Annotated in this window: 43 protein-coding genes and 1 pseudogene (2 of these 44 only partly in view); 9 read left to right on the forward strand and 35 right to left on the reverse strand. The window is 73.4% G+C overall.

What is annotated here, in order from left to right:
- On the reverse strand, positions 1–1,989 hold the 5' portion of the coding sequence (locus EDD39_RS33470) for a bifunctional acetate--CoA ligase family protein/GNAT family N-acetyltransferase (protein WP_123563185.1). It extends 786 nt beyond the left edge of the window; only the first 1,989 of its 2,775 coding nucleotides appear in the window; it begins with the start codon at positions 1,987–1,989; its stop codon lies beyond the left edge, outside the window.
- Positions 1,990–2,148: 159 nt separating this feature from the next.
- Between EDD39_RS33470 and EDD39_RS33475 the strand changes: the two genes are divergently transcribed.
- On the forward strand, positions 2,149–2,427 hold the full coding sequence (locus EDD39_RS33475; protein WP_030458038.1) for an HPr family phosphocarrier protein: 279 nt from the start codon (positions 2,149–2,151) through the stop codon (positions 2,425–2,427).
- Between the two features lie 327 nt (positions 2,428–2,754).
- Here EDD39_RS33475 and EDD39_RS33480 read toward each other — a convergent pair whose 3' ends face one another.
- Positions 2,755–4,023: an MFS transporter gene (locus EDD39_RS33480; protein ID WP_123563187.1), complete on the reverse strand. Its 1,269-nt coding sequence runs from the start codon at positions 4,021–4,023 to the stop codon at positions 2,755–2,757.
- A gap of 80 nt (positions 4,024–4,103) precedes the next feature.
- Between EDD39_RS33480 and EDD39_RS33485 the strand changes: the two genes are divergently transcribed.
- Positions 4,104–4,736, forward strand: coding sequence for a TetR/AcrR family transcriptional regulator (locus EDD39_RS33485; RefSeq protein WP_162870284.1), 633 nt, complete (start codon positions 4,104–4,106; stop codon positions 4,734–4,736).
- Between the two features lie 7 nt (positions 4,737–4,743).
- Here the strand turns inward: EDD39_RS33485 and EDD39_RS33490 are convergent, their stop codons facing one another.
- The 3 genes from EDD39_RS33490 to EDD39_RS33500 all read right to left on the reverse strand — a co-directional run bounded on the left by EDD39_RS33490 (position 4,744) and on the right by EDD39_RS33500 (position 9,013).
- Positions 4,744–5,937, reverse strand: coding sequence for an RtcB family protein (locus EDD39_RS33490; protein ID WP_123563191.1), 1,194 nt, complete (start codon positions 5,935–5,937; stop codon positions 4,744–4,746).
- Positions 5,938–6,296: 359 nt separating this feature from the next.
- Complete coding sequence (locus EDD39_RS33495; RefSeq protein ID WP_123563492.1) at positions 6,297–7,664, reverse strand: M16 family metallopeptidase; 1,368 nt, start codon at positions 7,662–7,664, stop codon at positions 6,297–6,299.
- 17 nt (positions 7,665–7,681) lie between these two features.
- The gene (locus EDD39_RS33500) at positions 7,682–9,013 is read right to left on the reverse strand and encodes a M16 family metallopeptidase (RefSeq protein WP_123563194.1); all 1,332 of its coding nucleotides are present in this window, start codon (positions 9,011–9,013) and stop codon (positions 7,682–7,684) included.
- 237 nt (positions 9,014–9,250) lie between these two features.
- Between EDD39_RS33500 and EDD39_RS33505 the strand changes: the two genes are divergently transcribed.
- Both EDD39_RS33505 and EDD39_RS33510 read left to right on the forward strand, forming a co-directional pair.
- Entirely contained in the window at positions 9,251–11,701 is a 2,451-nt protein-coding gene (locus tag EDD39_RS33505; RefSeq protein WP_123563196.1) for a DNA gyrase/topoisomerase IV subunit A, read from the forward strand.
- 87 nt (positions 11,702–11,788) lie between these two features.
- Positions 11,789–12,694, forward strand: coding sequence for a sucrase ferredoxin (locus EDD39_RS33510; RefSeq protein WP_123563198.1), 906 nt, complete (start codon positions 11,789–11,791; stop codon positions 12,692–12,694).
- 69 nt (positions 12,695–12,763) lie between these two features.
- On the opposite strand, the gene EDD39_RS33515 is transcribed toward EDD39_RS33510, so the two are convergent.
- From EDD39_RS33515 to EDD39_RS33540, 6 genes are all read right to left on the reverse strand, one after another.
- The gene (locus EDD39_RS33515; protein WP_123563200.1) at positions 12,764–14,368 is read right to left on the reverse strand and encodes a solute symporter family protein; all 1,605 of its coding nucleotides are present in this window, start codon (positions 14,366–14,368) and stop codon (positions 12,764–12,766) included.
- Positions 14,365–14,781, reverse strand: a complete 417-nt coding sequence (locus EDD39_RS33520; protein ID WP_123563202.1) for a DUF485 domain-containing protein — start codon at positions 14,779–14,781, stop codon at positions 14,365–14,367. The genes EDD39_RS33515 and EDD39_RS33520 overlap by 4 nt, the downstream gene beginning before the upstream one ends.
- A gap of 113 nt (positions 14,782–14,894) precedes the next feature.
- A complete protein-coding gene (locus EDD39_RS33525; protein WP_123563205.1) occupies positions 14,895–15,626 on the reverse strand; it encodes a response regulator transcription factor in 732 nt (243 codons plus the stop codon).
- Complete coding sequence (locus EDD39_RS33530; protein WP_244257399.1) at positions 15,623–16,783, reverse strand: sensor histidine kinase; 1,161 nt, start codon at positions 16,781–16,783, stop codon at positions 15,623–15,625. The genes EDD39_RS33525 and EDD39_RS33530 overlap by 4 nt, the downstream gene beginning before the upstream one ends.
- A 73-nt stretch (positions 16,784–16,856) precedes the next feature.
- Positions 16,857–17,342 (reverse strand): CcdC protein domain-containing protein, encoded by a 486-nt coding sequence (locus tag EDD39_RS33535; protein ID WP_123563207.1) that lies wholly within the window; start codon positions 17,340–17,342, stop codon positions 16,857–16,859.
- 142 nt (positions 17,343–17,484) lie between these two features.
- Positions 17,485–19,596 carry a DNA gyrase/topoisomerase IV subunit B gene (locus tag EDD39_RS33540; RefSeq protein ID WP_123563209.1) on the reverse strand — a complete coding sequence of 704 codons (2,112 nt, stop codon included), beginning with the start codon at positions 19,594–19,596 and terminating at the stop codon, positions 17,485–17,487.
- A 469-nt stretch (positions 19,597–20,065) separates the two neighbouring features.
- On the opposite strand from EDD39_RS33540, the gene EDD39_RS33545 reads away from it, so the two are divergent.
- Positions 20,066–20,296: a DUF7455 domain-containing protein gene (locus tag EDD39_RS33545; protein WP_123563211.1), complete on the forward strand. Its 231-nt coding sequence runs from the start codon at positions 20,066–20,068 to the stop codon at positions 20,294–20,296.
- Positions 20,297–20,402: 106 nt separating this feature from the next.
- Here EDD39_RS33545 and EDD39_RS33550 read toward each other — a convergent pair whose 3' ends face one another.
- The 7 genes and pseudogenes from EDD39_RS33550 to EDD39_RS33580 form a co-directional block, all read right to left on the reverse strand.
- Positions 20,403–21,254: a S1 family peptidase gene (locus tag EDD39_RS33550; protein WP_123563213.1), complete on the reverse strand. Its 852-nt coding sequence runs from the start codon at positions 21,252–21,254 to the stop codon at positions 20,403–20,405.
- A 245-nt stretch (positions 21,255–21,499) separates the two neighbouring features.
- Positions 21,500–23,109 (reverse strand): annotated as a pseudogene (locus EDD39_RS33555) (RNA polymerase sigma factor).
- A 421-nt stretch (positions 23,110–23,530) separates the two neighbouring features.
- Positions 23,531–24,403, reverse strand: coding sequence for a FadR/GntR family transcriptional regulator (locus EDD39_RS33560; RefSeq protein WP_123563215.1), 873 nt, complete (start codon positions 24,401–24,403; stop codon positions 23,531–23,533).
- 235 nt (positions 24,404–24,638) lie between these two features.
- Entirely contained in the window at positions 24,639–25,439 is an 801-nt protein-coding gene (locus tag EDD39_RS33565) for a hypothetical protein (RefSeq protein WP_148089578.1), read from the reverse strand.
- Positions 25,440–25,450: 11 nt separating this feature from the next.
- Entirely contained in the window at positions 25,451–27,184 is a 1,734-nt protein-coding gene (locus EDD39_RS42385) for an ATP-binding cassette domain-containing protein (RefSeq protein ID WP_123563219.1), read from the reverse strand.
- Between the two features lie 295 nt (positions 27,185–27,479).
- Positions 27,480–28,238 (reverse strand): NUDIX hydrolase, encoded by a 759-nt coding sequence (locus EDD39_RS33575; protein ID WP_123563221.1) that lies wholly within the window; start codon positions 28,236–28,238, stop codon positions 27,480–27,482.
- A gap of 114 nt (positions 28,239–28,352) precedes the next feature.
- Positions 28,353–31,121 (reverse strand): glycogen debranching N-terminal domain-containing protein, encoded by a 2,769-nt coding sequence (locus EDD39_RS33580; RefSeq protein WP_341869359.1) that lies wholly within the window; start codon positions 31,119–31,121, stop codon positions 28,353–28,355.
- Between the two features lie 555 nt (positions 31,122–31,676).
- On the opposite strand from EDD39_RS33580, the gene EDD39_RS33590 reads away from it, so the two are divergent.
- Complete coding sequence (locus tag EDD39_RS33590; protein ID WP_123563225.1) at positions 31,677–32,990, forward strand: alpha/beta fold hydrolase; 1,314 nt, start codon at positions 31,677–31,679, stop codon at positions 32,988–32,990.
- 37 nt (positions 32,991–33,027) lie between these two features.
- Here EDD39_RS33590 and EDD39_RS33595 read toward each other — a convergent pair whose 3' ends face one another.
- A complete protein-coding gene (locus EDD39_RS33595) occupies positions 33,028–34,596 on the reverse strand; it encodes a DUF4192 domain-containing protein (protein WP_162870285.1) in 1,569 nt (522 codons plus the stop codon).
- Positions 34,597–34,802: 206 nt separating this feature from the next.
- Between EDD39_RS33595 and EDD39_RS33600 the strand changes: the two genes are divergently transcribed.
- Positions 34,803–36,998, forward strand: a complete 2,196-nt coding sequence (locus EDD39_RS33600) for a RecQ family ATP-dependent DNA helicase (RefSeq protein WP_123563229.1) — start codon at positions 34,803–34,805, stop codon at positions 36,996–36,998.
- A 433-nt stretch (positions 36,999–37,431) separates the two neighbouring features.
- Positions 37,432–38,121, forward strand: coding sequence for a hypothetical protein (locus tag EDD39_RS33605; protein WP_123563231.1), 690 nt, complete (start codon positions 37,432–37,434; stop codon positions 38,119–38,121).
- Positions 38,122–38,278: 157 nt separating this feature from the next.
- On the opposite strand, the gene EDD39_RS39980 is transcribed toward EDD39_RS33605, so the two are convergent.
- From EDD39_RS39980 to EDD39_RS39985, 11 genes are all read right to left on the reverse strand, one after another.
- On the reverse strand, positions 38,279–38,800 hold the full coding sequence (locus EDD39_RS39980) for a hypothetical protein (protein ID WP_162870286.1): 522 nt from the start codon (positions 38,798–38,800) through the stop codon (positions 38,279–38,281).
- 252 nt (positions 38,801–39,052) lie between these two features.
- Positions 39,053–39,736 carry a ribonuclease HII gene (locus EDD39_RS33620; RefSeq protein WP_123563236.1) on the reverse strand — a complete coding sequence of 228 codons (684 nt, stop codon included), beginning with the start codon at positions 39,734–39,736 and terminating at the stop codon, positions 39,053–39,055.
- Between the two features lie 239 nt (positions 39,737–39,975).
- Positions 39,976–43,056 (reverse strand): Ig-like domain-containing protein, encoded by a 3,081-nt coding sequence (locus tag EDD39_RS33625; protein WP_244257454.1) that lies wholly within the window; start codon positions 43,054–43,056, stop codon positions 39,976–39,978.
- A 348-nt stretch (positions 43,057–43,404) separates the two neighbouring features.
- Complete coding sequence (locus tag EDD39_RS33630) at positions 43,405–44,379, reverse strand: carbohydrate ABC transporter permease (RefSeq protein ID WP_244257401.1); 975 nt, start codon at positions 44,377–44,379, stop codon at positions 43,405–43,407.
- Positions 44,376–45,401: a carbohydrate ABC transporter permease gene (locus EDD39_RS33635; protein ID WP_123563240.1), complete on the reverse strand. Its 1,026-nt coding sequence runs from the start codon at positions 45,399–45,401 to the stop codon at positions 44,376–44,378. The genes EDD39_RS33630 and EDD39_RS33635 overlap by 4 nt, the downstream gene beginning before the upstream one ends.
- A 69-nt stretch (positions 45,402–45,470) precedes the next feature.
- The gene (locus EDD39_RS33640) at positions 45,471–46,844 is read right to left on the reverse strand and encodes an ABC transporter substrate-binding protein (protein ID WP_123563242.1); all 1,374 of its coding nucleotides are present in this window, start codon (positions 46,842–46,844) and stop codon (positions 45,471–45,473) included.
- Between the two features lie 183 nt (positions 46,845–47,027).
- A complete protein-coding gene (locus EDD39_RS33645) occupies positions 47,028–47,597 on the reverse strand; it encodes a Clp protease N-terminal domain-containing protein (protein ID WP_123563244.1) in 570 nt (189 codons plus the stop codon).
- Position 47,598: 1 nt separating this feature from the next.
- Entirely contained in the window at positions 47,599–47,829 is a 231-nt protein-coding gene (locus EDD39_RS33650) for an RNA polymerase subunit sigma-70 (RefSeq protein WP_123563246.1), read from the reverse strand.
- A gap of 59 nt (positions 47,830–47,888) precedes the next feature.
- Positions 47,889–48,647 carry an SDR family oxidoreductase gene (locus tag EDD39_RS33655; RefSeq protein WP_123563248.1) on the reverse strand — a complete coding sequence of 253 codons (759 nt, stop codon included), beginning with the start codon at positions 48,645–48,647 and terminating at the stop codon, positions 47,889–47,891.
- An 89-nt stretch (positions 48,648–48,736) separates the two neighbouring features.
- The gene (locus tag EDD39_RS33660) at positions 48,737–48,994 is read right to left on the reverse strand and encodes a hypothetical protein (RefSeq protein ID WP_148089579.1); all 258 of its coding nucleotides are present in this window, start codon (positions 48,992–48,994) and stop codon (positions 48,737–48,739) included.
- Positions 48,995–49,006: 12 nt separating this feature from the next.
- A complete protein-coding gene (locus EDD39_RS39985) occupies positions 49,007–49,165 on the reverse strand; it encodes a hypothetical protein (protein WP_162870287.1) in 159 nt (52 codons plus the stop codon).
- 309 nt (positions 49,166–49,474) lie between these two features.
- Here EDD39_RS39985 and EDD39_RS41680 point away from each other — a divergent pair, with 309 nt between their 5' ends.
- Positions 49,475–50,479 carry a hypothetical protein gene (locus EDD39_RS41680; protein ID WP_244257402.1) on the forward strand — a complete coding sequence of 335 codons (1,005 nt, stop codon included), beginning with the start codon at positions 49,475–49,477 and terminating at the stop codon, positions 50,477–50,479.
- A 51-nt stretch (positions 50,480–50,530) separates the two neighbouring features.
- On the opposite strand, the gene EDD39_RS33675 is transcribed toward EDD39_RS41680, so the two are convergent.
- The 5 genes from EDD39_RS33675 to nrdR form a co-directional block, all read right to left on the reverse strand.
- Entirely contained in the window at positions 50,531–52,090 is a 1,560-nt protein-coding gene (locus EDD39_RS33675; RefSeq protein ID WP_148089580.1) for a hypothetical protein, read from the reverse strand.
- A gap of 713 nt (positions 52,091–52,803) precedes the next feature.
- Positions 52,804–53,130, reverse strand: a complete 327-nt coding sequence (locus tag EDD39_RS33680; protein ID WP_123563495.1) for a helix-turn-helix domain-containing protein — start codon at positions 53,128–53,130, stop codon at positions 52,804–52,806.
- A complete protein-coding gene (locus EDD39_RS33685) occupies positions 53,127–54,200 on the reverse strand; it encodes a tyrosine-type recombinase/integrase (protein ID WP_244257403.1) in 1,074 nt (357 codons plus the stop codon). The genes EDD39_RS33680 and EDD39_RS33685 overlap by 4 nt, the downstream gene beginning before the upstream one ends.
- A gap of 211 nt (positions 54,201–54,411) precedes the next feature.
- Positions 54,412–57,285 carry a vitamin B12-dependent ribonucleotide reductase gene (locus EDD39_RS33690; RefSeq protein WP_123563259.1) on the reverse strand — a complete coding sequence of 958 codons (2,874 nt, stop codon included), beginning with the start codon at positions 57,283–57,285 and terminating at the stop codon, positions 54,412–54,414.
- Positions 57,286–57,495: 210 nt separating this feature from the next.
- Positions 57,496–57,671 carry the final stretch of a transcriptional regulator NrdR gene (gene nrdR / locus EDD39_RS33695; protein ID WP_030458000.1) on the reverse strand. The gene runs 301 nt beyond the window's last position, so 176 of the gene's 477 nt are visible here — the last part of the coding sequence; the start codon falls outside the window, past its right edge — the gene reads right to left on this strand; the stop codon is at positions 57,496–57,498.

The raw sequence follows: 57,671 nt of genomic DNA on the forward strand, positions 1-57,671 counted from the left end.
GGGGACCCGGGCGGTCTCCTCGGCCTCGGCGTTGCGCCGGCGCCACTTCGCGTAGCGGACGGCGTCGGCCAGGGCGTGCACGGCGCGCTCGGGCGCCGGGTAGGCGGGCACGCCCCCGGCGCGGAGCCGGGCGACCAGCGCGGGCAGGGCGAGGTGGGCGAGCAGCAGCGGTTTGCCGAGTTCCCGGCCGCGGACGGCGGCGTCCAGCAGGGCCTGGGCGATCTCGGGGTCGTCCTCGACGAGTTCCGGCGCCGGGCCGGGGCCGTGCACGCCGATCGGCGGGATGGCGACGGCGATCACCGCGTCGGTGTGCGGGTCGGCGAGCGCGGTGTCCAGGGCGACCCGGAAGTTCTCCCCGGTGGCGCCGGTGGTCAGGTCGACGGGGGTGCGGGGGCGCAGTCCGGCGCTCAGGCAGGTGTCGTAGGTGAGCAGGCCGAGCGAGTCGGAGTTGCCGACCACGGCGACCTTGTTGCCGCCCGGCAGCGGCTGCCCGGCGAGCAGTTCGCCGGTGTCGAAGAGCTCGGTGATGGTGTCCACCCGGATCACCCCGGCCTGCTGGAACAGGGCGTCCACGGTGCTGTCGCGCAGCCGGGTCGCGGCGGGCTGGACGGCGTGGCCGGGCGGCAGGCTGCCGGTGTGCCGGGCGCCCTTGAGCACCACCACGGGCTTGCCGGCGGCCAGCCGGCGGGCGATCCGGGTGAACTTGCGCGGGTTGCCGAAGGACTCGAAGTAGAGCAGCACCACCTCGGTGGCGGCGTCCTCCTCCCAGTACTGCAGCAGGTCGTTGCCGGAGACGTCGGCGCGGTTGCCGACCGAGGCGAACGAGGAGACGCCCATGCCGCGCCGGTGGGCGGCCTCCAGCAGGGCCACGCCGATCGCGCCGGACTGGCAGAACACGCCGAACGGCCCGCGGTCGGGCAGCACGGGGGCCAGCGAGGCGTTCAGCCGGTGCTCGGGGTCGGTGTTGACCAGGCCGAACGCGTTCGGGCCGATCACCCGCATGCCGGCCGCCCGGGCCTGCCGCACCAGGGCCCGCTGCCGGTCCCGCCCGTCCGGGCCGGTCTCGGCGTACCCGGCGCTCACCACCACCAGGCCCTGCACGCCGTGCGCCCCGCACTCGGCGACCGCACCGGGGACGGCGGGCTCGGGCACCGCGATCACCGCGAGGTCGACCGGGCCGGGGACGTCCAGCACCGAGCGGTGCGTCGGCACGCCCTCCAGCAGGGTGCCGGGCTCGGCGCCCCGGTTGACGGCGTACACCGGGCCGTCGAAGCCGGAGCGGACGTCGCGCAGCAGCGCCCGGCCGACCGACTGCGGGTTGCGCGAGACGCCGATCACCGCGATCGAACGGGGCGTCAGCAGGCGCTGCACGGAACGGGCTTCGGCCCGGTGCTCGCGGGCCCGCATCACGGCGAGCGAGGCGGCGGTCGGCTCCAGGTCGAACTCCAGGTGCACCACGCCGTCGGCGAAGCTGCGCCGCTGGGTGTAGCCGGCGTCGGTGAAGACCTTCACCATCTTGCGGTTCTCCGGCAGCACCTCGGCGGTGAACCGGCGGATGCCGCGCTCCTGGGCGACCGCCGCGATGTGCTCCAGCAGCGCGGAGGCGATGCCCCGGCCCTGGTGGGCGTCCTGGACCAGGAAGGCGACCTCGGCGTCGGTGCCGGTGGTGGACGGCATCCCGTCCTTGTCGGTCCGGTCGTAGCGGACGGTGGCGACGAAGCGGTCCCGCACCACCAGTGCCAGGCCGACCCGGTTCACGTAGTCGTGCCGGGTGAAGCGGCGGACGTCCTTGTCGGACAGGTGCGGGTACGGGGCGAAGAACCGGAAGTACTTCGACTGGTCCGAGACCTGCTCGTAGAACTCGACCAGCCGCTCGGCGTCGTCCGCGGTGATCGGGCGGATCCGGGCCGTCCCGCCGTCGCGCAGCAGGACGTCCGCCTCCCAGTGCTGGGGGTACCCGTTGTCGACCGGTGCGCGCTCGTGCTCCACGCCCGCCAGCGTAGTCGTCGGCGAGCCTGATGGCGCCCGGCCTGCCGGGCACGGCACGCTGGGCCTGCCGCCCCGCGCCACCGAGCCCGCAGTGCGACGGCGTGCAACACTGGTCTAGACAACCCTGCACCACCCTGCACCACGTGAAAGGCACCTCTCATGGCTGAGCGCCGCGTCACCATCGGTTGGGCCGAGGGCCTGCACGCCCGTCCCGCCTCCATCTTCGTCAAGGCCGTCACCTCCACCGGGGTCCCGATGACCATCGCCAAGGAGGGCGGCAGCCCCGTCAACGCCGGCTCCATGCTCGGCCTGCTCGCCCTCGGCGCGGCCGGCGGCGACACCGTCGTGCTGGCCGCCGACGCGGACGGCGCCGACGCCGCCCTCGACCGCGTCGCCAAGCTGGTCCAGGAGGGCCTGGACGAGCTGCCCGCCGCGTAGCCGCCCCGTCCGGGGCCCGGGGGGCCGCGCGGACCACGCCCCCGCCCCGGGGCCCGCGCGGTCCCCCGGGCCTCCCCCGTCGGCGGCCGCGCGCCGCGGACTCCCGGGCTCGCGGGACTTCCCCGCTACGGCCGCCCGGCGACCGGCCGTCGGCAGCGGTACCCGCGAAGCAGACGGCGCGAGCAGCCCGCCGCCCCCTCGGCGAGCGACCGACGCCCCGCCTTGCGCCTCATGGCGGCCGCCGCAGCAGCAGCAGGGGGGCGGCCGGGCGCAGCTCCCTCCCGGCATCGGCCGGAGCGCGCCCGTCGGCCCCGGCCGGTCCCCCGCTCAATGCCCGGCGAGCGCCCACCCCTGCGCCTCGCGGCGGGCCGCCGGCAGCAGCAGGGGGACCGCCAGGAGCAGCGCCGCCCCGACGAAGTAGGGCGCCCGGACGCCCCAGGCGTGGGCGAGCAGACCGGCCAGGGCCGCGCCCACCGCGCCCGAGGCGTCGAAGACGAGCTGGTGGGCCATGGTGACCCGGCCCAGCAGGTGGGTCGGGACCTGGGCCTGGCGGAGCGTCAACCCGCCGACGTACCAGGCGAATTCGGCGACTCCGTAGGCCGCGACGGCCAGTGCGGCGACCGCGGGGGTGGGGGCGAGGGCCAGCAGCAGGGCGCAGGCCGCCGAGCCGAGGGCGCCGGCGGTCAGGGTGGGGCGCACGCCCCAGTGCTGGAGCAGGCGGGGGGTGAGCACGCTGCCGAGCAGCCCGCCGACGGCGAACGCGGCGACCAGCAGGGCGAATCCGGTCGGGCCGAGGTGCTGGGCGCGGCTCGCGTAGAGGACCAGGACGGCGATCAGCCCGGAGGAGACCCCGCCGGTGAGGCCGCGGGCGAGGCAGAGCCGGAACAGGACGGGGCGGCCGCGCAGCCAGCGCAGCGCTTCGGCGACCTGCCGCCGCAGCGCGGGCCGCTCGGCGGGCGCTCCGGCCGCTCCGGCCGCTCCGGCCGCTCCGGCGTGCGGCCCGGCCCCACCGGGCGGTTCGGCCCGGCCGGGCCGGAAGTCCCCCTGCAGCAGCAGGACGAGCCCGGCCGCGCAGGCGAAGCTGAGGGTGTCGACGGCGAACGGGAGGGCCGCGGCCAGGCCGAACAGCACCGCGCCGAGCGGGGTGCCCAGCAGGGTGTCGGTGACCAGGGCGCCGGCCTGCAGCCGGGAGTTGGCGCGGGCCCGGTCGGCGGGCGGCACCAGGGCGGGGACCATGCCGGACCAGCCGGCGCTGTAGAGGACGCCACCGGTGCCGAGCAGCAGCGCGGCCAGTACCAGCCAGCCGATCCGGGCGGCGTGCGCGGCGACCGCGGCGGCGAGCACGCCGACCACCAGGGTGCGGGCGGCGTCCGCCCAGAAGAGCATCCGGCGGCGGTCGAGGCGGTCGGCCCAGGCTCCGGCGGGGAGGGCGAACAGCAGCGAGGACAGTTGGCCGGCCAGTGCGACCAGGGCGATCATCCGTGCGTCGCCGGTGAGTTCGGCGGCGAGCAGCGGGAGGGCGACGAAGCGCATGCCGTCGCCGAGGCTGGATATGGTGACGGACGCCCAGAGGGTGGGAAAGCCGCGTAAGAACATGAACGAGAATATCGTTCATGTTCTTGTGGCGCGTCAAGGACCCTGCCCGCCCGGCGCCGTACGAGGAGAGTGAGCCAGCCGTGTCCCCCCTGGTCCGCGAGCCGCAGCAGCAGCGCAGCCGCGAGAAGTTCGCCCGCATCCTGGCCACCACGGCCCGGCTGCTGGAGACCGTGCCGTTCGAGCAGCTCAGCACCAAGCAGATCGCGGCCGAGGCCGGGATGTCGGTCGGGGCGCTGTACCGGTTCTTCCCGGACAAGGAGGCGGTGCTGGAGACGCTGGAGCACAGCTGGATGGAGGGCGACCTGCGGCTGCTGGAGGCCGCCACCGCCCCGGAGGCGGTGGCCGCCTGCGGGTCGTCCTCCGAGCGCTTCCTGGCCGGGGTGGTCGAGGCTTACGCGAACCGGCTGCGGGCGCTGCCCGGCTACCGGCAGTCGTGGTTCCACAGCCCGAAGATCCCCTCGCTGGTGGACCCGAGCGACGAGGTGGACGCGCTGATCGCCGCCCGGGTGCACCAGGTGCTGGTGGCCTCGTTCGGCCTCGCCGACACCGCCGGGACCCGCCGCCGGGCGGGCCTGGCGGTGACCGTGGGCATCCACCTGCTCAGCGCGGCGTTCCGCGAGGACCCGGACGGCGATCCGGAAGTCCTCGCGGACGCGGCACTGATGATGGACCGGTACTTCTTCGCCCCGGAACGCGATCCACAGGGGAGTTGACGGGGCGTCAGCCCTTGACGCAGATCACCTGCTTGAGGTGCGCCACCACCTCGACCAAGTCCCGCTGCTGCTCGATCACCTTCTCGATCGACTTGTACGCGCCGGGGATCTCGTCGACCACGCCGGAGTCCTTGCGGCACTCGACGCCCGCCGTCTGCGCGACCAGGTCCGCCGTGGTGAAGCGCTTCTTGGCGGCGTTCCGGCTCATCTTCCGGCCGGCGCCGTGCGAGGCCGAGTTGAACGAGGCGGCGTTCCCCAGGCCCTTCACGATGTACGAGCCGGTGCCCATCGAGCCCGGGATGATCCCGTACTCGCCGGAGCCGGCCCGGATCGCGCCCTTGCGGGTGACCAGCAGGTCGACGCCGTCGTAGCGCTCCTCGGCCACGTAGTTGTGGTGGCAGGAGATCATCTCGCCGAACGTCGGCTCGGCCTTGGGCAGTTCGCGGCGGACCGCGCCCTGGAACAGGGCCATCATCAGCGCCCGGTTGTGCTTGGCGTACTCCTGCGCCCAGAAGAGGTCCGACCGGTAGGCGGCCATCTGCGGGGTGTCGGCGATGAAGACCGCGAGGTCCCGGTCGATCAGGCCCTGGTTGTGCGGCAGCGCCTGGGCGATCGACATGTGGTGCTCGGCGAGTTCCTTGCCGATGTTGCGCGACCCGGAGTGCAGCATCAGCCAGACCGCGCCGTCATCGTCCAGGCAGAGCTCGATGAAGTGGTTCCCGCCGCCGAGGGTGGCCATCTGCTGGGCGGCCCGCTCGCGCCGCCAGCGCACCTCGGGGGCGATGCCGTCGAAGCGCTGCCAGAAGTCGGCCCAGCCGGCGGTGGACCGCCCGTGCAGCTTGCCCGGGTCGACCGGGTCCCCGTGCAGGCCGCGGCCGACCGGGATGGCCTGCTCGATCCGGTGCCGCAGGTGCGACAGGTCGTCGGGGAGGTCCTTCGCGGTCAGCGAGGACTTCACGGCCGTCATCCCGCAGCCGATGTCGACGCCGACCGCGGCCGGGCAGACCGCGCCCTTCATCGCGATGACGGAGCCGACCGTCGCCCCCTTGCCCAGGTGGACGTCCGGCATCACGGCGAGGCCGTGCAGCCAGGGCAGCGTGCTGATGTTGCGCAGCTGCTCCATGGCCTGGCCCTCGACGGTGGCCGGGTCGGTCCACATCCGGATCGGGACGCGGACGCCGGGTACCTCGGTGTACGACATGGGGGTTCGACCTCCTGGGTCGGACGGGTTCGTGGTGCCGCACGGAAGGGCCCGGTGCGGCGGCGGGGAAGATCGGGGGCGGCCCGGTGCTTCGGGGCCGCGGGCAGCGGACGGGCGCTGCGCGGGGAACTGCTCAGGCGGTGCGGAGGGAGCAACGGAAGGGCAGCCTCGGGGAGCGTCGTCGTGGCTCGACCCGCATGGTGACCGCCTCCTTCCGCACTGTGTCCGACCGCGCGGCTGTCGCCCGGTCGGGGATATCTACCCACGTCGCGCCGACGGCGCGCAAGGCATTAAAGACGGGCGGAAACGCCGGGGGTCCGGCGGGGCTGACGCCCCGTCGGACCCCCGTGCGCGGACGGCTAGTTCGCGAGGACCGTGACGTCCCCGATGCCGAGCGCCTTGACCGGTTCGGCGATCACCGAGGCGTCGCCGACCAGCACGGTGACCAGCCGGTCCGGCGGGAACGCGGCGACCACGGCGCGGGTGGCGGCCGCGGTGTCCAGCTCGGCCAGCTTCCGGTAGAAGTCCGCCTGGTAGGTGTCCGGCAGGTACTGCTCGACCTGGTCGGCCAGGGTCGCGGCGACCGAGCCGGCCGTCTCGAACTTCAGCGGGGCGACGCCGACCAGGAACTGCACGGCCTCCTCCCGCTCGGCGTCGGTCAGGCCCTCGGCGGCCAGCGTCCGCAGGATGGTCCAGGTGTCCTGCAGCGCGGGCGCGGTGGATTCGGTGTCCACCGAGCCGCTGATCGCCAGCAGCCCGCGGCCGGTGCCGTCGGCGGACGAGCGCAGCGCCTGGGCGAACGCCCGCACGCCGTAGGTGTAGCCCTTCTCCTCGCGCAGCACGCGGTCCAGCCGGGAGGTGAGGGTGCCGCCGAGGCAGTAGGTGCCGAGCACCTGCGCGGCCCACACCGGGTCGTGCCGGTCCGGGCCGATCCGGCCGATCAGCAGCTGGGTCTGGACCGAGCCGGGCCGGTCGACGATGACCACCCGCCCGGTGTCGTCGCCCGCCACCGGGCCGTGCACGGCCGGCTCCCGGGTCTCCGCGGTCCACCGGCCCAGGGTGGACTCCAGCAGCCCGGCCAGCTCGACGCCGGTGAGGTCGCCGACCACCACGGCGGTGGCGGTGGACGGGCGCAGGTGGGCGTCGTAGAACGCCTTGACCGCGTCCCGGTCGATCCGCTTGACGGTGTCGGCGCTGCCGGAGCGCGGCCGGGACAGCCGGTCGGCGGCCGGGAACAGCTCGGCGTACAGCGCCTTGGCGGCGCGCCGGGCCGGGTTGGCCTGCTCGTGGACGATCTCGTCGAGGCGGTTGGCGACCAGCCGCTCGATCTCGTCGGCGGGCAGCGCGGGGGCGCGCAGCGCGTCGCCGAGCAGGGTCAGGCCGCGCTCCAGCCGGGAGGCCGGGACCTCCAGCGAGACCCGGATCGCCGGGTGGTCGGCGTGGGCGTCCAGGGTGGCGCCGGCCCGCTCCAGCTCGCCCGCGAACTCCTCGGCGCTGAGCGTGTCGGTGCCCTCGGACAGCGCCCGGGACAGGATCGAGGCGACGCCGTCCAGGCCCTCCGGCTCGGCGGCCAGCGGCGCGTCCAGCACCACGTCGACGGCGACCAGCTGCTGGCCGGGGCGGTGCGAGTGCAGCACCGTCAGCCCGTTGGCCAGGGTGAGCCGCTCGGGCGCCGGGAACGCCCACGGGGTGGGGGTGCCGGGCTGCGGCTGCGGGTGGAACTCCATCGCGGGGGTGTAGTCGCTCACGCCGCCGCCTCCTCGTCGCTGTCGTTGCTGTCGTCGGCGTCGCCGCCGGTCGGCTCGTACACCAGCACGGCCCGGTTGTCGGGGCGCAGCCGGGCGGCGGCGACCGCCCGGACCTCCTCGGCGGTGACGTCGAGGACCTTCGGCAGGGCGCTGTTGACCAGCTTCGGGTCGCCGAACAGGACGGCGTAGCGGCAGAGTTCGTCGGCCCGGCCGGCCACCGTGGTGAGCCGGTCCAGCCACTCGCGCTCGATCTGCGCCTGGGCCCGCTCGAGCTCCTCGGCGGTGGGGCCCTCGGCGGCGAACCGGGCCAGTTCCTCGTCGACGGCCGCGTCGATCTGCTCCAGGGTGGCCTCGCCGCCCGCCTTGACGTCCAGCCAGCCGAGCGAGGGCGCGCCGGCCAGCCGCAGCAGGCCGAAGCCGGCCGCGACGGCGGTGCGGTCGCGGCGCACCAGCCGGTTGTAGAGGCGGGAGGACTCGCCGCTGCCCAGGATGGTGAGCGCCAGGTCGGCGGCGTCGGCCTCGCGGGTGCCGTCGTGCGGGAGCCGGTAGGCGGCCATCAGCGCGCGGGACGGGACGTCCTCGCGGATCAGCTCGCGCACCTCGGCGCCGAGGGTCTCCGGCAGGGCGCCGTCGCGCGGCGGCTGCTTGCCGTCGTGGGCCGGGATCGAGCCGAAGTACTTCTCCACCCAGGCGATGGTCTGCTCCGGGTCGAGGTCGCCGACAATCGCCAGCACCGCGTTGTTGGGCGCGTAGTAGGTGCGGAAGAACGACCGGGCGTCCTCCAGCGTGGCGGCGTCCAGGTCGGCCATCGAGCCGATCGGGGTGTGGTGGTAGGGGTGGCCGTCGGGGAAGGACAGCGCGGTGAGCTTCTCGAACGCGGTGCCGTAGGGCACGTTGTCGTAGCGCTGGCGGCGCTCGTTCTTCACCACGTCGCGCTGGTTCTCCATGGACGTCTCGTCCAGCGCGGCCAGCAGCGAGCCCATCCGGTCGGCCTCCAGCCAGAGCGCGAGCTCCAGTTGGTGGGCGGGCATGGTCTCGAAGTAGTTGGTGCGCTCGAAGCTGGTGGTGCCGTTGAGCGAGCCGCCGGCGCCCTGGACCAGTTCGAAGTGGCCGTTGTTGGAGACGTTCGCCGAGCCCTGGAACATCAGGTGCTCGAAGAGGTGGGCGAGGCCGGTGCGCCCCTTGACCTCGTGCCGGGAGCCCACGTCGTACCACAGGCACACCGCCGTGACCGGGGTGAGGTGGTCCTCGGAGAGCACCACCCGGAGGCCGTTGGCCAGGCGGTGTTCGGTGATGGCGAGGCCGCTTGCGGGCGCGGGGTTGGCCATGCGGGGTCCTTCCCGTCGTCGGTTCCGGAGTGTTCCGGGCCGGGGGCGTGTGACGTCCCCATTGTGGTGCAACGCCGGGTGCCGCCGTCAGGTGTCCGGGAGCGGGACGCGTTCGCCAGCGGCGGAAGCGGCCCGGGTGACGGGTGCTGTCCCACCGAGGGTCCACAATGGGGGGCGTTCGCGCCCGCGTCCGCCCACCCCCATGTCCCGCATGTACCGCAAGGGAGCCCCGCAGCGATGGCCCGCCGCAGTTCGCCCACCCCGCCGCCCGGTGACTTCGAGGAGCGGATCCTCGACGTCGATGTCGTGGACGAGATGCAGGGCTCGTTCCTGGAGTACGCCTACTCGGTGATCTACTCCCGGGCCCTGCCGGACGCCCGGGACGGCCTCAAGCCGGTGCACCGCCGGATCCTCTACCAGGCCAACGAGATGGGCCTGCGCCCGGAGCGCGGCCACGTCAAGTGCGCGCGCCTGGTCGGCGAGGTGATGGGCCGGCTGCACCCGCACGGCGACGCCTCGATCTACGACGCCGTGGTGCGCCTGGCGCAGCCGTTCTCGATGCGGCTGCCGCTGATCGACGGCCACGGCAACTTCGGCTCGCTCGGCAACGACGACCCGCCGGCCGCGATGCGCTACACCGAGTCGCGGCTGACCGCGGCCTCGATGTCGCTGGTGGAGTCGATCCACGAGGACACCGTCGACTTCGGCCCGAACTACGACGGCTCCGAGCAGGAGCCCCAGGTGCTCCCCTCGGCCTTCCCGAACCTGCTGGTCAACGGCGCCACCGGGATCGCGGTCGGCATGGCCACCAACATGCCGCCGCACAACCTGTCCGAGGTGGTCGCCGCCGCCCGGCACCTGATCAAGCACCCCTCCGCGGACCTCGACACCCTGATGCGGTTCGTCCCCGGCCCCGACCTGCCCACCGGCGGCCGGATCGTCGGCCTCGCCGGCATCCGGGACGCGTACGAGTCCGGCCGCGGCACCTTCAAGATCCGCGCCACCACCTCGATCGAGAACGTCACCGCCCGCCGCAAGGGCATCGTGGTCACCGAACTGCCGTACTCGGTCGGCCCGGAGAAGGTGATCGGCAAGATCAAGGACCTGGTCAACGCGAAGAAGCTGCAGGGCATCGCCGACGTCAAGGACCTCACCGACCGCGAGCACGGCCTGCGCCTGGTCATCGAGGTGAAGAACGGCTTCGTCCCCGAGGCGCTGCTGGAGCAGCTGTACAAGCTGACGCCGATGGAGGAGACCTTCGGCATCAACAACGTCGCGCTGGTCGACGGCCAGCCGCTGACGCTGGGCCTCAAGGAGCTGCTGGAGGTCTACGTCGACCACCGCTTCACGGTGGTCAAGCGGCGCAGCGACTTCCGCCGCCGCAAGCGCCAGGACCGGCTGCACCTGGTCGAGGGCCTGCTGGTCGCGCTGGTCGACATCGACGAGGTGATCGCGATCATCCGCAGCAGCGACGACGCGGGCCAGGCCAAGGACCGGCTGATGGAGCGCTTCGGCATCTCCGAGATCCAGACCGCGTACATCCTGGACACCCCGCTGCGCCGGCTCACCCGGTTCGACCGGGTCGAGCTGGAGGCCGAGCAGGCCAAGCTGCTCAAGGAGATCGCCGAGCTGACCGAGATCCTGGAGTCCGACACCAAGCTGCGCTCCGTGGTCTCCTCCGAACTCGCGGCCGTCTCCAAGCAGTTCGGCACCGAGCGGCGCACCGTGCTGCTGGAGGCCGGCTCGGTGCCGTCCGCCGCGCTGTCGGTGCCGCTGGAGGTCGCCGACGACCCGTGCCGGGTGCTGCTCTCCTCCACCGGGCTGCTGGCCCGCACCTTCGACCTGGAGCCGGTCGGCGAGCAGGACGCGGCCCGCGCCAGGCACGACGTGCTGGCCTCCGCCGTCCCCGCCACCGCCCGCGGCGACGTCGGCCTGGTCACCACGGCCGGCCGGGTGCTGCGCCTGCCGGTGATCGACCTGCCCGCGCTGCCCCCCGGCACCTCGGCGCTGTCCGGCGGCGCGGCGGTCTCCGAGTTCCTCCGGCTGGAGGACGGCGAGCGGCCGATCGCGCTGACCACCCTGGACGAGGCCTCCCCCGGCCTGGCGCTCGGCACCGTGCAGGGCACGGTCAAGCGGGTGGTGCCCGAATGGCCCGCCAACAAGGACGAGTTCGAGGTGATCGCGCTCAAGGACGGCGACGCCGTGGTCGGCGCGGTCGAACTGCGCACCGGCGAGGAGGACCTGGTCTTCATCACCTCCGACGCCCAGCTGCTGCGCTACCCGGCCGGCCAGGTCCGCCCGCAGGGCCGCCCGGCCGGCGGCATGGCCGGCATCAAGCTGGCCGACGGCGCGAAGGTGCTCTCCTTCGCCGCGGTCGACCCGGCGCAGGACGCGGTGGTGCTGTCGGTCGCGGCCGCCTCCGGCACGCTGGCCGGCGAGGAGCAGACCAGCTGGAAGCTCACCCCGTTCGACCAGTACCCGCGCAAGGGCCGGGCCACCGGCGGCGTCCGCTGCCAGCGCTTCCTGCGCGGCGAGGACGGCCTCGCCTTCGCCTGGGCCGGCCCGCTGCCCGCCCTGGGCGCGACCACCACCGGCCAGCCCGTCGCGCTCCCCGAGCGCGACCCGCGCCGCGACGGCTCCGGCACCCCCGTCCCGTCCCCGATCGGCGCGGTCGGCACCCGCATGTGACCCCCGCCCCGGGCCCCGCGCGGGGCCCGGGGCCCGCCGCCTCCGCCCTGTCCGTGCCGGGTAGCGGTTCGCACTAGGGTGGGGCGGGTGAGCACCTGTACGACGCTGTCGCACGAACTGGCCGAGCCGCTGGCCGCCACCGCGGCCACCGCCACCACCTGGCTGCTGCTCGAGCAGTCCGGCCCGTGGGGGGCGCGGGCGGTGACCGGCAGTCACCTCGACGCCGGCCTCGGGGCCGCCCTGGAGGCCGCCGCGGACGGCACCGGCGTCCGGATCGCGCTGATCCGCCGCCCGGGCCGGCACGCCGACAGCGACGCCACGGCCCGGCACGAGGTGCTGCTCGCGCACACCTCGCCGGCCGACCCCTGGGTCCGCCGCGGGCACGTCGCCGACCCCGCCGAGCTGCTCGGCCTGGACTTCGCCGCGCTCGGCGCGGGCGACCACGGCTCCTTCGGCGCCCCGCACGCCGGCGGCCCGATCGCCCTGGTGTGCACCAACGGCCGCCGCGACCGCTGCTGCGCGCTGCTCGGCCGCCCGCTGGCCGCCGACCTGGCCGCGGCCGGCCACAGCGAGGTCTGGGAGGTCACCCACCTCGGCGGCCACCGCTTCTCGCCGACCGTGCTGGTGCTGCCGCACGGCTACGCGTACGGGCGGCTGACCGCCGAGTCCGCCAAGGAGGTGCTGGCCGCGACGGCGGCCGGCCGCACCGTCCCCGCGCACTCCCGCGGCCGCTCCTACTGGCCGCGTCCGGCCCAGGCCGCCGAGCAGGCCGTCCGCGAGCTGTCCGGCGAGACGGCCGCCGACGCGCTGACCCTGCACCCGTCCCCCGGCGGCTCCCCCTGGACGGTCGAGGTGCGGCACGCCGACGGCCGCCGCTGGCGGGCCACGGTCGCCGAGTCCCGCAGCGAGCCGCCGCGCCCGGAGAGCTGCGGCAAGAGCCCGGGCACCCCGTCCCGGATGGACGTCGTCGCGCTGGAGGCCCTCTCCGGCTGACCGCGCGGAACGGCCGGGGCCGCGGCAGGAGGATCGACTCCCGCCGCGGCCCCGGCCGTTCCGCGCGTCCTACGCGGCGCCCGCCCCGGTCAGGGCGCGCACCTCCAGTTCGGCGAAGCCGTCCTCGTCCGGCGGCTCCCGGTCCAGGACGGTGCCCAGCCAGCCGGCCAGGAAGCCGAGCGGGATGGAGACCAGGCCCGGGTTCTCCAGCGGGAACCAGTGGAAGTCCAGGCCGGGCAGCACGGAGGTCTTCGCGCCGGAGACGACCGGCGAGAACAGCACCAGCACCACCGCCGGGACGAGGCCGCCGTACACCGACCAGACCGCGCCGCGGGTGGTGAACCGCTTCCAGAACAGCGAGTACAGCAGGGTCGGCAGGTTGGCCGAGGCGGCCACCGCGAAGGCCAGGCCGACCAGGAAGGCGACGTTCAGCCGCTGCGCGAACAGGCTGAGCACGATGGCGAGCGCGCCGATCACGACGGCGGAGATCCGGGCCGCGATCACCTCCTCGCGCTCGGAGACCTGCCGCTCCTCGGGGCGGCGCCAGGCCCGCGCGTACAGGTCGTGGGCGAAGGCCGCGGAGGAGGCCAGGGTGAGGCCGGCCACCACGGCGAGGATGGTGGCGAAGGCGATCGCGGAGATCACCGCGAACAGCAGCAGGCCCCAGGTGGAGTCCGGCCCGCCGCCGAGGTCGAGGGCGAGCAGCGGGACGGCGGTGTTGCCGGCCGGGTTCGAGGCCCGGACGGCCTTGGCGCCGACCACCGCGCCGGCCCCGAGGCCGAGCACGATCGCCATCAGGTAGAAGCAGCCGATCAGGCCGATCGCCCACATCGTGGAGCGCCGGGCGGCCCGCGCCGTGGGCACGGTGTAGAAGCGGCTGAGGATGTGCGGCAGGCCCGCGGTGCCGAGCACCAGGGCCAGGCCGAGGCTGACGAAGTCGAGCCGGCTGATCGGGCTGGAGCCGTACCGGAGCCCGGGTTCCAGGTACTTGTCGCCGACGCCGCTGTGCTGTGCGGCGGCGTTCATCAGCGCGCCGAAGTCGCCGTGGAAGCGGGCCACCACCAGCACCGTGAGCAGCACCGAGCCGGCCACCAGCAGGAACGCCTTGACGATCTGGATCCAGGTGGTGGCGCGCATCCCGCCGACCGTCACGTAGACGATCATCAGGCCGCCGACCGCGACGATGGTCCAGCCCTTGGCGGCGCCGCTGTCGGTGCCGAGCAGCAGGGCGACCAGGCTGCCCGCGCCGACCATCTGCGCGATCAGGTACATCAGGGTGACGACCATGGACGCCAGTCCGGCCGCGGCGCGCACCGGCCGCTGGCGCATCCGCAGCGCCAGCACGTCGGCCAGGGTGTAGCGGCCGGCGTTGCGGACGAGCTCGGAGACCAGCATCAGCACGACCAGCCAGGCGACCAGGAAGCCGATGCTGTAGAGCACGCCGTCGTAGCCGTACAGCGCGATCAGGCCGGTGACGCCGAGGAAGGACGCGGCGGACAGGTAGTCGCCGGAGAGCGCGAAGCCGTTCTGCAGCGGCGAGAAGTCGCGGCCGCCGGCGTAGAAGTCCTCGGCGGCGTGGCCGCGGCGGCCGACCCAGACGGTGATGGTGAGGGTGACGGCGACGACGACGGCGAACAGGGCCACCGCCAGGCCGTGGCTGGGGTGTGGGGTCATCGCAGTTGGTCCTGGGTGTCCCAGCGCAGTTCGAGGGCTGCTCGGTCGCGCTTGGTGCGGGCGTTGCGGGCGTAGAGCCAGGTCAGCAGGAAGGTCGAGGCGAACTGGCCGAGGCCGAGCAGCCAGGCCAGGTTGAGCGGCCCGGCGACCCGCTGGCGCATCAGGTCCGGCGCGAACGCCTGGGCCGCGACGAACAGCAGGTACCAGGCCAGGAACCCGGCGCTGGCCGGGAAGACGAACGAGCGGTAGCCGCGCCTGATCTCCTGGAACGCGTCGCTGTCCTGGACGCTGCGGTAGACCTCCCGCCCGACCCGTTCCTCCGGCGGGGCCGGTTCCGCGGTCCGCCGCGGCGCCACCACCCGGGACCGGGAGGCGGCCGCGGCCCACCAGTCGACTCTCTCCTGCTGCGCCACAGCCGACACCTCATCAATTCGGTCACTACGACCGAACCATGATGGAGCGTCACAAACCCCACCACGAAACCCGTGCAGATACGTTCACCCGAACCAGCTACCTGAACGTGGGTTTACGAACCGTCCGAAATTCCATGCTTGAAGGCGTACGCCACGGCCTGGGCCCGGTCCCGCACCGCCGTCTTGGCGAAAAGGTTGTTGATATGTGTTTTCACCGTTGCGGGGCTGACGAACAACCTTCCGGCGATCTCCGCGTTGGACAGACCGGCCGCGATCAGCGCCAGCACCTCGGCCTCCCGCTGGGTCAGCCCGTCCGGCAGCGCCGGGCGCCCGGGCACCGGTGCGGGCCCGGCCGGAGCGGCGGCGGGCTCCGGCGGGGCAGCGGCGGGCGCCGGTGGCGCGGCGGGCCCCGGCCCGCCCGACAGCCGCTCCAGCAACCGCAGTTGGACCTGCGGGGAGAGCCCGGCCGCGCCCGAACGGACGTCCGCGACGGCGCGGGCGATCTCCTCCGCGCCGGCGTCCTTGGTGAGGAAGCCGCGCGCGCCGGCCTGCAGCGCGGAGAACAGCGAGTCGTCGTCGGCGTAGGTGGTGAGCACCACCACCTCGGTGCCGGGGTGCTCGGCCCGGATCCGCCGGGTCGCCTCCACCCCGTCGCAGCGCGGCATCCGCAGGTCCATCAGCACCACGTCGGGGGCGTGTTCGGCGACCAGCCGCAGCGCCTCCTCGCCGTCCGGCGCCGAGCCGACCACCGTGATGCCCGGCAGCAGGCCGAGCAGCATCACGATGCCCTCGCGCACCACGGTCTGGTCGTCGGCGACCACCACCCGGATCGGTCCGTCCGTCACGCCGGCACCCGCAGCAGCACGCGCCACCCTCCCTCCTCGGGGCCCGCCAGCAGTTCGCCGCCGAGCAGTTCCGCGCGTTCGCGCATCCCGAGCAGACCGTACCCGTTCCCGCTGCCGCCCAGCACCGGGTGGGCCCCGCGCGGGGCACCGGAGTTGCGCACCACCAGCTCCACCTCGTCCTCCCGGTAGCCGAGCCGGACGTCCACCCGGCCGCCGGGCGCGTGCTTGCGGGCGTTGGTGAGCGCCTCCTGGGCGACCCGGCGCACCGCCAGCCCGGCCTCGGCGGGCAGCGGCCGGGGCACCCCGTCGACGGCCAGCCCGGCCCCGGCCTCGGCGGCCAGTTGGGCCACGAACTCGGCGACCGGCGCGAACTCGCCGCGCAGCGCGGACAGCGCCTGCCGGGTCTCGGCCAGCCCGTCCTGCGCCATCCGCCGGGCGGCGACCACCCGTTCGCGGACCTCGGCCCGCTCGGCCCCGGCGTCCAGCATCAGCCGGGCCGCCTCCAGGTGCACCAGCTGCGCGGACAGGCTGTGCGCCAGCACGTCGTGGATCTCCCGGGCGATCCTGGCCCGTTCGGCGAGCGCCGCGCTCTCGGCCTGCGCGACCTGCGCGGCCCGTTCCTGGGCGAGCAGGGCGCGCTGCGCGGAGCGGGCCTGGCCGTCCAGCCGCAGCAGGTAGCCGAGCAGGCCCATGCCGCCCGCGACGGCCAGCATCGCCAGCATCGAGTCGTCCGTGCCGAAGCCGTAACCGGCCAGCGCCGCACCGGCGGTGAGCAGTCCGGCGGCCAGCGGCAGCCGGATCACGGCGAGCACCGCGAGTCCGCACCAGATCACCGAGGCCAGCGTCCTGGCGCCGCCCTCGTCGGCCAGCGCGGCGTACCCCAGCAGCCCGGCGGCGCAGGCCAGCGTGGGCCACAGCCGCTGGGCCCGGCAGAAGTAGTGCCAGCCGGTGAACAGCACGGCGGCGGCGGCGATCCAGCCGATCGGGACCAGCACCAGCCAGCCCCGGTAGTGCAGTTCGCCGAAGGTCCCGAACACCACGGCGCCCAGCATGCAGAGCCGGCCGAAGAAGGAGATCGTCATCCGGGCCCGCGAGTCGCGCTCCCGGATCGGGACGTCCCGGGCGGGCCACCTGGTCCACCGGTCCAGCGTGCTCACCTGCGGGTCCTCTCTCGACGGCGGTGCCGCCGGCCCCCGTTGCGGGGGCCGGCGGCGGGGTGGTGACGGTCGGTCAGGCGGCCAGGCCGTGCAGCTTGCCGCCGTCCAGCTGCCGGGACCGCCACTGGACGGCCGCCGAGCGGACCAGCAGCAGCAGGCCCAGCGAGAGCAGCAGCACGCTGCTGGACTGGTGGACGTGCAGCGCGGCGCCCACCCCGTACCAGGCGGCCCGGACCAGGATCGCGCCGACCCAGGCGAACACCGTGGCGGTGGTGCCCTTGGTCCACAGCGTGCCGTCCGTCTCGCGCCAGATCCGCACCGTCCAGCCCCAGGCGCAGCCCATGCCGGCGGTGGTGAGCATCGAGCCGGCCAGCAGGACGGCGGCGGCGACCCGGTGGTGCGGGTCGATCAGCACCGGGTCGCGCAGCGCGACGGCGGCGAGCACCAGCGGCAGCAGCCAGAAGCGGCGCTCGGTGTCCAGCCGGCGGGCCCGCAGCTGCCGGCCCACCACCAGGACGATCACGGCGGCGGCGATCAGGACGTCGGACAGGGCGGTCATTTCGGGTGCCTCCCGGGCGGGGTGGTTTCGACACCCTGAACGCTACGGACCGCGGGCCCGCCGGTCCTCGGAGCGGGGGTTGATCCACAGCGCGGAGGGCTCTCCACCCCAGGGTGGAGAGCCCTCCGCGGACCGGGACCGCTCAGGCGTCGATCCGGGACCGGTCCAGGGTGGCCGCCGAGTCGACGATGAACTCCCGCCGCGGCGCGACGTCGTTGCCCATCAGCAGGTCGAAGGTCTTCTCCGCGGAGTCCAGGTCGCCCAGGTTGATCCGGCGCAGGATCCGGAACCGCGGGTCCATGGTGGTCTCGGCCAGCTGGTCGGCGTCCATCTCGCCCAGGCCCTTGTAGCGCTGCACCGGGTCCTTCCAGCGCAGCCCCTTGCCCTGGAACTGCAGCAGGGTGCGCCGCAGTTCGGCGTCGGAGTAGGTGTAGTGGTACTTCTCCTGGCCGCGCTTGGGGTTGGTCAGCTCGATCCGGTGCAGCGGCGGCACCGCGGCGAACACCCGGCCCTGCTCGACCATCGGCCGCATGTAGCGGTGGAACAGCGTCAGCAGCAGGGTGCGGATGTGCGAGCCGTCGACGTCGGCGTCGGCCATGAAGATGACCTTGCCGTAGCGGGCCTGGTCGATGTCGAACGTCCGGCCCGAGCCCGCTCCTATCACCTGGATGATCGAGGCGCACTCGGCGTTCTTGAGCATGTCGCTCACCGACGCCTTCTGGACGTTCAGGATCTTGCCGCGGATCGGCAGCAGCGCCTGGAACTCGGAGTTCCGGGCCAGCTTGGCGGTGCCGAGCGCGGAGTCTCCCTCGACGATGAACAGCTCGCTGCGGTCCACGTCGTCGCTGCGGCAGTCGGCCAGCTTGGCGGGCAGCGAGGAGGTCTCCAGCGCGGTCTTGCGGCGCTGCGCCTCCTTGTGCTGCCGGGCCGCGACCCGGGTGCGGGCGGCCGCGACGACCTTCTCCAGCACCGCCCGGGCCTGGAGCTTCTCGTCCTTCTTGGCCGAGGTGAGGAAGGCCTTGAGCTCCTTGGCGACCACGGCCGCGACGATCCGGTTGGCCGCCGAGGTGCCGAGCACCTCCTTGGTCTGCCCCTCGAACTGCGGCTCGGCGAGCCGGACGGTGATGACCGCGGTCAGGCCCTCCTGCGCGTCGTCCTTGCTGACGTCGTCCTCGGCGACCCGCAGCAGCTTGCTGGCCCGCAGCACCTCGTTGACGGTCTTGGCGAGCTGCCGCTCGAAGCCGGTGACGTGGGTGCCGCCCTTGGGGGTGGCGATGATGTTGACGAAGGACCGCTGGGTGGTCTCGTAGCCGGCGCCCCAGCGCAGCGCGATGTCCACCCCGAGCTCGCGGGTGACCTCGGTGGGGGTCATGTGCCCGAACTCGTCGAGCACCGGGACGGTCTCCTTGAAGGTGCCCTCGCCGCGCAGCCGCAGGACGTCGGAGACGGCCCGGTCGGGGGCCAGGAACTCGCAGAACTCGCTGATCCCGCCGTCGTAGCGGAAGGTCTCCTCGCCGACCTGCTCGCTCTCGGTGAGCCGCTCGTCGCGCACCACGATGGTCAGCCCGGGCACCAGGAAGGCGGTCTGCCGGGCCCGGCTGTGCAGCGACTCCAGCGAGAGCTTCGCGTCCTTGAGGAAGATCTGCCGGTCCGCCCAGTAGCGGATCCGGGTGCCGGTGCGGCCCCGGGCGACCTTGCCCTTCTTGGTCATGCCGGCGGCGGGCTCGAAGCCGGCGTCCCGCTCGGGACCGGCGAAGCTGCCGGGGACGCCCCGCCGGAAGCTGATCGCGTGGGTGGCCCCGTGCCGGTCCACCTCCACGTCGAGGCGGGCGGACAGCGCGTTCACCACCGAGGCGCCGACGCCGTGCAGACCGCCGGAGGCCGCGTACGAGCCGCCGCCGAACTTTCCGCCCGCGTGCAGCTTGGTGTACGCGATCTCGACGCCGGACAGCCCGGTCTTGGGCTCGATGTCCACCGGGATGCCGCGGCCGTTGTCGCGGACCTCGACCGAGCCGTCCTGGTGCAGCAGCACCTCGATCCGGTCGCAGAAGCCGCCCAGCGCCTCGTCGACCGAGTTGTCGATGATCTCCCAGAGGCAGTGCATCAGGCCGCGGCTGTCGGTCGACCCGATGTACATGCCCGGCCGCTTGCGGACCGCCTCGAGCCCCTCGAGGACGAGCAGATGCCGCGCGGTGTAGTCGGACCCGCCCTCACCGGTCACCAGAGAGGACGGGCCGGTCTTTTCTCCACTCACGCTCTGCACTCCTCCATGACGTTGACGGACACCCCCGCATGCTCTCAGCAACTGAGATCCGGGCCGCTGAGGTCCGCGCGCTTTGTACGCGCTGCGCGAACACGGTTCCCGCCCCGGAGGCGGTTCCCAGCCTGCCATCTCCTGCCGACACCACGGGTCCTGGCGGATCGGGGCGGCCGGGGAGGGCGGCGGAGCTGCTGCGATGCGGTCCAACGGGTTCCAGGACGGGGCTTATGCTCCAACCCAGCGGAGGATTATGCTACGCGGACCTCGCACCCCGACCCGATCGGGCGTTCAAGGTGATCCGCCGGCCACGGGAATCGGTACGCATGAACCACCGTTGCCCTGGGCACGTCCTCATCAAGACGACGGCAGAATCCTCAAAGAGAAAAGCCACGAGCGGGAACGAATTCGACCTGGTTGGATGTTGATCCTGGTACACAGCTCGTCGAGCTAGAGAAGAGGCGACGTGACTACTGTTCTGACCCCTGCGAGCCCGCTCACCGCGGCAGACCGCTGCGACCGTTGCGGCGCTCAGGCTTACCTGCGCGTCGTCCTCTCCAGTGGCGGAGAGCTGCTGTTCTGCGCCCACCACGGGCGCAAGTTCGAGCCCGAACTCAAGAAGATCGCCGTGGAGATACACGACGAGAGCGACCGCCTCTCCGGCACGCCGGCGACGGCCGAGGAGGGGGAGCACTGACGCTCCCGCTGCTCCACCGAGCTGCCTGAACGGCCGGGTGGCCCTCCCCTCGGGGCGGGCCGCCCGGCCGTGGCGTTTCCGGCCACGGCCCGCGGCCCGGTGTGGCTCACAGCACGTTGTGCACGGCCTCCGAGACCGCCGCGATCCGGGTGTACACCCCGGGGTGGTCGGCCTCCGCGCAGCCCGCGCCCCAGGAGACCAGTCCGGCCAGCCGCCCGCCCACCAGCAGCGGCCCGCCGCTGTCGCCCTGGCAGGCGTCCTTGCCGCCCTGCGCCTCCCCCGCGCACACCATGCTGCGGGCGTCGTACGCGCTGTCCGAGCCGCCCGGGTAGGCGTGGCCGCAGGCCTCGTCCGAGATGACCGGCACGGTGACCTGGCGCAGCGTGTTCGAGTAGCTGCCGTTGCCCCGGGTGTCGCCCCAGCCGAACACGGTGGCCGGGGTGCCCGCCGCGTACGGCTCGGTCTCGCCCGGGTTCACCATCTCCAGCACCGGCCGCCCGTCCTGCGGCTCGGCCAGGGTGAGCACCGCCACGTCCCGGGTGTTCGCGGTGAAGCTGTAGCCCGGGTCGATCCACACCCCGCGCACCGCCACCTCCCGCCCCGCGGTGCCCCGCAGGTCGTCCCGGCCGACGATCACCCGCAGCCCGGGCCGGTCGGTGGGGCGGGCGGTGGTCTCGTCGTAGAAGCAGTGCGCCGCCGTGACCACCTTGGTCGGGCTGATCAGCGCCCCGCCGCAGAACTGCCCGGAGCGGGCCGAGCCGAACTGCTGCCGGCTGGCCAGCGCCACCATCCACGGGTGGTCCCCGGTGCTGGCACCGGTACCGCCGATGATCCGCCGCTGCGCGACGGCCGGCCCGGCCGCACCCAGCGCGACCAGCGGGGCGGGCAGGGCGGCCAGGGCGACGAGCGCGACCGCCCGGCGGCGGAGCCGAGGCGCGAACGTGTCCAGGATGGGCACCGGTTCTCCAGGGGTTCGGCGGGGTGCGGGGTTCTGCGCACGGAGCGGGGCGCGGTACGGACCCGGCCGGCGCGCGGACGGGCTGCCGCTCCGTCACGCGACAACCGGCCCAGCGTAGTCATCCGCTCACCTGCCGTGCCCGCACCTCAGCCTGCCGCCACCCCATCGGGCGACCCCCGGACACGCGAACGGGCCCCTCCGCCGGTGGCGGAGGGGCCCGTCCAGGTGACTCGGGCCGACCGGGGTCAGTCCAGGTAGTCGCGCAGCACCTGGGAGCGCGACGGGTGGCGCAGCTTCGACATGGTCTTCGACTCGATCTGGCGGATGCGCTCGCGCGTCACGCCGTAGACCTTGCCGATCTCGTCCAGCGTCTTCGGCTGGCCGTCGGTCAGGCCGAAGCGCATCGAGACCACGCCCGCCTCGCGCTCGGACAGGGTGTCCAGCACGGAGTGCAGCTGCTCCTGGAGCAGGGTGAAGGAGACCGCGTCGGCCGGGACGACCGCCTCGGAGTCCTCGATCAGGTCACCGAACTCGCTGTCGCCGTCCTCGCCGAGCGGGGTGTGCAGCGAGATCGGCTCGCGGCCGTACTTCTGGACCTCGATGACCTTCTCGGGGGTCATGTCGAGTTCCTTGGCCAGCTCCTCCGGGGTGGGCTCGCGGCCCAGGTCCTGGAGCATCTGGCGCTGCACGCGGGCGAGCTTGTTGATGACCTCGACCATGTGCACCGGGATGCGGATGGTGCGGGCCTGGTCGGCCATGGCGCGGGTGATCGCCTGCCGGATCCACCAGGTCGCGTAGGTCGAGAACTTGTAGCCCTTGGTGTAGTCGAACTTCTCGACCGCGCGGATCAGACCGAGGTTGCCCTCCTGGATCAGGTCCAGGAAGAGCATGCCGCGGCCGGTGTAGCGCTTGGCCAGCGAGACCACCAGGCGGAGGTTGGCCTCCAGCAGGTGGTTCTTGGCGCGGCGGCCGTCCTCGGCGATGATCTCCAGCTCGCGCTTGAGCTTCGGGGCGAGCTTGTCGGCCTGGCTCAGCTTGTCCTCGGCGAACAGGCCGGCCTCGATCCGCTTGGCGAGCTCGACCTCCTGCTCGGCGTTGAGCAGCGGGACCTTGCCGATCTGCTTGAGGTAGTCCTTGACCGGGTCGGCGGTGGCACCGGCCACGGCGACCTGCTGGGCCGGGGCGTCGTCCTCGTCGTCGTCCGAGAGCACGAAGCCCTGGTCGGTCTCCTCCTCGGCCTCGCCCTCCTTGCCGTCGCCGGGCAGGGCCACGTCCTCGAGGAGCTCCTCCTCGCCGATGACCTCCTCGTCGCCCTTGGCGCCGGGCTTGCCGGCCGCGGCGGTCTTCTTGGCGGCGGTCTTCTTGGCGGGGGCGGCCTTCTTGGCCGCCGCCTTCTTCGCCGGGGCGGCGGCCTTCTTGACAGCGGCCTTGGCCTCGGCGACCTCGACGACGGTGACCTCGGTGCTGGTCACCGAGGCGGCCACCGACACCGACGGGGCGATGGTCGCCGCGGGGGCGATCCGCACCGGGGGCTTGGTCTGGGCGACCGGCGTGCGGGTGGTGACCGCCTTGGTCGCGGTGCGCTTGGTGGTGCTCTTGGCCGCGACGCTCTTGCGCTTGGCGCCGGCCGGCTCCGCCGCGCTGACCATCAGCTCCACCCCCTCCTCAATCAGCACCTGGTTGAGGCTGCGCATGACGTTCTTCCACTTGGTGACCGGGATCTGGTCCGCCTCGAACGCGTGGCGCACGTCGTCACCGGCGATCTGCCCCTGGGCCTTGCCCCGCTCGATGAGCGCCAGCAGTGCCGCGGACTCGGCGATCTCGGGGGAAGGGAACGGGATGTGCTGGCCGACACGAACAACCTCTCGGACGATGAGTGGACACGAACCCGCACCGACCGGCCCGACTGCTCGGGCTCGGGCGGGTGGACGGTGACCGGGGTCTGCAGGACGGCAGCAGCGCCGCGGACCATCACAGCCGACTGGCTTGTGGTGATATTCCGGAGCTGCTTCCGCTCCGTACACATCGCTGCCGCCCCTCAAGTGTTACGCATGCCCGTCGTGGCGCCCGTCACACCACCCGAGCGCCGGTGCGGGCAGCCCCCGAGCGGCCTATCCGCGGGGCCGAACCGGGGTTCGCGGGAGCGCTCCGGCGGGCGGCCGGGGTGCGGGGCCGGGTCCGGCGGGCGGGCTCCGGTGTGCCGATGGCCCCTCGGCTGCGCGGGTGGGGCAGCAGAAGGGCCATCCGGTCGGAGCGGCGGGCGCGGTCCCGGCCGCTCAGTGCTCGCGCGGCGCGGGGACGGCGTGCTCGACGTCCGGGTGGACGGTGAGCAGCGCGCGGACGGCGGCCTCGGCGGCGGTGCCGTCGCCGGTGCCGAGCGCGTCCACCAGCCGGGCGTGCAGGCTGACCGCCGAGTCGGACGGGCGCTCGCAGGTGGTGCCGGAGCCGCCGGAGACCTGGAGCGCGCCGGCCACGATGCCGGACAGGTGCTCCAGCATCCGGTTCGCGGCCATCTGCAGCACCAGGCCGTGCAGCTCGGCGTCGGCCCGGGAGTAGCTGACCAGGTCGCCCTGGCCGCCGGCCTGGCCCATGATCTCGGTCAGCTCGACCAGCCGGTGCTGGACGTCCTCCCGGCCGTGGCCGGCCGCCAGGCGCGCGGCCAGCGGCTCGATCGCCCAGCGCAGCTCGAACAGCTCGCGGCGCTGCTCGTCGCGCTGCGGGCCGAAGGCGCGCCACTCGATGATGTCGGGGTCCAGCAGGTTCCAGTCGCTCACCGGGCGGACCCGGGTGCCGACGTTCGGCCGGGCCGAGACCAGGCCCTTGGCCTCCAGCACCCGGAGCGACTCGCGCACCACGGTGCGGGAGACCTCGAAGCGCTGGCCGATCTCCTCCGGCACCAGCGGGCGGTCGGCGCCCAGGTCGCCGGAGACGATCATCTGGCCGAGCTGCTGGACCAGCTGGCCGTGCAGGCCGCGGCCGCGGCTGCTGGTGGTCTTCCGACCGACCCGGGCGAGGTCGCTCTCCGCCCCCTCCCAACGGGGTGCGGGCGGGGTCGGGCGGTCGGCGTACGGGAAGCGGTCCAACTCGGAGGCGGAGATCGACTCGGCCTGGCGAGCGGCGGTCACGGTGGGGTGCGCAAGGGTACTCACGCCATCCTTTGTCGGCGATCGGCGGATCCGGCTTGAGCATTCTCGTGAAAAGCACACGAAAGGGTGATCGGCCGTGTCTGGATAATTGACTTCTTATCAGTTGGAAATGCACATACCGGTCATCAGTGGCTGTTTTCCCCTGTGGTTGCTCCCGCCCCGCCTGTCACGCCGTCAGGGCGCTTCCCGCTACCGTCCCCCTGTCGACCGCCGCCGCTTCCCGGGCGGAAACCCCTGGTCACAGGCTCCGGCGGCGCAGCTGGACCAGCACCGCCGCCAGCACCAGCAGGGCGGCCGGGGCCAGCAGCGCGGCGGCCACCGTGCCGTCCAGCGCTCCGGCGGTCCGGTCGGCGGCGCCGCGGACCCAGTCCAGGCCGTACTGGAAGGGCAGCAACTCCCGTACCCAGACCGGCCAGTTACGGCCCGTGCGGTGCAGCAGCAGGCCCGCGGTGGGCTCCAGCAGGGCGGGCAGCGCGCCGGTCAGCAGGACGCCGGCCAGGGCGCTGCGCACCAGCGAGGTGATCAGCAGACCGGCCCAGCCACCGGCCACCGCCAGCGCCGCGTACGCCGCCAGCGGGCGGCCGATCCCGCCCGCCGCGAACGGGCCGACCGGCAGGTCCGACAGGCCGAGCAGCGCCGACGCGTCCACTCCGACGGGCAGCGCGAGCCTCACCGCGACGGCGTTCACGCCGAGAACGGCCACTGCCAGCAGGGCCGCCACCGCGCCCACCACCAGCGACTTCGCCAGCAGCGCGCCCAGCCGGCGCCCCAGGGTCACCCGCGAGGCGGGCAGGCCCGGCCAGCGCGCCTCGTTGCCGTAGGCCAGCGCGCCGAGCACCGCCGCCGCGAGCGCGGTCAGCGGCAGCGGCAGGACCGGCACCACCGCCGCGACCGACCGCACGGCGTCCGGCACCGCCAACTCCCCGGCGGGCAACCGGGTCGCCGAGAACGCCGCCACCGCCGCGTTCACCAGCAGCGCGCCCGCGACCACCACCCACGTGGAGCGCACCCCGCGCAGCCGACGCACCTCACTCGCCACCAACCGCACGGTCACTCACTCCCGTTCTCGTCGCCGACGGCGCCGCGTCGCGCCGCCCCTTGCGGATCCACCACGCCCGCACCACCCGGCCGGACCCCGTCCGCCGACCGCGACCGCTCCGCCGGTTCGGCCCGCCCGGCGGGCCGCAGTTCGGCGGTCGCCGCCGACCAGGGACGCCCCGGGAACGGCCGGACGGGGGCGGCGGGCCGCTGGCCGACTCCCCTGATCCGGGCGGGAGTCAGCAGCTCCGCGTCGGTCGGGTTGGCGGCCAACTGCTCGGTGTCGACCGCGATGGGGCCGGGCTCCGGCTCCACCGCTGCCGGTGCCGGTGCCGGTGCCGGTGCCGGTGCTGTTGCCGGTGCCGTTGCTGGCGCCGTTGTCGCTGCCGGTCGGCCGAGCGCGGAGGCGCCGCGGGGCGTCCGCCGGGTCAGGTCGACGGGGGGCGCCGGCGGTACCGGTGCGGCTTGGGCGGGGGCGGTCGGCGCGGGCACGGACACCGCCGGGGCCGACGGCTCCGCCCGGGTGCGGGGCTCGGCCGAGGCCGGGGCCTGGGGGTTCGGTGCGAGGGCGGCGGCGGCCCAGCGGCCGGCCTGCAGGCCGCGGTGGTCGAGCGGGCGCTCGGGCTCCGGCCCGGCGGGGCGGCCGACGGTCGCGGGGCGCTGCTCGCCGGAACGCTGCTCGCCGGGGACGGCCGCGCCGGGGTGGTCGGCTCCGGGGTGGGCCGCGCCGGGGCCGTCCGCGCGGAGGCCGGACGCGCCGACGGGCGGTGCGGTGCGGCCGGACTGCGACTGCGTTTGCGGCTGCGGGTTCTGACGGGGCGTCCGGATCGACACCTGGCCGGAGCGGCCCGAACTTCCGGGCAGGGCGGCGGGGTAGGAGACCGGCCGCTCCGCCACCCGGTCGGCCAGCTCGTGCAGCAGGATGCCGTTGCGGTAGGCGAGTTCGCCGACCTCGGTGCGGTCGATGCCGCTCACCGCGAGACCGGCGCCGCCGTCCCGCCGGACCTGGCCGCCCTGGGCGACCAGCAGGTCCGCGAGGCGGGCCATCTGCGGCCCCCGGACCAGCACTTCGGGGTGCAGCCTGGTGCGGCGGAACTCCACCACCGGCTGGTCGGCGGCCAGCCGACCCGCGTCCAGGGTGACCACCCGGTCGGCGAGCGCGGCGGCCTCCGCCGGGGAGCGGGTGGTGGTCAGCACGGTGCCGCCCGAGAGGGCGAAGGAACGCAGGAAGGCGCCGAACCACTCCTCGTTGCTCGGGGACAGGCCCTCGGTGGGGGCGTCCAGCAGCAGCGTCGAGGGGGTTCCGAGCAGGGCGGCGGCCAGTGCGAGGCGGCGGTGCATGCCGGGCGAGAAGGTGCCGATCCGGTGGTCGGCGACGGCGGCGAGCCGGGTCTGCTCCAGCAGGTCGTCGGCCCGGCGCGCGGGGACGCCGATCGCACCGGCCAGCATCCGCAGGTGGGCCCGGGCCCGCTGCCCCGGGTGCCCGGCCTCCGGGCGGCCCGCGGCCAGCAGGACGCCGATCTCCCGCTCCGGGCGCCGGATCCGCCGGTACGTCCGGCCGTCGAACAGGGTGAGGCCGTGGCCCCGTTCCAGTTCGACCATCAGCCGGAGCGCGGTCGACTTGCCCGCGCCCTCGTCGCCGAGCAGCGCGGTGACCATCCCGGGGCGGGCGTCGAAGGTCAGGTCCAGCACCGCGGGGGGACGCCCCCGCTGGTACGCCTTGGTCAGTCCGGTGATCTGGATCATCGCCGCCCGCTCCCTCGCCTGCCGACGGACCGGGGATGTCCACCTGGCCCGAGCCTGCACAGTAGGGCGCGGAAGCGGGGAAACCGGGCATTCCGGATGGGTCGTGAGCGGTGTTAGCGCCGACCTCACCCGTACAGGCGACAGCCCTCCCGCCGCGCTGACGCTTTCCTCACGGACCGTCACCACCCGTCGGCAGCAACGGCCCTGGTGCCGGAACCGGCCGTCCTGCCGCAGTTCCGGCGCGGAGGTGGCGGGCGACCGGCCCCCGGGGGTGGGCCCGGATCTGACCCCGGGGTCAGGACTCGGGACGCAGCATCGGGGGGTTGAGGACGGTGGCGCCGCCCGCGGTGAACAGCTGGGCGGGGCGGCCGCCCTGACGGGTCGTGGTGCCGCCGGAGGGCAGCAGGAAGCCCGGGGTGCCGGTGACCTTGCGGTGGAAGTTGCGCGGGTCGAGCACCACGCCCCAGACCGCCTCGTAGACCCGGCGCAGCTCGCCGACGGTGAACTCCGGGGGGCAGAAGGCGGTGGCCAGCGAGGAGTACTCGATCTTGGAGCGGGCGCGCTCCACCCCGGCCGCCAGAATCTGACCGTGGTCGAACGCGAGCAGCACGCCGTCGTTGCGCTCCTCGCCGAGCAGTTCGCTCACCGGCGCCCACCGGGCACTGCTGGCGTCGCCGCCCGCGCGGGGCGGCGGCAGGTCCGGGGCGAGGACCAGGTAGGCGACGCTCACCACCCGCATCCGGGGGTCCCGCTGCGGGTGCCCGTAGGTGGCGAGCTGCTCCAGGTGCGCGCCTGCGGGGGCCTGTCCGGCCGGGAGGCTGCCCGGCAGCGACTGCGCCCGCAGCCCGGTCTCCTCCGCCAGTTCGCGGGACGCCGCCTCGGCCAGGCCCTCGTCCAGCCGGACGAAGCCGCCGGGCAGCGCCCAGTAGCCCTGGAACGGTGCCTCGCCGCGCTTCACCAGTAGGGCGCACAGCTCGTGGTCGCGCACCGTCAGCACCACCAGGTCAACCGTGACTGCGAACGGGGGGAAGGCCGACGGGTCATAGCGCGACATGCCGCCGATCTTAGTCGTCTCTCTGACGATAATCACAGACCACGATGCCTTTCCCCTCTCTCCGGGCCGCCCCGGACCGTCCTTCCCGAGCCGTCCGCCCCGGCGGGGCCGCGTTCAGCCGGCGGCGAGTTGCAGGAACGACGGTGCCTCCTCCACGACCGCGACGCCGATCCGGCTGACCCGGACCGAGAACGGCTCGCCGGCCACCCGCAGGCCGGTCAGTTCCAGTGCGCCCAGCGGGGCGGTGCTCGCCGGGCGGGTGGCCACCCGGCCTGACGGGACGTCGGGGCGGACGCCCGCCAGCGAGAGGACCAGGTGCACGGCGGCGGCCGCGGAGACCCCGGCCGGGCGGCAGGCCGCCGGGTGCGGGACGGGCGGGCAGTCGGCGACCTTCTGCTCGCCGGCGTACATCTCCGGCAGGCGGCCCTCGAAGTGCACGGACGCCTCCAGCAGGCCCTCCAGCAGTATTTCGGCCTCCCGCTCGAACCCGGCGTCCACCAGGCCGCTCACCGCGAGCGCGGTCTCCTGGACCCGCACCGCACCGCTGCGGTGGCCGAGCGGGTTGAAGCGGGGGGACTTCGCGCTCAGGGTGCGCAGGCCCCAGCCGCAGTCGAGCTCCGGCGTCACCAGGCGCTGGGCGAGCACTCTGGTCTGCTCGCGGTCGAGCAGGCCCTCGTGCAGTTCGCCCTCGGCGGCCAGGCCCAGGTCGAAGAGGTGCACCAGGGTGGAGGCGACGGCGGGCACCGGCCGGTCCGGGGCCAGCAGGGCGGCGGCCGGACGGCCGCCGGACAGGTCGTCGATCCAGAACTGTTCGCGGAACCGTTCCCGCAACTCGGCGGCCCAGGACCGCCACTGTGCCCCGCCGGGCCGGTCGAAGGCGTCGAGCAGGTCGGCGCCCTGGAGGGCCGCCCGGTGGGCCTGGGCCTGGACCTCGCAGCGGGCCGGGCCGGGGCGCGCGGCGCGCTCCTCCGCCGGCCGGCCGAAGTCGGCGACGAACCCGACCGGGCCCTCCGGGCCCTCCACCAGCGCGGACCGCAGCGCGCCGAGGGCCCGCTCCGCCGCGGGCAGCAGTTCGGCGACCTCGGCCCGGGGCATGCCCCAGCGCCAGGCCTCCGCCAGCACCGTGACGAACAGCAGGGTGGCCTCCGTCGCGGTGCAGCTGGCCGGGAGTTCGGGGCCGCCGTGCCGCAGCGGGCCGGGGATCACCCCGTCCATGGTCTGCGCCGCCGGACCGGCCTCGCCGCCGGACGGGTTCGGCCCGCCCGCCGGACCGGTGGCGCCCCCCGGCACCGGACCGGCCGCGCCGGTTCCGGCGCTCTCCGGGGCTGACGCACCGTCACCCGACGTGGCGTCGGTGGGCCGGGACGCGGGAGCCGGGGCGGGAGCGGCGGGCGGGGCCGCCTGGTGCTGGCGGCGGGCGACGGCCCGCAGGGTGCCGGCGGCGAGCCGGGTGCCGAGCGGCAGGGTCATCCTGGCGGCCCAGAGCGCGTCGGCGGCGGTGAGGCCGAAGCGCCAGGGTGCGCCCGAGGCGGTGTAGAGGTCGGTGGGGCGGTCCGCGTCGGCGAGCAGCAGGCCGCCCAGCGAATCCAGGGCGCGGGAGACCAGGCGGCCGGCCCGGCGGTCGTCGGCCCGGACCTCGGGCTCGGACCAGGGCAGCGGCACCCCGGGGCCGCGCCCGGTCGGCGGCCGGCCCGTCGACGGGGTCTCCAGTTCGGCGCGGAGCTCGACCGACCAGCGGGCGCCGGGCTGGATCTCCAAGTCCCAGCGCAGGACGCCCGCACCGGCCAGCACCGCGTGCGGCGAGGGCCGCGCGCTGACGGTCGCCGCCCGGCCCTGGCCGACCCAGCGCAGGCCGGACGACTGGACCTGGCCCGGCAGGTCGGCCGAGCGGCGGCCCGCCGCGATGTCGGTGAGCAGGCCGAGGTCGGTGCCGAGCGCGATCTCCAGCGGGAGCCTGGCCGGCCGGGCGCCCGTGTTGCGGACCGTCACGGTCTCCGCGCCGTCGGCGTGCCGCAGCCGCTCGACCGTCAGCGCCGGGTCCGGGTCGAGGTCTCCCGGCACCCGGACCGAGCCGACGAACCGGGCCGCCGCCGTGGACGTCAGGGTGCCCTGGAGCGGGAGCGGCTCCATGCCGCCGAGCCGCAGCTCCATCCGGGCCAGGGTGCGCACCCCGTGCCGGAAGAAGCCGTGCATGCCCTGGCCCCGCAGCTGGCCGTCCGGCCCGGAGGAGGCCATGCCGGGGGCGTTGACGCACAGCACGTCGTGCGCGGCGGAGGGCTGCGGCCGGGGCGGAGCCGCCTGGCCGGACGGCCGGGCCGGACCGGCCGCGGACACGCCCGCCACCTGCTCGGACCGGCCCGCGGGCGCCCCGCTCGGCGCCCCCGGCTGATCGGCGCGCGGGACCGGCCCGCCCCGCCCGGCCGCCGGGTGCCCCGGCCCCTGCCGCGTCACGGTGCCGTACGGCGGAGTGCCGCCCCCGTACGGCGCACCGCCGGCGGGGGTGCCGTACGGGGGCGTGGCGGCCGGGGGTGCGTACGGGTGGGCCGCCGGGTGGGCGGCGCCCGACGGCGTGCCGTGCGGGGGCGTGCCGTAGGCGGGGGTGTTGTGGGCCGGAGTGCCGTACGCGGGGACGCCGTAGGCGGGGGTGCCGTACGCGGCGGTGCCGTGGGCCGGAACTCCGTGGGCCGGGGTGCCGGGAACCGCCGGGCCTGCTCCGGGCGTTCCAGGAGCAGGGCCGTTGGGCGTGCCGCGGGGAGGCGTGGCCTGACGGGGCGTCGGAGGGCCGACCGGCCGGGCCGGTGGCGCGGTGGCGGCACCGGACGTCGGCGGGTTGACGGGCGGCAGCGGTTGGGGCGCTGCGTGGGGTGGCCTTGAGTCGGTCACCGGGCTCTCCTCCCCCCGACCGGCCGAGGGCTGCGGGCTCGGTCGGCCGCGAGCGTGCTCGATCGCGGACTGTGCTGCTCTGCCGCCGGAACACGCGGCTCCGACTCGGATCTGACCGGACCGCCGGTGCTCCGTCCCGGCCGGGGTGGTGTCCCGGACCGGACGCCAGGGCCGTCCGGGGGCCGGCCGCGCCGGGTCGAACGACGCGTGACCGGTGCCCGACACGGTCGGCCCGGCCGCAGTCGGCCCGGCGGTGCCGGTTCGGGTGGTGACGTTCTGCAGATTGAACGCACCACACCTGCCCCAGGTCACGCCCGTCCGGCGGACGTCCGGTCGGAGGCGGCCGCGAGCCGTGGGTGGTTCGGTGCTCCGCGACCGACACCCGGGGCGCCCGCTGTGTCGTGGTGCCGTTCGAGGGTCTCCGCACGTGGCGGCCGCCCCCCGGCGGCTCCTGTCCGCCGTCAGGATACGGTGCGAGGACGGCGACGGACGCACCGGTGACCCCGGCGTCCGACGCCGCGACCAGCCTGTGACCAGCTCGCACCTAGGAGTTGCATGTCCTCCCGCAGCCGCATCCCCGGAATCGTCACCACCGACCACGTCTTCCGGGTGCCGCTGGACCACGGTGCCCCCGGTGGCGAGTCGATCGAGGTCTACGCCCGCGAGGTGGTGGCCGCCGGACGCGAGCACGACGAGCTGCCGTGGCTGGTGTACCTGCAGGGCGGCCCCGGTGGGAAGGCGAACCGCCCGACGGGCCGGGACGGCTGGCTGGACCGGGCGCTCGACGACTACCGGGTGCTGCTGCTGGACCAGCGCGGCACCGGCCGCTCCACCCCCGCCAACCGGCAGACCCTGGCCCGGCGCGGCGACGCCCGACAGCAGGCCGAGTACCTGGCGCACTTCCGGGCCGACTCGATCGTCCGGGACGCCGAGCTGATCCGCCGTCAGCTGCTCGGTGAGGACGGCGAGTGGAGCCTGCTGGGGCAGAGCTTCGGCGGCTTCTGCACCCTGACCTACCTCTCGCTGGCCCCGGAGCACCTGCGCGAGGCCTTCGTCACCGGCGGCCTGGCCGGCCTGCGCCGCTCGGCGGACGAGGTCTACCGCGCGGCCTACCCGCGCGTCGCCCGCAAGAACGCCGGCCACTACGCCCGCTTCCCCCAGGACGTGGCGGCGGTACGGCGAATCGCGGCGCACCTGGTCGAGCGGCCCGCGGCCCTGCCGGGCAACGGCACGCTGACCGTGCAGGCGTTCCAGGCGCTGGGCATCCTGCTGGGCGGCGGCTCCGGCTCCTGCGTCCTGCACTACCTGCTGGAGGAGGCCTGGGTGGAGGGCGCGGACGGACCCGAGCTCTCCGACACCTTCCTGGCCGGGGCGCAGTCGCACCTGTCCTTCGCCCAGAACCCCCTGTACGCCGTCCTGCACGAGTCGATCTACGGGCAGCGCTCGGTCGACGCCGGGGCCACCGACTGGGCGGCGGAACGGGTGCGCAAGGAGTTCCCCGGGTTCGACGCCGAGGCGGCGCTGGCCGGGGACGGGCCGGTGCTGCTGACCGGCGAGATGATCCACCCCTGGATGTTCGAGACCGACCCGGCGCTGCGGCCGCTGCGCGAGACGGCGCAGCTGCTGGCGGAGCGCACCGACTGGCCCGACCTGTACGACCTGCCGCGCCTGGCGTCGAACCAGGTGCCGGTGTACGCGGCGGTGTACCACGACGACATGTACGTGGACACGGCGCACTCGCTGGAGACCGCGGACGCGGTGGCCGGTACCCGGGTCTGGGTCACCAACGAGTGGGAGCACGACGGTGTGCGGACCAGTGGCCGGACGGTGCTGGACCGGCTGATCCGGATGGCGCGCGGCGAGGTCTAGCCGACCGCCCCGCAGCCGCGGGTCGAGGGTTCGCATGTCAGTCTCCGATCGTGTGTCGGCCCCGGCGCGCCCGGACCTGCCGGATGCGGATGCCCGTCGGCACGAACCGGTGGGGGCGCGGACGCCGCCCCGGATCGGGTCGGCAGGCCACCGCCGGGGGCCCGTCGGCAGGGGTGGACGGGGCGGGCGGGGCGGTCGGACGGCCGTCGCCCGGCTCGTCGGCCTCCGCCGGCCCGGGCCCGTCCGGCGCCTCTCCCGGCTCCGGCGGCGGAGCCGGTTCCGCCCTCGGCCCGGGCACGGGGGTGCGGGCGGGCCCGGGTGCGGGGCGCTCCGGAGCGGGGCCGGTTCCGGTGGGCGGCAGGGCCGGCCCGGAGTCCGGATCCTGGTGCCCGAAGCCCTGGCCCGGACCGTCCGGGACGGTTCCTCCGGTGTCGGCACCAGCGTCGACCGGCGGCGGGGGTGCCGCCGGGCGCGGGGCGGGTGCGTCCCGCAGGCGGGCGGTGCGTTCGCGGCGGACCACCCGGAGCAGGGACTCCGGGGCGATGCCGGAGTTCAGTGACTCGTAGAGGAGTTGGGCCAGGGTGTAGTCGGGGTCCAGCTCCAGTGCCCTGGCCAGCACGATCCGGGCCGTGGCCGAGTCCCCCGCCAGCCAGGACGTCCAGGCCAGCAGGGTCATCGGCGGGGCGGCGAGGTGTTCGAACGGGTCGACGCAGCGTTGGACCAGGAACCGCCACAGCCGCTGGGCGGTGCCGAGCTCGTCCGGTTCGGCGTACTCGGCGGCGCGGTCCCGGCCGAGCTTGTCCTGCATGCCGATCAGCAGCCTGGCGGTGCGCGCGGCGTCCAACTCGCGGGCCCCGGAATGGAATTCGGCCATCGCCTCGGCGATCAGCCCGGCGGTGCGCCCGACCGCCGCGGTCCGGCCGCCGGGGCCGGCCAGTTCGCGGACGAAGGGCGGACCGGCGTCCTCCAGGGCGCGGCGCTGCACCTCGGAGAGCGGGGGGCCGACCGGGGCCAGCCCGGCCACGATCGCCTTGCGGCTGCCCCGCGGGGCGAGCCCCGCGTAGGTGGCCGCCACGGCGAGCGGGCTGGGGTGGCGGGCCTCCCGGACCGGAGTGCCGCCCGGCGGGCAGCAGTCGGATCCGGCGCACAGGAAGGACCACCAGCGGCCGGCGGAGACGCACAGCGACTCCTTGACGGCCACCTGCTCGCCGCGGAAGGCCCGGGCGAGCGCGTCGGCCAGCGGGCGGAGCCGCGTCAGCACGGCGTGCCCGCCCTCGGGCGTGCGGGCGCCCCGGTCGGGATCCCGGCACAGGTACAGCAGGACTTGGACGGGGCGGCGGTCGCGCTGTTCGGACAGCTCGACCAGGAGCCGGGCGGCCTCCGCGGCGGTGCGCTCCCAGTGGGCCGGGTCGTCCGGGATGTCGATCCGGATCACGCCGCCCTGGTCGAGCCCGCTGCCCTGCAGGCCCACCGCGACGATGCTGTCGTCGGGGAAGAAGCCCAGCAGGTAGGGGAGCATCTCCGCCATGTCGGCGGGGCCGCGCAGCCGGACCGGGAGGTGGCCGGGGCGCGGGGCGGGGGTGGTGGTGCGGTCGTCTGCGGTCATGGCGGAAAGCTTGGACCCGATCGCGCCCGGTTGCGGATAATTCGCCCGACCCTGTGGATAAGTCGGGGGGTTCAGCATCACCTCCCCCGAACGGCCCGGTTTTCTGGGCGATCACCGCGATCTGACGGCTTATCAGCCGATGAACGCCACTCTGTCCACAGCCTGTCATTCGCGGTCCGTCCGTGCCGCACGGTATCCATGACCCCATGCAGACGCGCGAGCTCCACCCGACCACCCCCGCCGACCGCGCCGCCGTCCGGGCCGCCGCGGAAGCCGTGCTGCGCGACCTCGCCGGCCCCGGCGCGGCCCTGCGCGAGGACCAGTGGAAGGCCATCGAGGCGCTGGTGGTGGACAGCCGCCGCGCCCTGGTCGTGCAGCGCACCGGCTGGGGCAAGTCCGCCGTCTACTTCATCGCCACGGCGCTGCTGCGCGCCCGCGGTGCCGGGCCGACGGTGATCGTCTCCCCGCTGCTCGCCCTGATGCGCAACCAGGTCGACTCGGCCGCCCGGGCCGGCATCCGCGCCCGGACGATCAACTCGGCCAACCCGGAGGAGTGGTCGGAGATCCAGCAGGAGGTCGCCGACGGCCTGGTCGACGTCCTCCTGGTCAGCCCGGAGCGGTTGAACAACCCGGACTTCCGCGACCACGTGCTGCCCAAGCTCGCCGCCTCCACCGGCCTGCTGGTGGTGGACGAGGCCCACTGCATCTCCGACTGGGGCCACGACTTCCGGCCCGACTACCGGCGGCTGCGCACCATGCTGGCCGAGCTCTCCCCCGGCGTCCCGGTGCTGGCGACCACGGCGACCGCGAACGCCCGGGTCACCGCGGACGTCGCGGAGCAGCTCGGCACCGGCGCGGGCGACGAGCAGGCGCTGGTGCTGCGCGGTCCGCTGGACCGGGAGAGCCTCAGCCTGGCGGTGCTGCCGCTGCCCGACCCGGCGCACCGGCTGGCCTGGCTCGCCGACCACCTGCCCGACCTCCCGGGCTCCGGCATCGTGTACACCCTGACGGTGGCCGCCGCCGAGGAGGTCACCGAGTTCCTGCGCGGGCGCGGGTACCAGGTCGCCTCCTACTCGGGGCGGACCGAGGACGCCGAGCGCCGCGAGGCCGAGTCGGCACTGCTGGCCAACCGGGTCAAGGCGCTGGTCGCCACCTCCGCGCTCGGCATGGGCTTCGACAAGCCGGACCTGGGCTTCGTGGTGCACCTCGGCTCGCCGAGCTCCCCGATCGCCTACTACCAGCAGGTCGGCCGGGCCGGCCGCGGGGTGGACCGGGCCGAGGTGCTGCTGCTCCCCGGCCGGGAGGACGAGGCGATCTGGCGGTACTTCGCCTCGATCGGCTTCCCCGCCGAGGAGCAGGTCCGCCGCACGCTGGACGCGCTGTCCGAGGCGGGCCGCCCGCTCTCCACCGCAGCCCTGGAGACCTCGGTCGACCTCCGCCGCACCAGGCTGGAGACCATGCTCAAGGTGCTCGACGTGGACGGCGCGGTCCGCCGGGTGCGCGGCGGCTGGGAGGCCACCGGCGAGCCCTGGCAGTACGACGCCGCGCGGTACGCCAAGGTCGCCCGGGCCCGGGAGGCCGAGCAGCAGGCGATGCGGGAGTACGTGGCCACCGAGGGCTGCCGGATGGAGTTCCTGCGCCGCCAGCTCGACGACCCCGAGGCGGCCCCGTGCGGCCGGTGCGACCGCTGCACCCCGCCCCGGCACTCCGCCGAGGTCTCCGCCGGGGCGCTGGACGCGGCCCGGGCCGCCCTCGGCCGCCCCGGCGTCTCCTTCGAGACCCGGCGGATGTGGCCCACCGGCATGGAGTCCCTGGGCATCCCGCTCAAGGGCCGGATCCCCGCCACCCAGCAGGCCGAGCCGGGGCGCGCCCTGGGCCGGCTGTCCGACATCGGCTGGGGCGGCCGGCTGCGCTCGCTGCTGGACGAGCGCTCCCCGGACGGGCCGCTGCCGCGCGAGGTGCTGGACGCGATGGTCGGGGTGGTGGCGGACTGGGCCCGCGGCCCCGGCGGCTGGGCCGGGCCGGCCGGGTCGGACGGCCAGCGGCTCGACCGCCCGGTCGGGGTCGTCGCGCTCGACTCCGCCGGCCGCCCCCGGCTGCTCTCCGACCTGGCGGGCGGGCTGGCCTCGATCGGGCGGATGCCGCTGCTCGGCCGGGTCGAGTACGCGACCGGGGAGCCGCCGCACGGCCCGCGCAGCAACAGCGCCCAGCGGCTGCGCTCGGTCGCCGGGGCGCTCGCCCTCTCCCCCGGCCTGGCCGACGCGCTGGCCGCCGCGCCCGGCCCGGTCCTGCTGGTCGACGACCTGGTGGATTCGGGCTGGACGCTGACGGTCGCAGCCCGCCTGCTCCGCCAGGCCGGCGCCACCGCGGTGCTCCCGCTCGTCCTCGCCGTCCGGGGGTGAGGCCCCGCCCCGGAAGCACCGGCCCCGGAGGCACCAGCCCCGGAGGTGCCGACCCTGGCGGCACCCACCCCTGAGGCACCGCCCTCGGAGCCACCACCCCCCTGAACCACCGCCCTCGGAGCCACCGCCCCGGCCGCTTCCGCCCCCGGCCGTCCGGGCCGGGGCGGCGTGCCCGGGCGCGCAAGAAGGCGTACACCGGAACGTTTCAGGCCGTACACCCGGTGCTCACCGGACCGTCAGTCGAATGGCCCCGTGGGGAGCGTGGAACATATCCGGCAGAAGCGCGGTTTTCGGGCCGCGTTCGTCATTTCATCATTGCCGCTCGGAGTGCTCTCGTCCGAGAATTGGAAGGTATCCAGTGCCCGGTCCGTCGGACCCGGCCTTCGGCGTACGCTCGCGCGCTCCAGGGGGCGCGGGCTCGGGAAGGAGGATCGTGATCAACGGCATCGACCGAGGTCCTTCCCGCCACGACAGCCACCGGACCATCACCCTGCCGGAGTGGGAGAGCTACGGCGTGCCGCTGCTGCGGGCGCCCCGGGAGTTCGTCACCGAGCTCCACCTGCGGCACCTCCCGCAGCCGGGAACCACGGTGGTCGCGGTGCTGAGCGCCGAGAACCGGGTGGTGGCCTCCGCCTCGTTCGGGGTCCGGCCGCAGTTCGACGACGGGTGGGACCACCGCAACGCGCTGCTCGGCCACCTACGCCGGGTCACCCCGCACGACCTGAAGCGGTCCCGCCCCAGCCGCACCGCCGTGCTGCTGCGCTGCCGCGAGGGCGGCCCGGACTGGACCGAGCAGGACGGCGCCTGGATGTGGGCGCTGCGCGCCGCCGCCGAACTGCACGGGCTGCGCTGCGGCCCGTACCTGACGCTCACGCCGGCCGGCTGGCAGTCGCTCGGCGACGGCCGGCGCGGGCGCAACCCGCACTCCGGTTCGTGGGAGCTCGGCCCGGTCCACACCGTCACCGAACTGCCGCCGCGCCTGCCGCGCGGGGTGCCGACCGCGGCGGACGGACCACCGCTCCCCCAGCAGCCCACGGTCGCCCCGGTCACCTCGCTGAGCGCGATCCGCGCGCTGGAGGGCGTCAACGACGGCCGGAGCGCCCGCCGCACCGCCGCCCGCTGAAGCGGACGGCGCGCACCGGACGCGGGGAACCCGGACGGCGTCACGGGAAAGCGGACGCGCCCGTCCGACCGGGCCCGCCCGCCGTGCCGGAAGGCACCGCGGACAGACCCGGCCGGGCGGGCGACAGCGAAGGGACGGGCGTCGGCAGGAGGGGCGCTCAGGCGAACAGCGGGGCGACGGTGTCCGTCTCGCCGCAGACCACCAGGAGCTTCGCGGCCCGCTCCAGCGCCTTGCGCGCCGCAGCGGCCACCCGCTCCGAGCGGCCCTCGTTCACCACCAGGACCACCACGTCCCGGCGGAGCGGGCGCGTCGCGGCGGCGTCGGCGTAGAACACGTCGCCGCCGTCGGCGAGCTGCGCCCAGTAGCGCTCCTCACCGAAGCTGAGCTCGTGCTCCTGCCAGGGGTGCGCCTCGCCGACCGTGAGGACCAGCACGTCGCCGGGGCGGCGGCCGGACTCCAGCAGGGCGTCGACGGCCTCGTCGGCACGGTCGATCGCCTCGGCTGCGGCGGCGGGCAGGAGTTGGACGTCCGGCCGGCCGGGGCGCGGCGCGGGGGCGGACTTGGGGCGGGCCGGGGGCCGCGGTCCGGGAACCGGACGGTCGGCACGGGGCGGGGCGGGGCGCGGCGGACCGGGGCGGGGGCCCGGGACCGGAGCGGCGACGGCGGTGGAGGAAGGCATACGGGGGGCAGGTGCGTCCGACTTGTGGGGAAGGGGAACGCCGGGGCCCGGGATCGTCTCGTGAATCTCCGGCTCCTCGGGGAAGACAGGCATACCCGGATTCCTATCAAATGCCGGTCGGATGCGCACGGGCACCCCACCACTTGGAAGCCTGGCGCACCGTGCGGGCCCCCGCGGCGACGCTGGGGTGACCGGTGGGTGAATCCTGACGAACCGTCAGGATTCCGGCGGTGCCGGCGGTGCCGGCGGTGTTCAGAAGCCCAGGGAGAGTTGCTCGCCGGTGTCGACCGGGACGCGCGAGCGCTTGAGGTGGCTCCAGCGCGGCAGCGCGTCCAGGTAGGACCAGGAGAGCCGGTGGTGCTCGGTGGGGCCGAGTTCCTCCAGGGCGGCGCGGTGCGTGGGCGAGGGGTAGCCGGCGTTCTCCCCGAAGGCGAACTCCGGGTGGTCCGCCCCGAGTTCGGCCATCAGCGCGTCCCGCCGGACCTTCGCCAGCACCGAGGCGGCGGAGACGCAGACGCAGGACTGGTCGCCCTTGATCACGGTGCGGACCTTCCAGGGGCCGCCCAGGTAGTCGTGCTTGCCGTCCAGGATCACCGCGTCGGGCCGCACCGGGAGCGCCTCCAGGGCGCGGACGGCGGCCAGCCGGAGCGCGGCGGTCATGCCGAGGTCGTCGCACTCCCGGGCGGAGGCGGCGCCGATCGCGTGCGCCGTCACCCACTCCGCCAGGACCGGGGCGAGCGCGGTCCGGCGCCGCTCGGTGAGCAGCTTGGAGTCGGTCAGCCCCTCGGGCGGGCGGCGCAGTCCGGTGACGGCCGCGCCGACCATGACCGGCCCGGCCCAGGCGCCCCGGCCGACCTCGTCCAACCCGACCACCAGGCGGGCCCCGGCCTGGTGCAGGGAGCGCTCGACCGTGTGCGTCGGGGGGTCGTAGGGCATCGGTGGTTCCGTTCACTGGAGCAGCGTGGGGCGGCCGGGAGGGCGCCGGCGGCCGCTCCCGGTTCCCCTTCAGCGTACGCCGCCGCCCGCCCGGACCGCCGGGACGGCCCGGGCCGCGCGACCGCGGTCCGGACCGCCCCGGCGGCGCCCGCTTGACGGCCGGGGAGCACGAGGCAACCGGCTTCCGAGCAGGGCGGGGTGACGACCGGTCAGGGAAGGTCGCCACCCCGCCCGCGGGCTCAGTAGGTGCCGTACAGCGAGTACACCAGGTTGTCCTTCACGGCGGTGCCGAAGGCGGCCGGGAAGGTCCCGAACGGGACCGAGGCGCTGCTGTAGACGCCCGAGCCGGCCGGGCCCGAGCTGTAGTGCATGTTGTTGACGGTGGAGCTGGTGCCGTTGGAGTTGTAGACCAGCCAGTAGGTGGTGTTGGGGGCCAGCGTGTAGGTGATCGGCGCGCTGCTCCAGGCGTTGGCGTTCAGCGTGCCGGCCGAACTGGTGGCCAGCAGGGCGTCGGGCGAGCCGGCGTTGTCGCTGTAGACGGCGATCTGGAACTGGTTGTTGGGCGCCGCGCTGGCCTGCCCGGTGTGCACGTTGAGCGAGGTCAGCGCGATGGCGGCGGCCCCGGTGGTGATCTTTGATCCGTTGAGGTGGTTGGAGTCGGTGTCGTCGAGCTGGGTGCCGACCGCGTTGTTGCCGATGGTCTGCGGTGGCGCGCCGGCGGTGGTGAAGGCGGCGGTGTAGGCCGCGGCCTGGGTGTTGCCGGCCAGGTCCTTCACGTTGGCGACGCTCAGCGTGTAGCCGGTGCTGAGCGAGAGCGCGGCGGTCGGGGTGAAGGTGACGGTGTTGGTGGCCGCGTCCAGGGCGACGGTGCCGGGCACCGCGGTGGCGCCGGCGGTGGTCTTCAGGGTGACGTTGGTGCCGTTGACGGTGCTCGCCTGGACGGGCTCGCTGAACGAGGCCTTCACCGGGGCGGTGGCCGCGACGCCGGTGGCGCCGTTGGCGGGCACCGAGCCGGTGACGGTCGGCGGGGTGGTGTCCATGCCGTACGTCGCGGTGTAGGAGCCGACGTTGCCGTCGAAGAAGGCGTAGGCGATGCCGTGGATGGTCTCGATGCGGTAGTTGACGGCGGTGGCGCCCTGCTTGATGCCGGTCAGCGTGCCGACCGAGGAGGTGAGCGGGACCATGGCGCGCAGGCCGTTGGCGCCGCCGGTGATGCTGAAGCTCAGCGCGTTGCTGTTCCAGGCCATGCCGGAGAACGCGGAGCCGTTGCGGGCGTCCAGCCAGTTCAGCAGCTGGCGGCCGGAGACCACCGGGGTGCCGTGCGCCTTGGCCGAGGCGACGACCTGGTCGGAGGCGGTGGAGGCGGCGTAGTCGGTGTGGATGTTGGCGGTCAGGACGGTGTAGTAGCCCTTGGTGTTGTAGGCGTTGTCCAGCAGCGTGTTGACGGTGGCCGGCATGGACTGGCCGGACTCGTCGGTGAGCTGGGTGGTGGCCTGGTACTCGTTGATGGTGCTGCCGTCACTGTCCGCGTACTTCATCGGCAGGCCGGTGCCGTTGAAGTAGCCGGGCCGGTCCTGCACGAAGCTGGACGGGTAGTAGTAGTAGTCGGTGTCCAGCCGGATGCCGTTGGCGAGCTTGGTCTTGGCCTGGGTCGCCCAGTCGTCCCACTCGACGCAGTGGGTGCGGGTGCTGTCCGGGTTGGGCAGCGAGGGATACTTGGCCTTCCAGGCGCCGATCTGGGTGGTGTAGATGTTCTGCAGGTCGGCGGGGGTGCCCCAGGGGGTGCAGTTGGTGGTGACGTGCGTGCCGATCTCGAAGCCCTGGTCGGAGTAGGCCTTGGCCTGGGCGTCGGTCATCGGGTCGTCGGTGTAGACGTAGGACGAGGCGCGCACGCACTCCCAGTTGGCGACGTTGCAGCCGGTCGGGCTCTGCGCGACGTAGCCGTCGAAGCGGCCCGTGGTGCCGCCGATGCCGTGGTCGTCGCCGGTCATCACCACGACGGCCTTGACGTCCCGCGGGAAGTACCAGAACTTCGGCAGCGGCTTCTTGGCCGCGTCCATGGTGGTGATCAGGTTGGCGAGCAGGCGCTGCTGCTCGTCGGCGATCGGGATCTGCGCCTTGTCGAGGTTGTTCCAGTTGAGCTGTCCGCCGGTGCCGAAGAACATCTCGCTGGCCTCGATGCCGTCGACGTTGTCGCGCTGCTGGCCGCCCCAGGCGATGTTGCCCTGGCGGGTCTGCACGACGGACTTGGCGAGGTCGAAGGTGAACGCGGCGGCCTGGCCGGCGCCGACGGTGCGCAGCGTGACGGCCGGGTTGGTGGTGGCCACCGCGGTGTCGCTGTACAGGGTGGCGACGGCGGTGGCGCCGTTGAGCGCGTACTTGTCGGCGGCGCCGTGGAAGCCCATGGTGTCGGAGGTCAGCCCGGCGCCGGGCGCCGCGGTGGTGTCGATCTTCAGGTAGCTGTCGGCGAGCGTGTCGGTGCTCGCGGTGAGGCCGAGCAGCCCGGCGAGCTGCTTGTCGGGCCGCATCGCCACCAGTCGTCCGCCGCCGTTCACCCAGGTGCCGAACATGGTGCTCTGGGCGGCCGTCAGCTGGTTCTCCGCCAGCAGTACCACGTCGTACGAGTTGAGGGTGGCGGCGGTGACGGTGCTCAGGTCGGCGGTCTTGTAGTAGTTCAGGCCCTCGGCCTTGAGGATCTCGCCGTAGTACGTGGTGTACGGGTTCGCCGAGTTGGTGACCAGCAGGATCGGGCCCTCGTTGCCGGGACCGCTGCCGGGGGTGCCGGTGCCGCCGCCGGACGGCGTGTAGGTGGCGTAGACCGAGTAGTTGAGCGAGCCGGTGGAGACGGCGCCGAAGCTGCTGGGCCAGGTGCCGAAGGCGGCACCGCCGGTGGAGTAGCCGCTCTGGCCGCCGGTGGAGTAGTTCAGGTTGTTGACCGCGGCGGAGACGCCGTTGGAGTTGTACGCCAGCCAGTACGGCGTGTTCGGGGCGAGCGTCGCGGTGACCGGCAGGGTGTTCCAGGCGTGCGCGGTGAGCGTGCCGGAGGCGGAGGAGCCGAGCAGCGGGCCGGGCTTGCCGGCCACGTCGCCGTAGACCGCGACCTGGTACTGGTCGTTGGGCGTGGCGCCGACGGCGCCGACGTACACGCTGACGCTGTTGACGGTGCCGCCGTTGGCGCCGGTCACGAAGCGGGACGTGTTGATGTAGTTCGAGTCACCGGAGTCGGTGGCGGTGCCGGTGGTGTTGTTGCCGAGGACGGCGGTGGTGTCCGCGTGCGCCGCGGGCGCCACCAGCAGTCCGCTCGCCGCGAGCAGGCCCACGAGCAACCCGGCGATTCGTTTTCTGATCCTCACGCCAACCCCCCAAGGTCGGATGACCGGATGAACGGCAGAAGTGCCGTCCTCCGTCCTACCGGCTCCACACCCGCCTCGTCCGCAGAACCCTCACATCACAGCCACGAGTTCCGGCCAACTAGGAGCGGGACGCTCCGCATCCGATCGGTCCGGCCGCCCGCGTTCGACGGCGGTGGCGGAAGGGGCGCGGGGGACGGGAGGGGCGCGGAGGAACGGCGGGGCCGCCGGGGGGGAACGCCGGAGGGCCCCCGGCGCGCCAGGGGCCCTCCGCGTGCGTTCAACACTTGTCCGCAACCGGGCGGTCCGCCCGCCGGTTCAGCCCTTGACCGACCCCGCCAGCAGGCCGCGGACGAAGTACCGCTGGAGGGCGAAGAACACCGCCAGCGGGACGATCATCGACAGGAAGGCGCCCGCGCTGAGCAGTTCCCAGTGGCTGCTGTCGGAGCCGGACAGCTGGGCCAGCCGGGAGGTGATCGGGGCGACGGTCGGGTTGCCGCCGGCGAAGGTGAGCGCCACCAGCAGGTCGTTCCACACCCACAGGAACTGGAAGATGGCGAACGAGGCCAGCGCCGGGGCGCTCAGCGGCAGCACGATCGACCGGAAGATCTTGAAGTGCGAGGCCCCGTCCACCACCGCCGCCTCCATCAGGTCGCGCGGCAGCTGGGCGATGAAGTTGTGCAGCAGGAAGATCGCCAGCGGCAGCGCGAACATGGTGTGGGTCAGCCAGACCGGCAGGTAGCTGTCCTTCAGGTTGAGCGCCGGGATCACCGTCACCGACCCGAGGTGCGCGCCGCCGGAGAACAGCCGCAGCAGCGGCACCAGCGACATCTGCAACGGCACCACCTGGAGCGCGAAGACCACGAAGAAGATCGTGTCGCTGCCCTTGAACCGCACCCAGGCCAGCGCGTACGCGGCCATCGCCGCCAGCACCAGCGGGAAGACCGTCGCGGGGACGGCGATCGCCACCGAGTTGACCAGGTACGGCATCAGGCCGCCGGAGGTGCCGAAGGAGTTGTCGAACAGCACCGAGCGGTAGTTCTCCAGCCCGAGGTCGGGGTGGACGAACGCCTCCCACCAGCCGCTGGAGACCACGTCCCCCTTCGGGCGCAGCGAGGTGACCAGCAGGCCGACGGTCGGGATGGTCCACAGCACGGTGACGGCGATCACCAGGGCGGTGGCCAGCGGGGAGCTGAACGCCCGGCGGACGGCCTTGGCGGGCGGCAGGTCGGGGCGGGGCGCCCCGCCGGAACCGGGCCCGGGGGCCTTGTCGAGGGTGGGCTCGGCACTCATCGGGTCGCACGCTCCTTGCGCAGCAGGGCGATGTTGTAGACCACCAGGGGGGCCACCGCGAGGAAGAGGATCACCGCGAGGGCGCTGCCGCGGCCGATGTTGTACTGCTCGAAGCTCTGCGAGTACATCTCGTTGGCCAGCACCTGGGTGCCGAAGTTGCCGCCGGTCATGGTGCGGACGATGTCGAAGGCCTTCAGCGTGATGATCATGATGGTGGTGAGCACCACCACCAGCGTGGTGCGGATCATCGGCACCGTGACGTGCAGGAACAGCCGCACCCCGGAGGCGCCGTCGAGCCGGGCGGCCTCGGTGATCTCGTCCGGGATGGCCTTGATCGCGGCGGACAGCACCACCATGGCGAAGCCGGTCTGCACCCAGACCATGACGCCCATCAGCAGGAAGTTGTTCAGCGGCTGGCTCAGGATCCAGTTCGGCGGGTCGTCCCAGCCGACCGCGACGGCGAGTTGGCTGAGCAGGCCGACCTGGTTCTGCCCGCTGCCGCGCGACTCGTACACCAGCTTGAAGATGATCGAGGCGGCCACCAGCGAGACCGCCATCGGCATGAAGACCAGCGACTTGTAGACCGCCTGGCCGCGCATCCGGTCGACCAGCAGGGCCAGCAGCAGGCCGAGCCCGGTGGCCGCGATCGGTGCGACGACCAGCCAGAGCAGGGTGTTCAGCAGCACGTCGTGGATCGGCGAACTGGTCGCCGCCCAGCCGTAGTTCTTCCCGCCGACGAACTTCGCGGAGTCGGCGTCGTAGAAGCTCAGGTAGACGGTGCGCAGCAGCGGCACCACCAGGCCGGTGAGCAGCAGGACGGCCGCCGGGCCGAGCATCAGGGCGACGGCCAGCGGCCGGGAGAAGCGTCCGGTGGCGCGGCCGGCCGCGAAGAACACGGCGAGCAGCACGCCGAGGAAGCCCAGGACGGCGCCCGCGGTGTTGCCGAACTTGATCGCCGCGTCCTGCCACAGCGAGTCGGCGAGGTGGAGCGCCGGCCCGGCGAGCCGGGGATCGGTGGGCATGCGGAGGATCCTTCCTCGGGGCACGGGAAGGGCAGCGCGGGCGGGCCCGCGCTGCCCGTTGGCGTCCGGTTACTGCGGCCAGGCGGCGTCGATGTCGGCGGCCGTCTTCTGGATCGACTGGCCCTCGGCGAACCAGGCGGTCAGCGCCTTCCACTCGGCGCCCGAGCCGACGGCGGCGGGCATCAGGTCGGAGGCGTCGAACCGGAAGGTGGCCGAGGGGTCGGTCAGCGACTCGGCGGAGAGCTTGTCGATCGGGTCGGTGTACAGGCTCTTGTCCACGCCCTGGTTGGCGGAGACCCAGCCCGGGGAGACCTTGACCCGGCTGCCGGCCCACTCGGAGGTGGAGAGGTAGTTCTGCACGGCCTGCACCTCGGGCCGGTCGGAGAACGCGGCCAGGAACTCGCCGCCGCCCTCGACCGGGTTGGTGACCTGCGGGTTCACCGCGGGCAGGTGGAAGGCGAAGACGTCGCCGTCCGGCCCGATGCTGGTGCCCTTGGGCCACTGGGCGCGGTAGAAGGACGCCTGCTGGAGCATCGCGCACTTGTTGCTGAGGATCGGGGTGCCGGCGTCCTGGAAGGTGGTGGTGGCGATGGTCTTGACGTCGCCGAAGCCGGCGTTCACCCAGGCCGGGTTCTGCATCCAGTCGGCGACGGTCTTCATCGCGGTGGTGATCTTCTCGTCGGAGAACTTCACCTTGTGACTGATCCACTGGTCGTAGACGTCGCCGCCGTAGGAGCCGAGGACGACCTCCTCCAGCCAGTCGGTGGCCGGCCAGCCGGTGGCGGTGCCGGAGCCGATGCCGCCGCACCAGGGCTTCGTCTCGCCGCCGGCCCGGGCGATCTTGTCGCTGAGCGCGATCAGGTCCTGCCAGGTCTTCGGGACTTCGTACCCGGCGGCCTTGAACGCCTTGGGCGAGTACCAGACCAGGGACTTCATGTTGGCGCTCATCGGCGCCGCGTAGAAGGTGCCGTTGACCGAGCCGTACTCCTTCCAGACCGGCGACCACTTGTTCTCGTTGTCGACGGTCTGCTGCGGCGGCTTGACCACCTTGCCGGACTTCACCATCTGGGCGAGCAGGCCCGGCTGCGGGATGATCGCCAGGTCGGGGGCGTTGCCGCCGGCCACCCGGACCGGGAGCTGGGACTCGAAGTCGTTGGAGCCCTCGTAGACGATCTTGATGCCGGTGCAGTTGCTGAACTCGGCCCAGGACTTCTCGAGCGAGTCCGACTCCGGCGAGAGGATCGAGGCGTACATCGACACCTTGGTGCCGGAGTGGCCCGCGTACGCCTGGTACTTGGCGCAGTCACCGGTCAGCGCGGCGGCGGAGCCGCCCCCGCCACCGCCGTCGGAGGAGCTGTTCGAGCAGGCGGCTGTCAGTGCCAGTGCCAGAACTGCCGGTACGGCGAGCAGCCGACGGCGTCCAGTGGTCACGGGGGTGGTCAATGCGGTCCTCCTTGCCAGGGCATGGACATGCCAGCCGTAAGACAGAACAACACTGCGCTGTACCGGAGATGTGGATCTGTACCCAGCGATCGCTGGCTCAAAGACGTTAACTCACCGGTACCCCCAGGCCAAGGAGCGCGTTCGACCTTCATCGGCCAGCGCCCCAGTTGTGACCACCCCGTGTTATGAGGCCTCCCGCAGCCCGCCCACCAGCGACGCCTCGGTCCGCCGCTCCAGTTCGGCCAGGTCGACCCCCTGGTCGCGCAGCACCCGGACGGCCACCCCGCCGCCCTCCCGGATCAGACCGAGCAGCAGGTGGCCGGTCTCGATCCGGCGGGCCCGCTGCCCGGTGGCCGCACGCAGCGCCAGCACCATCGTCCGCCGGCCGCGGTCGGTGAACCGGGGCCCGCCCCGGCGGGGGCGGCGGGCCGCCGGGGGCGGGGCGTCCAGCGCGCCCGCGCCGAAGGTGTGCTCGACGGCCGCGCGGACCGCGTCGAGGTCGATGCCGATCGCGGCCAGCGCGGCGGCGTCGCGCTCCGGCCCGGGGCCGCCCAGCGCGCGGAGCACCGCGTGCCGCCCGCCGGCCAGGTCGAGGCCGAAGCCGCCGAGCACCCGGGCCGCCGGGTCCTGCGGCTGGGCGAGCAGGCCGAGCAGCAGGTGCTCGGTGCCCAGGTGGTCGTGGCGCATCCGCCGCGCCTCGGCGCCGGCCAGCGCGACCGCCCGGCGGGCCTCCTCCGCGAACCGTTCGAACATGTCAGTCCCCTCCCTGTCCGGCCGCCCGTCGGGCGTGCTTCTTGTGCACGGCCTGCCGGGTGACCCCCAGGCAGACCGCGATCTCGTGCCAGGACCAGCCCTTGTTCCGGGCGTTGCCGACCTGCAGGTCCTCCAGCCGGTCGGCCAGGTCGCGCAGGGCCCGGACGGCGCGCAGGCCGGTGGCCGGGTCGCCGCTGCTCGCGTCGGCCGCGAGCCGTGTCGTCTCGCTCATGATGTCAACATAGGTTGACACTGGCGGGCGCGTCAACCATGGTTGACACCCGGGGAGGGTCAGGACGGGCGGCGCTCCGCCAGGAACTCCGCGAAGGTGATCCGGCCCGCCGCGCACCCCGGCACCAGGTTCCCGCCCGCCCGCAGCGCCTTCACCGCCCGACCCGGCACCGGCGCCCGCAGCACCGGCCGCCGCCGGCCCCGGGCCCGCAGGAACTCCACCGCCAGCGCCTCCACCGCACGCACCTCCGGCCCGCCGAAGTCGGCCGCCCGCCCCGCCGGAGCCCCCTCGGCCAGCTGCGCCAACCGCTCCGCGACGTCCCGCACGTCCACCGTCTGGAACGCCACCCCGCGCGGCACCACCAGCACCGGGGCCTTCGACAGGCCCTCCAGCAGCCGCAGCAACAGGTCGTGGAACTGGGTGGCCCGCAGCACCGTCCACCCCAGGCCGGACTCCGCCACCAGCCGCTCGCACTCCGCCTTCGTCCGGTAGTAGCCGAGCGGCACCCGGTCCACCCCGACGATCGACACGTACAGCAGGTGCGAGACCCCGGCGCCGCCCGCCGCCTCCACCAGCCGCCGGGTGGCCGCGACGTCCCGCTTCCCGTTGGTGGTCGCGCAGTGCACCACCGTCCCCGCACCGGACAGTGCCGCCTCCAGGCCGCGACCGGTCACCAGGTCGCCCACCGCCCAGCCGTGCTCCCCCGGCGTGTGCGCCTGCCGGCTCAGCACCCGCACCGGACAGCCCCGCGCCAGCAGCCGGCGCACCACCGCGCGCCCCAGGGTCCCCGTCCCGCCCGTCACGAGTATCGGCCGCATCGCGTCACCCCTCTGCTCCGCCACTCCCCCAGCCTGCCCGCCACCGGCGCCACCGGCAGCCCGGCCCGCGCGGCCGGGGGAAGGACGGCTCAGTGCCCGCGGTCCGCGGCCGGCTCCTCCCGGGGCGGCCCGGCCGGCCCCGGCACGCTCTCCACCAGCCCGGACGGCTCCGGGCCCGGCCGGTACCAGGCCACCACCGGCTGCGAGAAGTGAGCGGGCGCCCGGCCGGCGACCGGGTGGCTGCTGAACAGGCCGACGCACCGCACCGCGGGCAGCCGCTCCTCCGGCCCCGGCCCTCCCCGGACCCCGTCCTCCGGGTGCTCCCGCACCGGCTCCCCCAGGTGCACCGGCAGCGACGGTTACTGCCGCGCGGCGGCGCCCCGCAGGTTCCCGACGCTCCGGTCGTCGACCCGGCGGCACGGGTGGCGCTCCGGCACGCCCCCGCACGTGGCGGACGTCCTCACCTCGTCGAGGCGGATCGAACGGCCGGAGGACGGCAGCACTTCGGTCAGCGGCATGCCCGGAGACTGCCGGCCCGCGGCCCGCCGTCCGGGACCGGCGGTCCGGGCCCCGCGCACCGCACGGCGCGGGGCGCCCACCGGGATCCCGGTGGGCGCCCCGCGCCGTGGAGCGGTGCCGACGGTGCGTACTGGCGGAGCGTACTTATTCCTGGCCTGCGCTAATCCTGTGCCGCCAGGGCCTCCCAGCGTTCGCGTGCTGCCGCCACAGGGCGCTGTCCGCGGCTCCTGGCATGATCAGCCGCACGTTCGATCCGTTCCTTCAGCGTCACTGCGTCGGCCGGAGGAACTGCCGTGGAGGTTGTTGGGGTGCACTGGTGGGAGAACGACCCGGCATACCGGGCGGTGGTGCGGGCGTTCGTGGACGGGGATCCGCTGGACCAGGTGGGAGGACCCCTCGACGTCCGTGCGGTGGTGGCCGGTATCCGGCCCGAGGCCAAGGACGGGTTCCTGCTGGAGGAGGTGCCATGGGACCGCTTCCCGGACGGCATCCGTGTTCGAGAGGACCTGGAGCGGCTGCGCTCGGGCGACCCTGCCGCTGTCCAAGGCGCCCTCGGCATGCTCATCGGCATGTGTGCCAACGACATGAGGGCGGCGGTGGCGCCAGCGGTGCCCTTCCTGATCCGGGTTGGAGTCGGCGCGGAGGCCGGCCGCGCCGAGGCTCTGGCCGTGGTGGCCGAAGGGGCGCGCATGCGGCACCAGGGTGTGTGCACGCGTGCTGACATGTTGCGGTTCCGCGGCGATGACGAATGGTCGTTCGAGGTCACCGGATACCTGCAGAACTGGTCAGTGCAGGCCGCCCGCTACGCGATCGCCGCGGACACCGACCTCCTTCTGCCTCTCCTCGACGATCCCGAGATCACGGTGCGTATCGCCAGTGCCTACGTACTGGCGGCCGCCGCCGACCGCGCGCAGGACATTCTCATCGCGTTCCACACCCGCATGCTCGCCGAGCACGACCCGGCCGTACGCGCGGGCCTGGTACTGGCAATCGCGGAGCTGGCCCGGGCACACCCGGATTCGCAGACGATGGCGTGGATTCAGGCCAGCTGGTCCGATCCCGCACGGCCGCCCGAGGTACGCGTGTGCGCCGCGCTGGGGTGGATGTGCCTCACCGGCGAGCCGATCCCGGACGAACTGCGCGCCATGCTGGACGACCTCGCGACCGACGAGACAGTTCAGCTGATGGCACCGCTGCCGTGGATGCGCGCAGTCGAGAATGGCAGAAGCAGCGGCCTGCACCGCTGCCTGCGCGCCATGCTGCACCCCGACACGCCTGACACCGAAGTTGGCTGCGACGACCCGTGGTCCTGACCGCGCCCAACTCGGCCAAATACCGCTGCCCGCAGGCTCCGCGAACAGGATTTAGCTTCCCACCTGCGTCGAAGAGTCACGAGAGGCGAGATAGCTGGTCCAGTCACGCTTGACCAGTCTGACCCAGCGGACGGCGGTAGTGATGTGGATACCAAGGAGGTCGGCAAGAACGGCAGCGGGTAGGTCGCTGGCCAGTGCGCACAAGGCGCCGTTGCGCGCCGGACGTACCCGGATGCCGAGTTGGTTGAGCTTGAGTGTGAGTCGTCCGTGGTCCATTCCTCCTCCTGGGCCGGTGCCGGGGAAGAGCAGGTGACTGTCCTTGACCAGTCCGCGCAGGGCGGAGCGGCTGGTGACCGGCGCGGCGGCGAGTCGCTGGAATAGGTCGGCCAGCGGCGGCGGGAGAAGCATGGGGCTCTCCTCAAGGGTCAGGTAGGTATGCGCCCCCTTCGTGGTGAGCTGCGAACGAGTGATCCTGACGATGTGCTGAGGAACTTGGCCGTAGAGGAGGACGAGGCTCCCAGCGACCCGCAGTTGCAGCGGGATCTCGTCGTTGCTCAGGCATTGCCGTAGCAGTTGCCAGCGGTGGTCGTCGGTGAGGATTTCGTCGGGATCTTCTCGGCTTCCAAGCCAAGGAACGGTGAGTTCGGCGGCGAGCCGCCGACTGTGGGCCCAAAGGAGGAAGTCCCGAAGGCGGTAATGCGTGGTGGTTCCGCCGTCCAGCCAGGCGTCAACGTGTGCTTGGGTTGCTGTCCCCAGAGTGAGGTTGCACCCGTCGAGCCAGGTCAGGAAGTTGATCGCGATGAGGATGCGGGCCCGTGCGTATTTTCGAACGCTCGGGGTGGATTCGTGATGCTGGCTGCGGCTGCGTGCCCGCCTCAGTACAGACCATGAGGCGTAGGGACGGATGAGCCGGGCGATGTGCGCGGGTTGCTTGGCCAGCATGGCTTCCAGCCAGGAGGGAACACTGTCGAGATACTCGTCGCGGTCGGGGAGAATCTCAGAGGCCATCAAGGCGCGTCGCAGATAGTGGACGTGTTGTCGGGCCGGAAGTTCGTCGAGGACGGCGTGGGTGATCTCCTCGTGCTCGCGGGCGAGGCGGCCCAGAAGGCTCAGCCACTCGGCGCGATAGAGCAGTAGCAAGACCTGGTAGGCGTCGGGCCCAGTGCTCAGGAGAGCGAGAAGGGGTTCGAGCTGGGCCCGGACCTGCCCGTTCTGGTCGGACAGAAGGCTCCGCAGGCGCCGCTCGACAACGCATCGCGGGCACTGTTTGTCGGAGAAAAGGGCGTCGAAGCGGCCACAGCGCGTGCAGATCCACTCGCGGGCGTCGCCGGCGCACGGACCGCAGATTTTCTGTCCGGAGGCGTCGAGGCCGATGAGCGGGCGGCGTTCCGCGCACTGGGCACAGGCCGCCGGGCGGTGGCGGATCTTGGTGTGGCACGGGCCGCAGACATTGCCGAGAGGAAGGCGGGAATGGATCCGCCGTTCCTTGTTGCACGATGCGCAGAGCTTTCGGGGTCGACCGCGCCCGCGGCAAGACCCACAGCGCGGCTGGCCCGTCGCCAGCCCGTCTCGGCAACGCCGCTGCTGTCCGCAGTCGATGCAGACGAGCACAAGTGGAACCCAACAGCGGCCGCACAGCCTGGCGCCTGTCGCCCTGTCTCGGCGGACACTCGATTGGATCCGACCGCAGTGTTCACACTCGGCTACACGCGCGAGGTGGTAGCAACGTGAGCACAGGGGTCCGTTGTCAGTGACTGCGTGGACGGGCATGTCGCGGCCGCACGAGCAGCATGGCCGAGGGCGACGCGGCAGACAGGCTTGGCACATTGGGCTTCCGTCCCGTCATGCAGCCACTCGTCTTGTCCTGCCGCAGACGGAGCATTCTTCCCAGAAGGAGGTGTCTCGCTGGAGGCACGTCTGGCAGACCGGTTGCCCATCGGTATCTCGCCGGGCGACTTGCCGGAGTTCGCCGCAGCGTGTGCACGGGCGAAGGTGCTGTTGGCAGTAGCAGTAGGTGCAGAAGCGGCCCTCCTTCGCTAGATGTCGGAGGGCCTTCTCCCGGGCACAGGCGACACAGCGGGCGCGTCGGACACTTGGATGGTCAGCGGCCAAGGAGTCCAGCAACCGTAGCCGAGAGGCCGGGCCATCCGACTTCCCCGAAATGAGGGCGTCAGGATGCGTCTGGAGGTAGACCAACAACTCACTGGCGCCTGCGCGACGGACCCGCAATTCGTCCAACCGCGCCGCGAGATAGCCGGTGTCAGCCGCAGGCAGGAGGGTGTGCAGGGTGTCGACAAGGGCGGTCCGGATCTCCACCGGAATGCTCACAGTCCCTCCGGACGCCGGATGGAGGTTCGACGGATCTCCGGTGCTGCATTGGTCGGCGCGGCGGTACCCGTCTTCCGCAACTGCTGGTGGACCACGGTGATTTCGATCAAGTCCTGCACCTGGCAGTCCAGGATGTCGCAGAGCGCCGCAAGAGTATCCATGGACATCCTCTGTGGTGCCTGGGTGACCATGCGGAAGACCTGCTCCCGGGAAAGGTGCACACCGCGCTCGGCGAGCAGGGGCACCAGGTCCGTAGTGGCGAACATGCCGCGCTCGGCCATGACCTGACGCAGGTGCCAGTGGTAACCCATCTTGCGGATCACGATGCACCCCACAGATTGCCCTGCCGCTCCAGCGAACGCTTCAGCAGACGGTTTCTGTACTCATCGCCGACCCCGGCGTAGAGCGCAGTCGTGGAGGCATACTCATGGCCTACCTGGTCCTGGACGAATCGCTCGGGGTAGTCGAACTCGATCAAGTGCGTGACGTACGAGTGGCGCAGAAAATGCAGGTCCAGCTCTACTGGAAGGCCAGCGGCGTCTCGCGCATCTACGGACGCCTCATTGACCGACCGGCGTGAGAGGCGATCACAGCGCTCGGTCACCCACAGGGCCGGCAGCTTCCCTGGATTGAACAGTGGGCGGGCCTCGTCCAGCCACTGGTCAAGGACCGGAACAATCCAGTCCATCTCCGGCACTGTCAGCACGGTCCGCCGCTTCGGCTGGCTCCCCCGAGACGACTTGCCCCAGCGCACGAACAACGCCCCGAAGCGGCCGTACTGAGCGGCCTTTGGGTTGTGTCGAAGGTCCGTCAGGTCCAGCCCCCATGCCTCCCGCCGCCGCAGCCCGAACGCATAGACCGCCTTGAGCAGCGCGGCGTCTCTCATCGCGGCGAGGGCCCCCTTGCGGCCGCGGTCTCGAATCTCCTGCACCCGTCCGTCCGCCGCATCGAACAGCGCCTGGACCTCGTCGTAGGTCAACGGGCGCCGACGTGGGTCTCCCTCGTAGTCCGTGACGTGCGCGACGGTGTTCCACTCATGCAGGATCTGCGTCGGAATCTGACCGAACTCCCCTTCGCAGACGCGCTGCCACCCGTAACGGGCGTCGGTGACGTACTCCATGAACAACCGCAGCGTGTTCTGGTAGCCACGCGCCGTCGAGACCACGATCGGGTGCGGCTGAGAGCGCAGGTGATCAATGAAGGCCTCTACCTCGGCCGCCTGCCACTGCCACGGGTACTCGTTGGTGTAAGCCGCGAATCGCTTCACCAGTTCGATTCGCGCCTGAATAGTCGTCGCCTTCAGGAACCGGGTCCGCTGCTGCACCGCCCAGCCTTCAAGCATCGCTCTGAACACAGCCGGCGGCGGGTCGAGGTGTACGACACCCGAGACCATCACCAACGACGCTGCCCCAGGCAGGTTTGCCGTTCTCGTCACGATGCATTCAACGCAACATCGATGCATCGGTTACGCCTGAACTCATAGCGATGCAGGCCAGAAACGACGGAGAGGGGACCGCTCAGTGGGCGGTCCCCTCTCCTACCTGCAGGTCAGCGACCTCAGCGACTGATGCTCAGTGATGCATCAGACGCAATTCCGCTCGTTTTCAGCTGCAGCCGCTGGTGGAGCCGCAGCCCTCGCAGAGGTAGCAGCTGCCGGCGCGGCGCATCTTGGTGCCGCAGGAGAAGCAGAGCGGGGCGTCGGCGTTCAGGCCGAGGCGGATCTCGGCGAGTTCGGTCGAGTTGTGGGCGGCCGGGGCGGGCTTGGGCTGCTCGACGACCGGGAGGGCGACGTGCGGCTTCTCCGGGGCGAGCGGGGCGGACTGGGCCAGCGACTCGATGTCGAGGTCGTCCTCGGTCGGCTCGTAGGAGCCGGTCTCCAGGTGCCGGGTGCGCTCCTCGACGGAGTGGATGCCCAGCGCGGAGCGGGTCTCGAAGGGCAGGAAGTCGAGGGCCAGGCGGCGGAAGATGTAGTCCACGATGGACTGCGCCATCCGCACGTCGGGGTCGTCGGTCAGGCCGGCCGGCTCGAAGCGCATGTTGGTGAACTTGGCGACGTACGTCTCCAGCGGGACGCCGTACTGCAGGCCGACCGAGACCGCGATGGAGAAGGCGTCCATCATGCCCGCGAGGGTCGAGCCCTGCTTGGACATCTTGAGGAAGACCTCGCCGAGGCCGTCGTCCGGGTAGGAGTTGGCGGTCATGTAGCCCTCGGCGCCGCCGACCGTGAAGGAGGTGGTGATGCCGGGGCGGCCCTTGGGCAGGCGCTTGCGGGTCGGCCGGTACTCGACGACCTTCTCCACCGCAGGGGCTGGGGCGGGGACCGAAGCGGCCGCCGGGGCCTTGGTCTTGGCCGAGAGCGGCTGGCCGACCTTGCAGTTGTCGCGGTAGATCGCCAGCGCCTTGACGCCGAGCTTCCACGCCTCGAAGTAGATCTCCTCGACGTCCTCGACGGTGGCGTTCTCCGGCATGTTGACGGTCTTGGAGATGGCGCCGGAGATCCACGGCTGGATCGCGGCCATCATCCGGACGTGGCCCATCGGGGAGATCGACCGCTCGCCCATCGCGCAGTCGAACACCTCGTAGTGGGCGCTCTTAAGGCCGGGCGCGTCGATGACGTTCCCGTGCTCGGCGATGTGCGCGACGATCGCCTCGACCTGCTCGTCCTGGTAGCCCAGGCGCTTCAGGGCGCGCGGGACGGTGCCGTTGACGATCTGCATCGAGCCGCCGCCGACCAGCTTCTTGAACTTGACCAGGGCCAGGTCGGGTTCGACGCCGGTGGTGTCGCAGTCCATCATCAGGCCGATGGTGCCGGTCGGGGCCAGCACCGAGGCCTGCGCGTTGCGGAAGCCGTTCCGCTCGCCGAGCCGGACCACGTCGGCCCAGGTGTCGTTGGCGACCGCCCAGACCGGGGCGTCCAGGTCGTCCAGCGGGGCGACGGCGGCCGAGGCGTCGGCGTGCTGCTGCATGACCCGGCGGTGCGGGGCGGCGTTGCGGGCGTAGCCGTCGTACGGGCCGACCACGCCGGCGAGTTCGGCGGAGCGGCGGTAGGCGGTGCCGGTCATCAGCGAGGTGATCGCGCCGGCCAGGGCGCGGCCGCCGGTGGAGTCGTAGGCGTGGCCGGTGGCCATCAGCAGGGCGCCGAGGTTGGCGTAGCCGATGCCGAGCTGGCGGTAGGCGCGGGTGGTCTCGCCGATCTTCTCGGTCGGGAAGTCGGCGAAGCAGATCGAGATGTCCATCGCGGTGATGACCAGCTCGACGACCTTGGCGAAGGCGGCCGCGTCGAAGGAGTCGTCGTCGCGGAGGAACTTCATCAGGTTCAGCGAGGCGAGGTTGCAGCTGGAGTTGTCCAGGTGCATGTACTCGGAGCACGGGTTGGAGGCGTTGATCCGGCCGGACTCGGGGCAGGTGTGCCAGTGGTTGATCACCGAGTCGTACTGGATGCCCGGGTCGGCGCAGGCCCACGCGGCCTCGGCCATCTTGCGGAACAGGCCCTTGGCGTCGACGGTCTCGATGACCTCGCCGGTCTTGCGGCCGCGCAGGCCGAAGGGGGTGCCGTTCTCCACCGCGGTCATGAACTCGTCGTTCACGCGGACCGAGTTGTTGGCGTTCTGGTACTGGACGGAGGTGATGTCGTCGCCGCCCAGGTCCATGTCGAACCCGGCGTCGCGCAGCGCGCGGATCTTCTCCTCCTCCTTCACCTTGGTCTCGATGAAGGCCTCGACGTCCGGGTGGTCGACGTCCAGCACGACCATCTTGGCGGCCCGGCGGGTCGCGCCGCCGGACTTGATGGTGCCGGCCGAGGCGTCGGCGCCGCGCATGAAGGAGACCGGGCCGGAGGCGTTGCCGCCGGAGGAGAGCAGTTCCTTGGAGGAGCGGATCCGGGAGAGGTTCAGGCCGGCGCCGGAGCCGCCCTTGAAGATCATCCCCTCCTCCTTGTACCAGTCGAGGATCGACTCCATGGAGTCGTCGACGGACAGGATGAAGCAGGCCGAGACCTGCTGGGGCTGCTGGGTGCCGACGTTGAACCAGACCGGCGAGTTGAAGCTGAACACCTGGTGGAGGAGGGCGTGGGTCAGCTCGTGCTCGAACACCTCGGCGTCGTCCGGGGACGCGAAGTAGCCGTGCTTCTCGCCGGCGGCGCGGTAGGTCAGCACCACCCGGTCGATGATCTGCTTCAGGCTCCACTCGCGCTGCGGGGTGCCGACCGCGCCGCGGAAGTACTTGCTGGTGACGATGTTGACCGCGTTGACCGACCAGAAGTCGGGGAACTCGACGCCGCGCTGCTCGAAGTTGATCGATCCGTCGCGCCAGTTGGTCATCACGACGTCACGGCGCTGCCAGGTGACGGCGTCGTACGGGTGGACCCCGGGGGTGGTGTAGATGCGCTCCAGCCGCAGCCCGGCCTTGGGGGCCTTGGCTCCCTTCGCGGCCTTGTCCGACTTCGACCCTCGTGCGGACCCGCTCGTGGTGTCTGTCACTGCTCCTGCTCCTCCTCCTGGGCAAACGCCCGAAGTGCCCGAAAAAGTCCGGGCACGACTGGTTCGTTCCGCCCGCACGCGGGCAGGGGGGAACCCCGCCACGGCGCACGGGCACGACCGGCACGGCCGGTGACTACTGCTGGCTGCTGCTGACTGCTGGAAACGCGAAAACGTGGAAACGGGAAAAAAGGGGGTGGCCGGTGCGGGCCGCTAGGGCACGGGCACCGGCTCGGGGACCGCGGGCCGGCCGGAACGCAGCTCCGCGATCGCTGCCTCGAAGTCCTCGAGGTTGTCGAACGCACGGTAGACGGAGGCGAACCTCAGGTACGCCACCACGTCCAGCTCCTTCAGGGGCCCGAGTATGGCCAATCCGACGTCGTGCGTCG

This window comes from Kitasatospora cineracea, assembly GCF_003751605.1.
In the GTDB taxonomy this organism is placed as follows: Bacteria; Actinomycetota; Actinomycetes; order Streptomycetales; family Streptomycetaceae; genus Kitasatospora; species Kitasatospora cineracea.

Excerpts from the sequence above, each read along its gene's own strand:
- EDD39_RS39985 (WP_162870287.1), bottom strand. The coding sequence starts at position 49,165 with ATGCCGCTGACCGAAGTGCTGCCGTCCTCCGGCCGTTCGATCCGCCTC.
- EDD39_RS39980 (WP_162870286.1), bottom strand. The coding sequence starts at position 38,800 with ATGCCTTCCTCCACCGCCGTCGCCGCTCCGGTCCCGGGCCCCCGCCCC.
- EDD39_RS33620 (WP_123563236.1), bottom strand. The coding sequence starts at position 39,736 with ATGCCCTACGACCCCCCGACGCACACGGTCGAGCGCTCCCTGCACCAG.
- EDD39_RS33500 (WP_123563194.1), bottom strand. The coding sequence starts at position 9,013 with ATGGCCAACCCCGCGCCCGCAAGCGGCCTCGCCATCACCGAACACCGC.
- EDD39_RS33590 (WP_123563225.1), top strand. The coding sequence starts at position 31,677 with ATGTCCTCCCGCAGCCGCATCCCCGGAATCGTCACCACCGACCACGTC.
- EDD39_RS33575 (WP_123563221.1), bottom strand. The coding sequence starts at position 28,238 with ATGTCGCGCTATGACCCGTCGGCCTTCCCCCCGTTCGCAGTCACGGTT.
- EDD39_RS33655 (WP_123563248.1), bottom strand. The coding sequence starts at position 48,647 with ATGCGGCCGATACTCGTGACGGGCGGGACGGGGACCCTGGGGCGCGCG.
- EDD39_RS33600 (WP_123563229.1), top strand. The coding sequence starts at position 34,803 with ATGCAGACGCGCGAGCTCCACCCGACCACCCCCGCCGACCGCGCCGCC.
- EDD39_RS33515 (WP_123563200.1), bottom strand. The coding sequence starts at position 14,368 with ATGACCCCACACCCCAGCCACGGCCTGGCGGTGGCCCTGTTCGCCGTC.
- EDD39_RS33595 (WP_162870285.1), bottom strand. The coding sequence starts at position 34,596 with ATGACCGCAGACGACCGCACCACCACCCCCGCCCCGCGCCCCGGCCAC.
- EDD39_RS33650 (WP_123563246.1), bottom strand. The coding sequence starts at position 47,829 with ATGAGCGAGACGACACGGCTCGCGGCCGACGCGAGCAGCGGCGACCCG.
- EDD39_RS33685 (WP_244257403.1), bottom strand. The coding sequence starts at position 54,200 with ATGGTCTCGGGTGTCGTACACCTCGACCCGCCGCCGGCTGTGTTCAGA.
- EDD39_RS42385 (WP_123563219.1), bottom strand. The coding sequence starts at position 27,184 with ATGATCCAGATCACCGGACTGACCAAGGCGTACCAGCGGGGGCGTCCC.
- EDD39_RS33645 (WP_123563244.1), bottom strand. The coding sequence starts at position 47,597 with ATGTTCGAACGGTTCGCGGAGGAGGCCCGCCGGGCGGTCGCGCTGGCC.
- EDD39_RS33495 (WP_123563492.1), bottom strand. The coding sequence starts at position 7,664 with ATGGAGTTCCACCCGCAGCCGCAGCCCGGCACCCCCACCCCGTGGGCG.
- EDD39_RS33505 (WP_123563196.1), top strand. The coding sequence starts at position 9,251 with ATGGCCCGCCGCAGTTCGCCCACCCCGCCGCCCGGTGACTTCGAGGAG.
- EDD39_RS33480 (WP_123563187.1), bottom strand. The coding sequence starts at position 4,023 with ATGTTCTTACGCGGCTTTCCCACCCTCTGGGCGTCCGTCACCATATCC.
- EDD39_RS33630 (WP_244257401.1), bottom strand. The coding sequence starts at position 44,379 with ATGAGTGCCGAGCCCACCCTCGACAAGGCCCCCGGGCCCGGTTCCGGC.
- EDD39_RS33535 (WP_123563207.1), bottom strand. The coding sequence starts at position 17,342 with ATGACCGCCCTGTCCGACGTCCTGATCGCCGCCGCCGTGATCGTCCTG.
- EDD39_RS33490 (WP_123563191.1), bottom strand. The coding sequence starts at position 5,937 with ATGTCGTACACCGAGGTACCCGGCGTCCGCGTCCCGATCCGGATGTGG.
- EDD39_RS33635 (WP_123563240.1), bottom strand. The coding sequence starts at position 45,401 with ATGCCCACCGATCCCCGGCTCGCCGGGCCGGCGCTCCACCTCGCCGAC.
- EDD39_RS33475 (WP_030458038.1), top strand. The coding sequence starts at position 2,149 with ATGGCTGAGCGCCGCGTCACCATCGGTTGGGCCGAGGGCCTGCACGCC.